This is a genomic window from Halomonas tibetensis, from assembly GCF_042643535.1.
In the GTDB taxonomy this organism is placed as follows: domain Bacteria; phylum Pseudomonadota; class Gammaproteobacteria; order Pseudomonadales; family Halomonadaceae; genus Halomonas; species Halomonas tibetensis.
Genome location: NZ_JBHRSQ010000011.1, coordinates 110759 through 164978 on the forward strand (window position 1 = coordinate 110759; position 54220 = coordinate 164978).

Genomic DNA, 54220 nt, shown 5'->3' on the forward strand with positions numbered 1-54220 from the left:
GATGAGCGATTTTATGCTGCCCGATATCGGTGAAGGTATCGTGGAGTGCGAGGTGGTGGAGTGGCACGTGGCCGAAGGCGACGTGATCGAGGAGGACCAGCCGATCGTCGAGGTGATGACCGACAAGGCGCTGGTGGAGATCACCGCCCCGGAGGCGGCTCGAGTCACGCGGCTCTACGTGAAGAAAGGCGAGATCGCCAAGGTGCACGCGCCGCTGTTTGGCTATGTCGCAGAGGGCGAGGCCGAGGGCGAGGCCGAGAGCGAGACGCCGGATGCGTCGGCCAAGACGCCTGACGAATCGATGCCGTCCGCCAACGCGGACGCAGGCGCGCCCCAGCCCTCCCAGAGCCAGGGCGCCGCCGATCGGGCCCCGGCTCGGGAACACCGGTCACCCGACGGCGATGCCGACGCGACAGACGCGCCGGGCCGGGGGCCCTACGGGCGCATTCCGGCAGCCCCCGCGGTGCGTCGCCTGCTGCGCGAGCACGATCTCGCCCTTGACGAGGTGCCGGGCTCGGGCCGCCAGGGGCGGGTGCTCAAGGAGGACGTGCTGGGCTATCTGGACGCTGGCGACGCCGCCCAGGAAAGCAACGACGATCGCCGGGCCATCGAGGCGCCCGCCGAACCCGCCAGCGGCGAGGTGCGCATCGAGCCCCTGCGCGGCGTGCGCGCCGTCATGGCCAAGCGCATGGTGGAGGCGGCCAGCACCATCCCGCACTTCCAGTACGGTGAGGAGATCGACGTCACCGCCCTGCTGGCGCTGCGCGAGCGGTTGAAGCCGCTGGCGGCGGCCGAGGAGACCCGGCTGACCCTGATGCCCTTCTTCATGAAGGCGGTGGCGCTCGCCGTGCGCGAGGCGCCGGTGGTCAACGCCCGGCTCAGCGATGACGCCAGCGAGATCCACTACCTGCCCTCGGTCAACGTGGGCATGGCGGTGGACAGCCGCGCCGGCCTGCTGGTGCCCAACGTCAAGGGGGTGGAGCGGCGCAGCCTGCTGTCGGTGGCCGCCGAGGTCCAGCGTCTCACCGAGGCGGCCCGAGCCGGCAGGGTGAGCCAGGAGGATCTCAAGGGCGGCACCCTCAGCATTTCCAATATCGGGGCGCTGGGCGGCACCTATGCCGCGCCGATCATCAACGCCCCGGAGGTGGCGATCGTGGCCATCGGCAAGACCCAGTGGCTGCCGCGCTTCGACGCCGAAGACCGCGTTGTGAAACGGGCGATCATGACCGTCACCTGGGCCGGCGATCATCGCATCATCGATGGCGGCACCATCGCCCGCTTCTGTAACGCCTGGAAGGGCTACCTCGAGGATCCCGAGACGATGCTGCTCCACCTGAGCTGATGCCGTGACCCAGACGCCCCTGCAGCAGTTCTATATCCCGGAAGAGCAGTCGATCTACCTGCTCAGCCACGACGACGCCCGCAAGCTCAAGGCGTGGGTGGCGCTGTGCCAGGCCCAGCTCGAGCAGCTGGGCTATCGAGAGATCGCGCTGATCGGCAAGGGGGCCTACGGCTTCGTGTTCGCCGGGTTAACCGCCCAGGGTGATCAGTACGTCTTCAAGTTCACCCGGATCAACCTGCCCCAGCACCTGCAGGACCGCCTGGAAGAGGAGGCCTTCATGCTGGAGCAGGTGGATCACCCGCGGGTGCCCGGGCTGATCGCCTACCAGCGGGTGCGCAACCAGTCGATCCTGGTCATGCAGCGCGCCCCCGGCCTCAACCTCGAGGAAGTGTCGCTGCGCGAAGGCCGGCTGTCGCCGCGTCTGGTCGTGCGTATCGCCGGCCAGCTGGCGGATATCCTGGGCGCCCTGCGAGAGGAGCGGGGGCCGGCGGGGCGCCCCATCGTCCACGGCGACATCAAGCCCTCCAACCTGGTGTTCGACGCGAAAACCGAGTCCGTCGCCCTGATCGACTGGGGCTCCTCGGTATTCGCCCAGCTCGATGCCAACCAGCAGTTCGTGGCGGCCAACGTCATGGAGCTGATGTCGGACAACCTGCAGCAGACCAACGCCCGTCTGGGCGACGTCTATTTTATCGGCGAGGAGCAGCTCAACGGTGCGCTCTCCTCGCCGCGCTTCGACGAGCAGGGTGCCGCCGGCACCCTCTACGCGCTGGCCTCGGCGCAGTCCTGCCGCTTTGGTCACCGCGCGATTCCCGCCACCTCCCTGGGCCTGCCGGTGGAGTTCGCGCGCATGCTCGACGGCATGCTCGACCCCGACCCGCGCCAGCGCATGAAGGCCGGCGACCACTTCCTGCGCGAGATGCCGCGCCTCGCCCGGCTGGTGATGATCGACCTGCCGGCCCCTTCGCCCCAGGCGCTGGTGCCGGTGTGGGTGCGCCCGGCCGAACGCGAGATCGACACCGTGGTCTACAGCTCGCGCAAGGCCTTCCTGCGCGAGGAGGGCGCCCCGGACACCCTGAACGACGTCAACGACGTCCAGCTCGACCGCTACTACAAGAATTTCATGCAGGGCATGGGCGAGACCGAAAAGGCCTTCCTGGCGGCGGTGAGCCGGCTGGGGCGCTATCCGGTGGTGGGCGGCCTGGCGGTGCGCTGGGAGGCCGACGGCGTCTACATCGACACCTCGTTGAACCTGCACGATGCCGAGCGGCGCCCGGCCTTTATTGCCGCGGTCAACAACATGGTGCATCTGGCCCGGGCCATCTATCGCCAGGGCATCTTCAAGAGCTGCCTGTTCAACGCCCGCGACACCCTGCATCTGGATCGCGAAGGGCCGGAGCACGCTTTTCGTATCGATCCCGATCTGCGCCTGGCCTACGAAGTCAGCGCCATGCCGGAGCGGGAGGACCGCTCCCGGCTGCACAGTTATTTCGAGGATGGCCCCGACCCGGAAGAGTTCCTGGTGCTGCCGGAGACGATCATCACCGCGCTTGAGGCGCTCAACGAGATCCACCACACCGGGATGATCATCTTCGAGGCGCTCCCCCAGCACCTCAAGATCCACAGCTACTACCGCCTGCTGGACCCCTCCCGGGAGGCAGACTTCCAGCGCCGGCTGGAGGAAATCCTCGGCGCCGTCGACCAGATCGAGGGGCTCGGCGTCTCCGGCTTCATGAAGATGCCCTACAAGGACACCCGCGTCTTCCCCCACGTGGAGCGCCAGCCGGAGCGCTTCTACCCCCGCAACCCGCGTGCCTTCCTGCATGCATCTGAGCGAGAGCCCGGGGGAGAGCCCGGCAGTGAACCCGAGAATGAGCCCGGGAGCGAGCCCGTGCGCGAATCGGCGCACGGGGCAGCCGGCAAATGACACCGGCGAGAAGGATCCTGTCTCAGCGGTTCATCGCCTCGGGCAGGTAGAGCGCGATCCCGGGGAACAGGTGCATCAGGGCGATGGCCAGCAGCATCAAAAGGAAGAACGGCAGGGTCGCCCGGGTGATGGTCAGGATGTCCTTTCCTGTCAGCCCCTGGATCACGAACAGGTTGAAGCCCACCGGCGGGGTGATCTGCGACATCTCCACCACGATCACCAGGTAGATGCCGAACCAGATCAGGTCGAAGCCGGCCGCGCTGATCACCGGCATGATGATCGCCGTGATCAGCAGGATCAGCGAGATACCGTCCAGGAAGCAACCCATCACCAGCAGCAGCAGGGTCAGCATCACCAGCAGCAGAGTGGGCGATAGCCCCATCTCGCCGATGGCCCGGGCGAGCTGCATGGGCACCTGGGTGAACCCCATGGCCGAGGTGAGAAACGAGGCGCCGGCGATGATGAAGGCGATCATGCAGGCGGTGCGGATGGCGGCGAACAGCGACTCCTGGAAGACGGCCATGCCGAAGTGCCCGTTCATGCGGGCGATCAGCATCGACAGCACCACCCCGACAGCCGCCGCTTCGGTGGGCGAGGCCAGCCCGCCGTAGATGGAGAAGATGATCCCGCCGATCAGCGCCAGGATGGGGATCAGCGCCCAGGTCTGGCGAAGCTTCTGGGCCAGCGGCATCGAGGATTCGTCCTGGCCGGTCAGACCCTGGCGGTTGCCCTTGAGCAGCGCCCAGACGATCAGGTAGGTCATGAAGAGCCCGAGGATCATCAGCCCCGGGCCGACGCCGGCCATGAACAGCCGCGTGATGGACTGCTCGGTGACCACTCCGTAGACGATCAGCACGATCGAGGGGGGGATCAGCAGCCCCAGGGTAGAGGCGCTGGCCAGGGTGCCGATGGCCATCTGCGGGTCGTAGCCGCGACGCTCCAGCTCAGGCAGCGTCATCTTGCCGACCGTGGCGCAGGTGGCTGCCGAGGAGCCGCAGACCGCGGCGAACATGCCGCTGCCGATGATGTTGGTGTGCAGCAGCCGGCCGGGCAGGCGGTTCAGCCAGGGCGACAGGCCCCGGAACATGTTGTCGGCCAGTCCCGAGCGAAAGAGGATCTCGCCCATCCAGATGAACATCGGCAGGGCCGTCAGATCCCAGCCGTAGCTGGCGCCCCAGAAGTCCGAGGCCAGGATGGGGCCCGGGGCGAAGGGGGTGAAGAATTCCAGGGCGACCCAGGCGGTACCGATCAGGGCAAAGGCGATCCAGACGCCGCTGCCGAGAAGAAGCGCCAGGGTCAGGATGCTGGCGAGGCTGAGGATCAGCACGTTGGTGTCTCCCGTTCGGCAGGGGTCCTGGGTTCAGCCAAGGTCATGGCAGGTCGCTGTCGTCGTTGGCGGTGAGCTCACGGAAGCTGTCCGGGTCCCTGGCGGCGATGCGCAGGGTCATGACCAGGGCCTCGGCCAGCGCCAGGCAGAGCAACCCGACGCCGGTCGCCAGCACGGTCTGGGGGATCCACAGCGGAATCGACAGGAAGCCCGAGGAGACGTCCTTGAAGTGCAGGCTCTCGCGTGCCAGCTCGATAAGGCCATGGGCCAGCAGCAGGCTCAGGGCGAGGGCCACGATCAGGCACGCCACCTCGAACCAGACGCGGATCCGGGAGGGGAGTCGGGAGATCAGCAGGGTGACGCGGATATGGGCGTGGTGCACGAAGGTGTAGGCCAGCCCGAGAAAGGTGGCGCCCACCAGCAGGTAGGAGGCGATCTCCGACACGCCGGTAATGCTCAGGCCGAGGCGCGGAATGCCGACCAGGGTCAACAGCGCGTCGACGACCCGAAAGGTGACCTGCAGGGCCACCAGGGCGCAGATTGTCACCATGCAGGACGCCGCTCCCCAGGCGCCCATGCGGTAGAGCAGAGCGAATTTGAAGACCATCACTCCTCGAGGCCGGCGCGGTAGGTCTCGAGCAGCTCAAGGGCCTCCTCGCTGGCACGGTCCTGCCAGTCGGCGAACAGCCGGTCACCCGCGGTCTGCAGGGCATCGGCGACCGCCTCGTTGGGCGCGACCACCGAGACGCCGTTCTCCTCGAGGGCCTGCAGGCTGGTCTCGTTATTGTCGCGGCTCATCTGCCAGCCTCGCGCCTCGGCCTGCGCGGCCGCCTCCATCAGGGCCTCCTGGGTGGCCTCATCGAGCCTGTCGAAGGCGCGCTGGTTGATGAACACCAGGTTCTTGGGCAGCCAGAGGTTGGCATCGGTGTACCAGGAGATGTAGTCCCAGGCGGTCATGGCATTGCCGGTGGCGCTGGAGGTGATCATGGCGTCCACCCGGCCGGTGCTGAAGGCGGTGGGAATGTCCGACTCCTCGGTCTCGGTGGGGTTGCCGCCCAGGTTCTGGACGAAGCGCTGGGTGTTGATGTTGGGCGCCCGCACGCGCAGGCCCTCGAACTGCTCGGGGTCGGTGATCTCCGTGCGGGTGTAGAGGCCCTGGGCCGGCCAGGCCACGGCGTAGAGGGGTATGAGGCCCTCCGCCGCGAAGAGCTCCGCGATCATCGGTTGGGTGGTCTCCCACAGCGTCATGGCCTCTTCATAGCTGCCGGCCACCCCGGGCAGGGTGTCGATCTCGAAGATCGGATCCTCGTTGGAGAGGATCGACAGGAAGACCTCCCCCACCTCGATGGTGCCGCGGCGCACCGACGACTTGATCTCGCCGTGGGCCACCAGCGAGCCCCCGCTGTGGACGTTGATACGCAGTTCGCCGTCGGTGGCCTCGGCCACGTCCTCGGCAAACTGCTTGATGTTCTGAGTGTGGAAGCTGGCGTCCCCGTAGGGCGTGGCCATGTTCCACTCGGCGGCCTGGGCCGTGCCGGCAATGGCCAGCACGGATAGTGGGATCAGCAGCGGCTTGAAGCGAAGTGGACTCATCACGCAGACCTCATGTGGGAAGCTTGTTGTGGAAAGCTTGTGGCAGTGGTCGGGACACATCGAAGCTTAGCAGCTGGCCGTCCGCTCGCACCGCGGGCGGTTTCTACAATGTCTAAACGGTAGCCGCCGGATGTCAGCGTGTGTGATACGTTTCTTCAATCATTTCGGCGGCAGGTGATCGACGTTTCCTGTCGGCAAGACCCGCCGTCACCGGGATTTCGCCAGGCGAGCAGGTGGCCGATGAACATCAAGACGTTGGAAACGTTTGTGTGGATTGCCCGGCTGGGCAGTTTCAGAGCCGCCGCCAAGCGGCTCTACGCCTCCCAGCCCACTATCTCCGCCAGGATTTCCAGCCTGGAGGATGAGCTGCGCATCGAGCTGTTCGATCGCACGGGCAGGAAGGCGGTCCTCACGGCAAAGGGGCGCCAGCTCCTGGCCTATGCGGAAAAGATCCTCCAGCTGCACGCCGAGCTTCTGGAAACGGTCGCGCGCCCCGATGCCATCCACGGGACCATCCGACTGGGCGTATCGGAGACCATCGCCTACACCTGGCTGCCCAGGCTGATCGAGAAGATCAGCGAGGCCTACCCGGCCATCAACCTCGAGCTGGACGTGGATATTTCCGTCAACCTGGCGGACAAGCTCATCAGCCGGGAGATCGATATCGCCTTCCTGATCGGCGATGTGACCCAGGCCGATTTCGTCAGCCGCCCCTTCTGCCGTTACTCCCTGGTCTGGGTGGCCAGTCCGGCGATCCCGCTTCCCGAGGAGCCGATCAGCCTGGCGGACCTGGCCAGGATCCCGATCATCACCTACCCGCGGCGCAGCGAGCCCTATGCCAATATCCGCTCGCTGGTCAACCCTACCAATCACCCCACCCAGATCCATTCGAGCTCGTCGCTCTCGACCATCATCAGGATGACCGTGGACGGCCTCGGCGTCAGTGCCCTGCCGCGCGAGATCCTCACCCGGGAGCTGGCCTCCGGAGTGCTTCGGGAGTTCCGGGTCGACGCCTCTCTCCCGGACCTGGTGTTCAGCACGGCTTTTAGCGCCTCACCCGGCGCCGGGGTCGTCCGCGCGGTGGCCGAACTGGCGCTCGCCACGGTGGCGGAAGGGGACGAGGCTCGGGTCCGGCAGTAACTGATCAGCTTTTCCGATCAAAAGTGATCTTGATTATCGATTTGATATGATCATTTGTTATGTCCTACCTTGTCAGGACCGCAAGGAGAGACATAACAATGACCCCAACACGACTCCTCCAGGGCGATGACGGCCCGCTCGCCGTGCGCCTCGCCGCCCGCCGGGGCACCCTCGTCGGGCCCACCGCCGGGCTGGCCAAGGGCTATGTTCAGGTGAACCTGGTGATCCTGCCCGAGCCCCAGGCCAACGGCTTTCTGCGCTTCTGCCAGTCCAACCCCAAGCCTTGCCCCCTGCTGGCCGTCAGCGAGCCCGGTGATCGCGGCTGCCAAGTGCTGGGGGAGGATCTGGATATCGCCCGGGACGTGCCCGCCTACCGCCTCTACCGCGACGGTCGCCTCGACGAAACGGTCCACGATGTCGCGGGCGTCTGGCGCGACGACCTGGTCACCTTCGCGCTGGGCTGTTCGTTTACCTTCGAGCATGCGCTGGCGCTGGATGGCCTGCCTGTCCGCCATGTCGACGAGGGGCGAAATGTCCCGATGTACAACACCTCCGTGGCGCTTACGTCGGCGGGAGGGTTCGGCGGGCGGCTGGTGGTCTCCATGCGACCCTACCGGGCGGCCGATGCCATCCGGGCCATCCAGATCACCACCCGCTACCCCCAGGCCCACGGGGCGCCGGTGCACTTCGGCGATCCCGCACGGATCGGTATCCAGGACATCCGCTCGCCCGACTACGGTGACGCGGTGACGATTGGCGAGGACGAGATTCCGGTGTTCTGGGCCTGCGGGGTGACGCCGCAGCAGGTGCTGATCGAATCCGGGATCGAGTTTGCCATTACCCACAGCCCGGGCCACATGCTGATCACGGATATTCCCGACAGCCGCCTGGCCCTGCTGTAATCCCCACCCTGCAAGACCAGCAAATCCAGCAACTCCAACAACTCCAACATGAGGTATGTCCCATGATGACAACCAAACGCCTTGCGTCTGCCGTGGCTGCCGGCATGCTGGTGGCCGCTTCCCAGGTCCCGGCACAGGAACTCGACGAGACCAGCATCGCCTACGTGGGCAGCTGGAGCAGCCTGTCGCTCTACCAGAACTTCGAGCGCCCCTTCTGGGAGCGTCACCTGCCGGAGGCCTCGGGGGGGCGGATCACGACCAGCGTCACCACCTTCGACCAGATGGGCCTGGGGGGCGGCGAGGTATACCGCCTGATGAGCCGCGACGTTATCGAGGTCACCTCCACGGTCGTCAACTATGCCGTGCAGGATGCGCCCGAACTGGAAGGCCTGGACATGCCGATGATCGCCCCGGACGTCGAGACGGCTCGCAAGGTGGCCGATGCCTACCGTCCGGTGCTGGCCGATGCCTTCACGGAGCGCTTTCGCAATGCGCATCTTCTCGCCGTGGTCCCCTATCCCTCGCAGATGGTCTTCTGCAACGTCGCCATCGACGGGCTCTCCGACCTGGCCGGCAAGAAGGTCAGGGCCAGCGGCAGGACCACCGCCGAGTTCCTGGAGGCCCTGGGTGCCGAGGGGATCACGCTGAACTTCAGCGAGGTGCCGGGCGCGCTTCAGCGGGGCGTCATCGACTGCGCCGTGACCGGCTCCCTGTCCGGCTACAGCTCAGGCTGGTATGAGGTATCCACCCACCTCTACCCGCTGCCCGTGGGCGGCTGGGATCATGTGGTGACCGCCATGAACGGCAACAAGTGGGCCTCGCTCTCCACCGAGACCCAGGCGTGGCTGACCGCCGAGATTCGCGATAACTACGAGAATCCCGTGTGGGAATCCGCCGTCGAGGAGACCCGAGAGGGGGTCGCCTGCCTGACCGGGGAGGGCGAGTGCACCCGTGGCGATCCGGGCAACATGGTGCTGGTCGAGGCCACTGATGAGGACTACACCGAGGCGACCCGTCATCTCGAGGAGACCCTGCTGCCGAACTGGGCCAACCGTGTCGACCAGGAGTGGGTGGATCGCTGGAACGAGACCATCGGCAGCGTGACCGGCCTGACCGCGTCCAAGTAAGTGCCCTCGGACACGCGCTGCAACAGCGCGTGTCCGATCCCTCATTGGCGACCGGGCCCATGGCGGCCCGGTCTCGCCCTGGAGAGTGACATGCTGCAAACGATCAATACCACTCTCGACCGGGTGCTCGGCGGGGTGCAGGTAGGGTCGCTATGGATGGCACGGGCAGGGGGCGTGTTGATCCTCATGACCGTGGTGCTGGTGACCATCGAGGTGTTCTCGCGCCAGCTGATGGGGCGTTCTGCCGTCCACGCCACCGAGCTGACCGGTTACGTCATGGCGATCAGCACCAGCTGGGCGTTCGCCTACACCCTGATGCGCAAGGCGCATATCCGTATCGATGCGCTCTATCTCACCTTCCCCATTCGCGTTCGCGGCGTGCTTGACCTGCTCGCCCTGCTGGCCATGGCCTGGTTCTGCATTCTCGTGGTCGGGGCCGCCTTCGAGGTCGCCAAGGACTCGTTCACCGGCGGCGCCAGAGCCAATACGCCGCTGGGAACGCCGGTGTGGATCCCGCAGTTCCTGTGGGTGATCGGGCTTGCCTGGTTCAGCCTGGCCGTTGGCCTGACGGCACTGCGCGTCCTGCTGGGCCTCCTGGCGGGTGACCTGGACGGCGTTCAGCGGATTGCCGGCAGCCCGACACTCGACGAACAGATCAGCGATGAAAACCACGAGGCTCGCTCATGATTCTTACCACTCTGCTGATCCTGCTTGTGCTGCTGGTCTTGAGCATCCCGGTGGCGGCCACGCTGATTGTGCTTGGCCTGTTTCTTGATGAATTCTTCTCCCCGTTTCCTCTTTCACGGGCCATGGGCGACGTCATCTGGTCGGCGTCGGACAGCTTCCTGTTGATCGCCATTCCCCTGTTCATCCTGCTGGGGGAAATCCTGGTGCGCACCGGCATCGCCAAGGGCACCTATCGGGCGCTGGAAAGCTGGCTCTCCTGGCTGCCGGGTGGCCTGCTGCATGCCAACATCGGCACGGCGACCCTGTTCTCGGCGACGTCCGGTTCCAGCGTTGCCACCGCGGCGACCATCGGCACCGTGGCGCTCCCCCAGGGCAAGGAGATGAACTACGATCCCAAGCTGTTTACCGGCTCGATCGCGGCCGGGGGCACCCTGGGCATCATGATTCCTCCCTCGATCAACCTGATCGTCTACGGCTTTCTGACCGAGACCTCGATTCCCAAGCTGTTCGCCGCCGGGCTGGTGCCGGGTCTGCTGCTGGCGCTGCTGTTCATGGCGGGTACCGCGCTGCTCTGCATGTGGCGCCCGAGCCTCGGGGGTCCCAGCAGTTCGCACACCTGGGCGGAGCGCATGTCGGGCCTCAGGCATCTCGTGCCGGTGCTGATCCTGTTCGGCGTGGTGGTGGGATCGATCTACGCCGGGTTGGCGACCCCGACAGAGGCGGCCTCCCTCGGGGTGATCGGGGCGCTGCTGATCGCCGCGTTCATGCGCAAGCTGTCGATCTCGATCATCGTCCAGGCGCTGGATGGCACCATGCGCACCACGGGCATGATCATGCTGATCATCATCGCCTCCTATTTCCTCAACTTCGTGCTCGCCTCCACCGGGGTGACCCGCGAGCTGACCGGGTTCCTGGAATCGGCAGGCCTGGGGCCCTATGCCACGCTGATGCTGGTGATCGCGCTGTATATCGTGCTTGGCTTCTTCATCGAGACGCTGTCGCTGATGGTCATCACGATTCCGATCGTGGCTCCCATCATCATCGGCATGGGGTTTGATCCGGTGTGGTTCGGCATCCTGCTGATTCTGCTGATCGAGATGGCGTTGATCACCCCGCCGGTGGGGCTCAACCTCTACGTGGTCCAGGGGGTGAGGCAGGGCGGTTCCTTCAACGATGTGATGCTCGGCGCCATGCCCTATGTCGGCTTCATGTTCGTGATGGCCATCCTGTTGATCCTCTTCCCGGCGCTGGCGATGTTCCTGCCGAACCTGCTGAGCTGAGCTCGACGCGATGCGCCGTTGCCTCTGATATATGCCTCTGACATATGCCTCTGACATACCGATAAAGATAAAGGAGCCACCCCATGAAAGGAGCCACCCCATGACGACATTTCACCTGGCGGATCGCGGCGAGACCCTCGAGGTCGAGACCCGAGAGCTGATCATCGCCGGCTGGGCCGGCCGCGAGCAGGCGGCCATCGACGAGCATATCGAAGAGCTCCGGGAGATCGGGGTCACCCCGCCCTCCAGCACGCCGCTGTTCTACCGCGTCTCCGCGGACCAGCTGACCACCGCCGACACCGTTCAGGTGCTCGGTGAGGCGAGCAGCGGTGAAGTGGAAGTGGTGCTGATCGGCTCACCCCGGGGCACCCTGGTGGGCATCGGCTCCGACCACACCGACCGGGAAGCGGAGGCCTGGTCGGTGGCGCATTCCAAGCAGGTCTGCGCCAAGCCGGTGGGTCGTCAGGTGTGGCCCCTCGAGGAGGTCATCGACCACTGGGATACGCTCACCATGACCGCCTGGGCCACCATCGATGGCAGCGAAGTGCTTTACCAGCAGGGCGGGGTGACCGGCCTTTTGCATCCCGCCGACCTGCTGCAGCGCTTTGGTCTGGAGGAGCCGTGCCTGGCACCCGGCCAGGTCATGCTGTGCGGCACTCTGCCGGTGATCGGCGGGGTGCGCGCCGCCAAGGCCTTCCGCATGCGGCTCGAGGACCCCGTTCTGGGCCGCACCCTGGCGCATGCTTACCGGGTGCAGACGCTGCCGGTGATCGCGTGACCCCCCGATGCTGATAGTCCTGCTGACCAAGCTGATCGCGACGGCCGTCGTGGTGATCGGGGTCTCCCTGGCGGTCGGCAGGCTGGGTCCGCGGCTGGGCGGCATCATTGCCGGTACCCCCATCATTCTGGGGCCCGGCTACTTCTTCATGCTTCAGGAGCATCCGCCGGCGTTCATCCAGACCGCGGCCCTCTCGACCCTGCACGCCCTGGTTGCCACTCTGCTGTTCAGCATCAGTTTCGTGGTGACGGCCGGGCGCCTGAGTGCCCTGCGCAGCCTGGGCATCGCCACGCTCTGCTGGGTACCCGCGGCGCTGCTGTTCTCGCGGGTGCCGGGGGGCGTCGGGGTCGCGGTGCTGATGTATCTGGCCATGCTGCTGGTGGCCGAGGGGGTCAGGCGGGTGCTGCGGCTGCGTCAGCCGGTCATCGTGGCCCGCTCCGGCTGGTTCGACCTGGTGCTGCGGGGACTGCTGGCCGGCGTGCTGGTGAGCGTGGCGACCACCCTGGCGGTCAAGTCGGGGCCGCTGCTTTCCGGCATGCTGGTGGGGTTCCCGGTGGGGCTCTTCACCATCGGCTGGACCCTGCACGAGCGCTACGGGCCCGACGTGGCCCGGGCCACGGTGAGCATGGCCCAGAAGGGCATGCTGAGCCTGGTCGCCTTCGGCGCGGCGACCGCCACCCTGGTCGGGCACCTGCCCCCCATGGCAGTCTTTCTGCTCTCGCTGCTGGCCTCCATGAGCGTCAGCGCGACCCTGTTCATGATCAGCCAGCGGCGATTCCGGCGCGCCTACGCCAGCCGGTACGGCGTCGTCGATCGCTGACACTGTAGACAGCAAGCTGACACAAGAACGCTGACACAATAACAAGGAGGCCATTCATGACACCTATTCTGCTCAACGCCGACATGGGCGAAAGCTTCGGACCCTGGGTGATGGGAATGGATCACGAGGTGATGCCCCACGTCCATCTCGCCAACGTCGCCTGCGGCTTTCACGCCTCGGACCCCGACGTCATCCGCATGACGGTGCGCCTGGCGCGCAAGCACGGGGTGCGGGTGGGCGCCCACCCCGCCTATCCGGACATGGTCGGCTTCGGGCGCCGCTCCCTGGCCTGCACCGCGGAGGAGATCGAGAACCTGGTGCTCTACCAGCTGGGCGCCCTGGCCGGCATCTGTCGGGCGGAGGGGGTCGAGGTCAGCTATGTGAAGCCCCATGGCGCGCTCTACAACGACATGGCCCGCGACCCGGAGATCATGATGGCGGTGATGCGGGCCATCCTGGCCTTTGACCCGTCGCTGCCGCTGATGACCATGGCCACCCGGGATACGGCGGCGGTGAGCCAGCTGGCCGCCGGACTGGGCGCGACCCTCTGGTTCGAGGCCTTCGCCGACCGCGCCTATGACGGCGAGGGTCGACTGGTCTCACGCCGCGAGGTGGGCGCCGTCCATCACGACCCGGAGGTGATCGTCGATCAGGCCACGCGCATCGCCCGGGGGCTTCCCCTGACCGCCAGCGACGGCAGCGAGCTCGTGCTGGCCGCCGACACCCTCTGTGTTCACGGCGACAACCCGGAGTCCATCGCTGCGGTGAGGGCGATTCGAGAGGCCCTGGACGCGCTCGAGGCGGCGACATGAGCGGGGAGGGCGCGCGCCTGCCAAGGCTCGAGTCGGCCGGGCTGGATGGTTGGATGGTGCGTCTGTTCGAGCGCATCGAGGAGACCAACCTGGCCTGGATCACCCCCCTGACCCGGCGCTGCGAGGCTACCTTCGGCGATGCCCTGGTGGACTTGGTGCCCTCCTATACCACCCTGCTGGTGGTCTTCGATCCGCTCAGGCTCTCGCCCGAGGAGGCCCGCCGTCGGTTGCTCATGCTGCTGGGCGATCTCACGCCCGATGCGCCCACCGAGGGCGGCGAGGTCCGCGAGCTGCCCACCTGGTACGACGAGAGCGTGGGGCCCGATCTGGCTCGGGTCGCCGAGCACACCGGCCTGTCGGTGGCGGCGGTGATCGACTGCCACGCGGGCACGCTTTATCGCGTCTTTGCGCTCGGCTTCGCCCCCGGGTTTGCCTTCATGGGGCTGCTGGATGAGCGCCTGGAGATGCCGCGGCTCACGACGCCGCGCCAGCGGGTGCCGGTGAACAGCGTGGCCATCGCCGGCCGCCAGACGTCGGCCTACCCGGCGGTTACCCCGGGCGGCTGGAACCTGCTGGGGCGCACCTCGGCGCGGCTGTTCGACCGCGACCGCGAAGGCTTCAGCCTGCTCGCGGTCGGCGATCAGGTGCGCTTCGTGCCGGTGGATCGGCAGGCCTTCGAGGCCCAGGGGGGCGATACCACGCCCATGGAGGCGAAGCGATGAAACGCGTGATGAACAGAGAGAAAAACAAGACACCCGATATCGGCTTTCGCGTCGAACGTGCCGGCCCCCTGGCGCAGCTGGAAGATGCAGGGCGTTTTGGCGTCAGGCGTCTGGGCGTGACCCAGGGCGGGCCGGCGGATCTTCACGGCTGGGCCTGGGCCAACCGTCTGGCGGGCAACCCCTGGGGAGCCGCCGCCCTGGAGATCACCTTCGGCGGGCTGACCCTGGTGGCCGAGCGGAACCTGACGCTGGCCGTGGCCGGTGCCGATCTGGGCGCCACCCTCGACGGTAAACCGCTGCCGCTGTGGGAACGCGTCTCGTGCCGCGAAGGGCAGCGCCTGATCTTCGCCGCGCCCGCCAACGGGCTGCGCGCCTATCTGGCGGTGGCCGGCGGCTTCGACGCCGAGCCGGTGCTGGGCAGCGTGGCCTGCGTGGTGCGTGAAGGGCTGGGGGGATTCGACGGGCGCGGCAGCAAGCTGGCCGAGGGGGACCGCCTGGCCGTGGGCAATCGATTGGCAGCGGAAAATCGATTGTCAGCGGAAAATCGATTGTCAGCGGGAGCGCCATCAAGCGCCGGCGCCTCGCTTACCGCGGCCCCCGACGAGGCGCGCATCGACTACCGCGCCACCGCCAGCCTGTCGCTGCTGCCCGGCGCCCAGGTCGCCGACTTCAGCGGGCAGAGCCTGTTTCAGGCCTTCAACGAGGCGTGGCACGTGGACGACCGCGCCGATCGCATGGGCGTTCGGCTGACCGGGCCGCGGCTGCAGTGTCGGATTGGCTCGATGGTGTCGGAAGGCATCGGTCTGGGCGCGGTGCAGGTACCGCCGGACGGCCAGCCCATCGCATTGCTCAACGACCGTCAGACGATCGGTGGCTATCCGCGCCTGGGAGCGCTGACGCCACTGGCCGCCTCGCGACTGGCCCAGTGTCTGCCCGGCCAGGAAGTGCGTCTGAAGGCCGTCTCCAGCGAGGGGGCGCTGCAGGCGTATCGCCGATTCTGCGCGACCTTCTTCACGGATTCAGGTCGTTAAAAAAGACGACTTAGCAAGCTATCGCTTGGATGCCTTTCTTCTCAATTACGGCCAAAAGCCTCAACGCTGGTCCTCCCGGACGCTTCACTCCACGTTCCCAATCAGAGACGAGATTTTTACTGACGTTGAGGTAGCGTGCGAACACTGGCTGGGAAAGGTGCTCGCGCTCGCGGAGCGCCCGGATGGCCTCGGGTGGTATCGACTCTAATGGGGTCAGGCAAGCTTCATTGAAGTCGTGCATTGTCTGCTTATCGACGGCACCGACCTCGTGCAGCGCCTCCATGGTTTCATGGATTGCGGCCATTGCATCACTACGATATTTCTTAGCCATCGTCATCCACCTCCGAAAACTGGCCCTTCCGTATCATCTCGTCCAAGTGTTCTTCTGACAGGTCGAGGATGTGCTGTGCGGCCTTCTTGAACGCGGCCTTCTCATCGCCGCTGATGTTGCGCCGCTGACTCTTGGCGAAGCCATAAATGAAAAAGGCGCGATGTGCCTGTTGGTAGAGGATGATCGTGCGGTAGCCACCCGACTTGCCTTGCCCAGAGCGAGCCACCCGCTGCTTAATGACTCCCTCACCCAGGTCGGCATCGATCAAGCCTTGTTCGGCCCGTGTAATGGCGTCACGGAGAGCGGCGTCCTCGAGTTTCTGCTTCCTGGCGAAGCGCTCGAACCAGGCGTTCTTGAAGATCCTCACCGGTCGCGTCCCTGTCATTCAAAGTATAATACTTAGTGTGACACTGTGCTAGCTGACGCTGCAATCCTAATCGTGGTGGTAGTACTGTTCGGTTTATCCCAGTATCGGCTGGTCAAGCGATAGGGTCAGGCGCCAAGAAGGTCGGGCGTCAGGCGCCCAGGCCGCTCTCGCGCAGGATCTGGTCGATGCTGCGCTCGGTGCGCGGGGCGGCGCCGCCATCGGGCAGCAGCTGGTGCTCGAGGGCTTGGATACCCCCTTCCACGCAGCGGGTGATCAGCTCGGTCTTGCCCAGGCCCGTGGCCTCGGCGATCACATCGAGTCGATCTTCCAGTTCGCGGGAAAATCTCAGCAGGTGGGGCATCTCGTCGTCTCCGGCGTGCCCATGCTCGGGCGGTGATGGTATGGCATCGGCTCACATCAGCTTAAAGCGGCAATATCAGCCTGTCACCCAAGGATGACGAGTGTATGACAGCAAAAGACGCCTGAAAGATCCGCCCGCGGATCGAAGACGGTCACGCCAGCCCTTGGCGCTGCATGGCCTCGGTGATGATCGGCACCGGCGTCATCAGGTGTTCGCGCATCATCTCGGCGGCGCGATCGGCGTTGCGGGCCAGGATCACCTCGACCAGGGCGGCGTGCTCCTCGCGCTTGCGCGCCAGGGCCTCCTCAGAGAACACGGTTTCCCGCAGCCACAGGTGGCGGTAGCGCTCCACCTGGTCGAACAGGCCCTCGCGTACCTGCAGCAGGTGGGGGGAGCGGCAGCCGCTGGCGATGGCGGTATGGAACGCCTTGTGACGCGCGTCCCAGACGTCGAGCAGCTCGTCGGGGGTGTTGACTCCCACGACCTTGGAGAGCGTGTGGGCCCGGGCCAGAATGCCGGCCTCCCAGGCGTCGTCGCCACGCTCGATGGCCAGCCGCAGCACTAGGCTCTCGAGCTGGGCGCGGGCGTCATAGAGGTCGGCCAGCTCGGCCAGGGACATGGGCGCGACGCGGTAGCCGCGCTGGCTGATCGCCACCACCAGGCGCTCGGCCACCAGCTGGGAGAGGGCCTCGCGCAGGGGGCCCACGCCCAGGTCGTAGCGCTCCTTGAGTCGGCTCATCAGGAGCTTCTCGCCGGGCTGAAAGGCCCCGCGGATGATGTCCTGCTTCAGCCAACGGTAGGCGCTGATGCCGAGGTTCTGCCTCGGAAGAGTCGTATCCATATCGCCTGTGATCCTCGTCATTTACCGATATCATAACGGAACATCGTCGATCAGAGTAATCGACGGCATCCTTCGGAAATGGCCCCCCATTAGCTCGTTTGTCGTCAGCCTTTTGTCATCGTCCGTCCGGGCTTGGCGTGTCCGGTATCAGCGCCTCTCGAGAATCCCCTCACTCCACTCGGCGACTTCCCGGGCCAGGGTATCAGCGGCTCTACCGAAGGCCTCCACCACCTGCTGCACGTCGGTGCCCGTGGTGGGTTCTCGCGCCTCGAAGCGCCGTTCGGCCAGCCGCTGGCGCTGGGTCTCATCCACCAGGGTGGCGTCCAGGCGAATTTCTACCACCGGCAAGCCCGGTTCCATTCCCGGTTCTATGCCCGGTTCTATTCCCGGTTCTATGCCCGGTTCTATTCCCGGTTCTATGCCCGGTTGATAGACGCTCTGAAAGGCGCGCAGATCGCTGACCAGCGCGACATCGGCCCCCAGCGGGCTGTTGTCGTCCTGGGCGCTCAGCCGCCCGCGGTCGCGCAGCCCCTCCACCAGGCGATCGCGCAGCAGCAGCGGGATGCGGTCGCTCCAGCGGGCGCCGGCATAGGCCTGCAGGCGGTTGGGCGCCGGCATCACCAGAATCCGTGCCCCGGAGAGCAGCGCCGACGCCTGGGGCGTGTCGACCCGCAGGCGCACCGCCAGCGGCGGCCCGTCGACGGGCGCAAGCGAAGTGGCCGGCAGCAGATAAAGGCGGTCGGGCTCGCGCTCCGGCAGCAGGGTGCAGGCGGAGAGCATTCCCGCCAGGGCCAGCAGGGCCAGGCGTTGAAGCATGGGGCGGCGGCGTCTCACGGTGAAAATTCCTCGATCGGTTCGCGGCCCAGCAGGAAATCGGCCGGGTTCTCTTCCAGTCGGCGGGTGATCCGCCCCAGATTGTCCAGGGTGTTGCGCAGCTCACGGAATATCGGGCCCAGGTCGCCCAGGCCCTGCATGCCCCGGCTCAGCGCCTCCTCGTTGTTGCCAAGCAGCGTATCCAGGCGGCGGGTCATGCCCTGCAGGCTGCCCATGGCCTGGCTTGCGCTCTCCAGGGCCTGGCGACCTTCCGCATCGACCAGGGTCTCGGCGCTCTGGCTCAGGCCGGCCAGCGCCCGAAGCAGCTCGCTGGCTTCTTCGCCCAGGCGGTCGGCGATGTCGACCACCGCCCCCAGTTCTCCGCTGCGCGCGGCCAGCTGCTCGCTGAGCTGTTCCAGGTTGACCAGTATCTGCTCGACCCGGTCGGTGTTGTCGGTGGACAGCAGGCGGTTGGCGTTGATCAGCAGCTGGTTGACGCCGCTGACCAGGGTCTCGCCATCGGCCAGCAGCGAGCTCAGCGGCGAGGGCTCGGCCTGGATCAGCGGGGGATGCTCATAGCTGCCCTGCAGGCGTGGCCGATCTGGGCCGCCACCCTGCAGCTGGATGTTCATGCTGCCGGTGATGTTGGCCAGCACCAGGCTGGCGCTGGTGTCCTCGCGGATGGGAATGTCGGCATCGATGCGGATCAGCGCGCGCACCAGGCGCGGATCGTCCGGGTCCAGGCGCAGGTCGGCGACATCGCCGACGCGGATGCCGCTGAACAGAACGGCGTTGCCGGTATCCAGGCCGCCCACCGGGCGGTCGAAGCGGACCTCGTAGTAGGTCATCTCGCGGTCCGTGGCGGCCTTGCCAAGCCACAGGGCGAAGCCCAGGGCGGCGACAACGGCAACGACGGTGAACAGGCCGATCACCAGGTGGTGGGCGCGGGTTTCCATCAGGTGTTCTCCCCGGGGGTTGTCGGCGTGTGAGACTCGGCTGCCTGGGCGGCCGCACGGCCACGCGGGCCATGGAAGTAGTCGCGAATCCAGGCGTCGTCGCTGGCCTCGACCACCGCCAGCCGGTCGGCCACCAGCACGCGACGCTGGGAGAGTACGGCGACGCGGTCGCAGGCGGTATACAGGGTGTCGAGGTCGTGGGTGACCAGGAAGACGCTGAGCCCCAGGGCGTCGCGCAGGGTCATGATCAGCTGGTCGAAGTCGGCCGCCCCGATGGGGTCCAGCCCGGCGGTGGGCTCATCCAGGAAGAGCACCTCCGGGTCCAGCGCCAGGGCCCGGGCCAGCGCCGCCCGCTTGATCATTCCCCCGGAGAGTTCCGAGGGCATCAGCAGCGCGGCGTTGGGCGGCAGCCCGGTCAGGGCCAGCTTCATGCGCGCCAGGTCCTCGGCGTCGCGGCGGCTCAGCCCGGCATGCTCCATCAGCGGCAGGGCGATGTTCTCCTGCAGGTCCAGCGACGAAAACAGCGCGCCGCGCTGGAACAGCACGCCGAAGCGGCGCTCCAACTCGGAGCGTCGCCGAGCCGGCAGGGCAGTGAGGTCCTCGCCGAACATCTCCACGCGGCCGGCATCGGGGCGCTTGAGCCCCACGATGCTTCGCAACAGCACCGACTTGCCGGTGCCGGAGCCCCCCACCACGCCGAGGATCTCGCCCCGGCGGATGTCCAGGTCCAGATCTTCGTGGACCACGTGGGTACCGAAGCGGTTGGAAAGCCCGCGCACGCGAATCACCGCCTCCGCCCCGGTTCCTGTTCCAGCGTCTGTCGTTTCAGCGTTTGCCGTCAGCCCCGAGTCGACCATCACCATCCCATCTCCATAAAGAACAGCGCGGCCACGGCGTCGAGCAGGATCACCATGAAGATCGACTGCACCACGCTTGACGTGGTGTGCTCGCCCACCGACTGGGCGCTGCCGGTGACCTTGAAGCCCTCCAGGCAGCCGATCACCGCGATCAGGAAGGCAAATATCGGCGCCTTGACCAGGCCCACCAGGAAGTGGTTCAGGGGGATGTCGCGCTGCAGGATGCTGAGAAACTGGGCGGTCGAAATATCCAGCATGAAGATGCACACCATGGCACCGCCCAGGATCCCGGACAGCATGCCGATAAAGGTCAGGATCGGCAGGGTGATCATCATCGCCAGCAGGCGCGGCAGCACCAGCAGCTCCATGGGGTCCAGGCCCAGGGCGCGGATGGCGTCGATCTCCTCGTTGGCCTGCATGGCGCCGATCTGGGCGGTGAAGGCGCTGGCGGTGCGGCCGGCCAGAAGAATGGCGGCCAGCAGCACCCCGAACTCGCGCAGAAACGCGAAGGCCACCAGATTGACGGTAAAGATCGTCGCGCCGAAGTCGCGCAGCACCGTCGCCCCCAGAAAGGCCACCACGGCGCCCACCAGGAAGGTGAGCAGGGCGACGATGGGCACGGCGTTCAGGCCGGTCTGGTGAACGTGGGAGACCAGCGCGGTCATCCGCCAGCGCCAGGGGCGCAGCAGGTTGGCGAAGAGGGTGGTGAGGGTCAGGCCGATAAACGCCAGCAGCAGGCGCTGCTGGTGCCACAGGGCGCCGACGCGCTCGCCCACGTCAACCAGCCAGTCGGTCAGCGGCGCCCGGGGCGGTGTCTCGGGCTCCAGCGGTTCGCGCAGCACCTGGGCAACGGTCTCCAGCAGCGCCAGGCGAGAGCGGGGCAGATCGGCGGCCCACTGGCCCACGTTCGCCATGCGCTCGGCGCCGACCAGCTCCACCAGCAGGCGGGCGCCGGCGGTGTCCAGACCGGCCAGGTCGCTGAGGTCTACCGCGTCGTCGGTGTCAACGCCGCCGGAACGGGCCCGCACCTGCTGTCTCAGCGCCCCGTGGTGCGCCAGGGTCCAGTCACCGCTGATCTGCAGTCGGCCGGCCGTTTCGTTGAGTCGGCCGGGCGAGGCGTCGTTCGAGGCGTCGTTCGAAACCATAGTGCAGCGACTCCTTCTCAGTCGATCGGCGTTCCCCGGGCGTAGCGCGCTGTCCCATCATAGCCTTTACCTACAGGCTTGTATGCCCGGGCGGCGAACGCCGAGGACTATTCGGGCGGGTTGCCCAGCGCCTGCCAGGCGGCGTAGGTGCTGAGGAAGACGCGCCCGGTCAGGTCATCGAGGAAGTCGCTGCGCTTGAGGCGGTCCATCACCGGGCCCTTGATCTCGGCCAGGTGCAGGGTGACGTCAGACTCCTTCAGGCGGGCATTGATGGCGTCCAGGCTCTCCAGGGCCGAAGCGTCGATCAGGTTCACCGCCGAGCAGATCAGCACCACGTGCTCCAGGCCGGGGCGGCGCACCACCATGGCGTGGACGGTATCCTCCAGGTAGCGGGCATTGGCGAAATAGAGGCTCTCGTCGATGCGCAGAAAGGCCACGTGGCTCAGGGTCTGTACCTCGTGGCGCGTCACGCTGCGAAAGTGCTCCGTGCCCGGAATGCGGCCCACGATGGCGCTATGGGGGCGGCTGGTGCGGTAGAGGAACAGCCCCATGGAGAGCAGCACCCCGCTGATGATGCCGGCCTCGACTCCCTCCACCAGGGTCAGCAGGATGGTCACCGCCATGGCCGAGAAATCGGCCCGGGAGTAGCGCCAGGTCTGGCGGATCATCGGGATGTCCACCAGGGTCAGCACCGCCACGGTGATGGTAGCGGCCAGGGTCGCGATGGGCAGGTGCTGCAGCAGCGGCGTAAAGGCGAGGGTCACCAGGCCGATGCCCAGCGCCGCAAACAGCCCCGCCATGGGGGTCTGGGCGCCGGCCTCGTCGTTGATCACGGTGCGCGACAGCCCCCCGGTGACCGGCATGCCCGCCGAGAAGGCCGCCGCCAGGTTGGCCCCGCCCAGGCCAATCAGCTCCTGGTTGGGCGAGATGCGCTGGCGCCGCCGGGCGGCCAGCATCTGGGCCATGGAGATCGACTCCACGAAGCCCACCACGCTGATCAACAGCGCCGGCACCAGCAGCGCGCGCCACAGCGAGATATCGACGCCGGGCAGGGTGAGAGGCGGCAGCCCGCCGGGAATGTCGCCGACCACCGCCACGCCAAGTTCGGCCAGGCCGAGCTGCCAGCTCAGCGCGGTGGTGGCCGCCACCGCCAGCACCGGGCCGGAGCGGGCCAGCAGGGCAGCGCCGGTCTCGGCCAGGCCCAGGTGGCGCAGCATCCCCTTGGCGTAGCGCCGGCACAGCAGCAGGAAGATCAGGGTGCCGGCGCCCAGCGCCAGCGTAGGCCAGTGAACGGCACCCAGGCGAGTCGCCAAGCTGCCCAGCAGGGCGATGGCGGTATAGCCGCTGGCCTCGACCCCCAGCAGGTGGGCGGCCTGGCTCACCGCGATCAGGATCCCCGAGGCGGAGAGAAAACCGGCGATCACCGGGTGGCTTAGAAAGTTGGTGAAAAAGCCCAGGCGCAGCAGGCCCATCACGGTCAGAATCAGCCCGGAGAGCAGCGACAGCACCAGCGCCGCCTGCAGATACTCCGGCGACCCCGGGCTTGCCACGCTGGACAGCGCCGCCCCGGTCATCAGCGCGATGATCGCCACCGGCCCCACCGCCAGGGTGCGGCTGGTGCCCAGCAGCGCATACAGCACCGCCGGCAGGATGCTGGCGTAGAGCCCCACCACGGCGGGCAGGCCAGCGAGCAGCGCATAGGCCAGGGACTGGGGAATCACCATCACGGTGACAATCAGCCCGGCCAGCAGGTCGGCGGCGCCCAGCCGTCGGTTGTAGTGGGGTAGCCAGGCGAGAATCGGCAGGTAGCGCTTGAACATCCGCATGTGCCTCCGTGGGGCCACCGTCAGGGCGTGGTCAGTCGTGAAGGGTTGTGGTCAAGTTATAGCGACAGAGACTAAACGATATTAGTGGCGCGAGTCAGAGTTGGTTAGCATTGGGTGACTTGTCACCCCTTCAATCCAAGGACACGTTATGCAACGCGACACCATCGCCCTGCACCATGGCTACACCCCCGACGATCAGCACTCGGTGGCGGTTCCCATCCACCAGACCACCTCGTTCTCCTTCGACAGCGCCCAGCATGCCGCGGATCTCTTCGACCTCAAGGTCGAGGGCAATATCTACTCGCGGATCATGAACCCCACCTGCGGCGTGCTGGAGCAGCGCGTCGCTGCCCTTGAAGGCGGCATCGCCGGCCTGGCGGTAGCCTCGGGCATGGCGGCCATCACCTACGCCATCCAGACTATTGCCGAGGCGGGCGACAACATCGTCTCCATCAGCGAGCTCTACGGCGGCACCTACAACCTCTTCGCCCACACCCTGCCGCGCCAGGGCATCGAAGTGCGCTTCGCCGACAAGGACGACATCGACGGCATCGAAGGGCTGATCGACGCGCGCACCAAGGCGGTCTTCTGCGAAACCGTGGGCAACCCCTCGGGCAGCGTGGTCGACCTGGCCCGCCTCGCCGAGGCGGCTCATCGCCACGGCGTGCCGGTGATCGTCGACAACACCGTGCCGACCCCCTTCCTGTGGCGGCCCATCGAACACGGCGCCGATATCGTCGTGCAGTCGGCCACCAAGTACATCGGCGGCCACGGCACCACCGTGGGCGGCGTGATCATCGACTCCGGCAAGTTCCCCTGGGCCGAAAACGCCCAGCGCTTCCCGCTGCTCAACGAGCCGGACGTCTCCTACCACGGGGTCTGCTACACGCGGGACCTCGGCGAAGCGGCCTTTATCGGTCGCGCCCGCGTAGTGCCGCTGCGCAACATGGGGGCGGCGCTCTCCGCCCAGGCGGCCTGGAACCTGCTGCAAGGCCTGGAGACGCTCTCGCTGCGCATGGAGCGGATCTGCGCCAACGCCCAGCGCGTGGCTGAATACCTCGAAGGACACGCCGCGGTCAGCTGGGTGAAATACGCCGGCCTGCCCAGCCACAAGGACCACGCCCTGGCGCAGAAATACATGAACGGACGCGCCTCCGGCATCCTCAGCTTCGGCATCCAGGGCGGCCGCGAAGCCGGTGAACGCTTCTACGACGCCCTCAACTTGATCCTGCGCCTGGTCAACATCGGCGACGCCAAGACCTGCTCCTCGATCCCGGCCTCCACCACCCACCGCCAGCTCAACGACGAAGAACTGGTCAAGGCCGGCGTCACCCCGGACATGGTGCGCCTCTCCATCGGCATCGAACACATCGACGATATCCTCGCCGATCTCGACCAAGCCCTCACCGCCAGCCAGCGCTAAACCGGGAAGGGCTGCCCTGAAGCGGGTGGGGGTGCACTGAACCTGGTGGAGGTGCACTGAACCTGTGGGAGTGAAGGGCCCTTTGTGGGAGCGCAGCTCCGCTGCGCGAAGGAAGACGCCACCGAGGCTTGCTGCTTAGGGTAAGGGTGAAAGGCCCTTTGTGGGAGCGCAGCTCCGCTGCGCGAAGGAGAGTGCCACCTAGGCTTGCTGTTTCCAGTGAGGGTGAAGGGTCCTTTGTGGGAGCGCAGCTCCGCTACGCGAAGAAAAACGCCACCGAGGCTTGCTGCTTCCAGTGAGGGTGAAAGGCCCTTTGTGGGAGCGCAGCTTTGCTGCGCGAAGGAAGAAGTCACCGAGGCTTGCTGCTTCCGGTGGGGGTGAAGGGCCCTTTGTGGGAGCGCAGCTCCGCTGCGCGAAAGAAGACGCCACCGAGGCTTGCTGCTTCCAGTGAGGGTGAAGGGCCCTTTGTGGGAGCGCAGCTTTGCTGCGCGAAAGAAGACGCCACCGAGGCTTGCTGCTTCCGGTGGGGGTGAAGGGCCCTTTGTGGGAGCGCAGCTCCGCTGCGCGAATGGAGCCCGCAGGGCTCTCGGGTAACACCGACCAAGACCGGCGACTACCGCCGGGTTTTGTTGGTGTTACCGCGGTGTCAGCAGTCCTATGCGCGTGAAGCTGAAAATCCGGCATCCATTCAGGAGCCGGCTTCTTTCTTGATGGCCAGGGACCGCCGGCACCGTTCCAGGCCATCTGCAGCGCCTTCGGTGATGATTACTCGTGGCACCCAGGTATGTCCTTTTCGTCATCGCTGCCCCAGGTGTTCAACCAGATGCGCACTTCCTCGCCGGTCAGGTGGCGACCGGTTTCCTTGTAGGCCTCCCAGGAGGCCAAGGCTTCTTGCTTGAAGTTCTCGCGGGCTTCCTCGCGTTCAACGTACTGCTGGATGGCTTCAAGCATGATCCAGTGTGGCGAGCGACGGCGCTGACTGGCAAGGTGTTGGACACGTCCCTTCAACGCATCGTCGATCCTGAGCGATGTTGCCATTGCGGTTTCCCTATCACTTGGTAATACCAAGTGATACTTTGGATCTTTTGATCTAGTTCGTCAAACGATCGTTAGACGCCCAACCTGGAAAAAGTCCGAGAACAGACCTGTATGATGGGGTTTCGGGTAATGCTGCGCGAAGAAAAACGCCACCGAGGCTTGCTGCCTCCGGTGGGGGTTGAGGCCCTTTGTGGGAGCGCAGCTCCGCTGCGCGAATGGAGCCCGAAGGGCTCCCGGGCTTGGGCAGCCAACCAGCTTCGCTTATGCAAAGCCCAGGAAGACGGCCAGCGCTCTGTTGACGGCCACTATGGCGCTGTCATCGAGGTGGCCGAAGGCCTCCCCAACTCTCTCTCGCCTCACCGTCATGGGCTTGTCCACCATGATCTGGGAGCTTCTCTGCAAGCCATTCTCGGGGTTGGGCTCAACATCGAGACGGATCAATGGCGCATCGACCAGGGTGCTGGATAGCAGCAGCACCGTCACGCTGCCGGTTCCGGCAAACTGATCCGACTGGACGATGAGGGCGGGACGCGGCTTCCCGAAGTCACCCGACAGGGCAATGGTCACCAGGTCACCACGCCTCATGCGTCAACCTCGTCATCGTCCAGGTCCAGTAGTGCTGCGTCCATGAAGTCCTGCAGGTCCTGATCCCCGGCGTCGGCAGCGGCTACGACAGCGCACTGGCGGCGGGCTTCTTCGGCGAAACCGGGTTGTCGGGTATCCGGTACCCAGATCTGGATCGGGCGCAGGCCGGCCGCACGCAAGGCTGCCCGGTGCTTCTTCACCCGATTGTTCACGTTGTCGGTTGTCACCATGGCGAATCCTCCGTTCGTTTCATGTAACAGGGTAGTGCGCTCCTCCGTTACATGCAACGGAAAGGGTGTCCAGAAAACGATCATCAGACGCTCAACCCGGAAAAAGTCCGAGAACAGACCTGTATGATGGGGTTTCGGGTAATGCTACGCGAAGAAAAACGCCACCGAAGCTTGCTGCCTTCGGTGGGAGTGAACGGCCCTTTGTGGGAGCGCAGCTCCGCTGCGCGAAGGAGAATGCCACCAAGGCTTGCTGCTTAGGGTAAGGGTGAAAGGCCCTTTGTGGGAGCGCAGCTTTGCTGCGCGAATGGAGCCCGAAGGGCTCCCGGGCTTGGGCAGCCAACCAGCTTCGCTCATGCAAAGCCCAGGAAGATGGCCAGCGCTCTGTTGACGGCCACCATGTCGCCGGTCTCGGCCAGCGAGTACTTGGAGGGGCGGTTTTCTGCAAAGAAGCCACGTAAACCTTGTCGTGCGCAGGAAACGGACCTTTCTTGCCCCGCAGTAAGCGTGATTGGTAGCGCCTCTGATGGTACGTCACACTGTCCAGCTTCTAGCTGGAAGTCGGACAGTTCCTAGAGACGCGCCGGGCAGCCGATTGCGCTGTGCGTAGCGATGAGTTATATTTTTATATAACTAAATAGCGCGACCCGCTCAGGAGGTCAACATGAGCACCACCAATCTTCGCCGCGTCGGCGGCTCCGTCATGATGGCGGTGCCGCGGGCACTGCTCGATCAGCTGCATCTGCACGCCGGCTCTCAGGTCGAGATCGAGATCGAACACGGACGCCTGGTCGTGGAGCCGGCGAAACCCCGTTACTCCCTCGAGGAGCTGCTGGCCCAGTGCGACACCACGGCGGACATGTCTGCCGACGAGCGTGAGTGGCTGGATGCCGAGCCCGTCGGCCGTGAGCTGCTGTAATGCGGCGCGGTGACATCTATTTCGTCTCGCTCAACCCCACTCGGGGCCATGAACAGCAAGGCATGCGCCCGGTGTTGATCGTGTCACCTGACGCGTTCAACCTCGCCACAGGCACGCCCCTGGTCACGCCGATCACCAACGGTGGCGGTTTCGCTCGCTCCCGGGGCTTCACGGTGTCGCTGGCCGATGCGGGTACGACCACCACCGGCGTCGTGTTGTGCAGCCAGGTGCGCACCTTGGATATCGAAGCCCGTCAGGGGCGATGGGTGGAGAGCGTTCCGCCAGAGGTCATGGATGACGTACTGGCCAAGCTGGCGACCCTGGTGAGCTGAAACCATCATTAGACGGCCAACCCGGACATTGTCCGAAAATAGGCTTGTTTGATGGGTTTTCGGACAATAAGGTAGGCGGACGGATTAATGGACAAAAGGGCGGTCACTGGCGCTGATCGGCTATGCGCGGGTCTCGACGGCGGAGCAGGACACTGCCTTGCAGACCGATGCGCTCCGCAAGGCGGGGTGCGAGCGAATCTTCGATGACACCGTCTCCGGGGCCACGGCGGAACGACCCGGCCTGACGGTCGCTGACCGAAGCCGTCGATACCACCACGCCGGGTGGGCGGCTGATCTTCCACGTGTTCGGCGCCCTGGGGCAGTTCGAGCGCGACCTGATCCGGGATCGCACAAAGGCGGGGCTAGCCGCTGCCGCCGCCCGTGGGCGCAAAGGGGGACGCAAGCCCGTCGTCACCGACGAGAAGCTGAGGCGAGCAAGGGAGCACCTGGCCAATGGGCTGAACGTTCGCGAGGCCGCAGCACGGATCCGGGTCAGCAAGACGGCGCTTTACGCCGCCCTGAAGGCCAGCCAGCCCGACACTCCGGCTGAACGTGCCGCGCGTATCCCCCTTCTGGGCAGCCCGGCGCTACTGGTTTGGGCGCGATATGCTATACTTGTATATCAAATTGCCTATTGGAGGGCTCGAGCATGTTGGCGTTACGCCTACCTAGCGAAATTGAGGAGCGTCTTGAGGCCCTGGCCAAGGCCACCGGCCGTACCAAGAGCTTCTATGCCCGCGAGGCTATCCTGGAGCACCTGGATGACCTCGAGGACATCTACCTGGCCGAGAAGACCTTGGAGCAGGTCCGTCGCGGTGAGATGACGACCCACAGCCTGGACGATGTGGAGCGTGACCTTGGCCTGGCGGATTGAACTCACCGATGACGCGGTCAAGCAGCTCAAGAAGATCGGCCATGCGGACGCCAAGCGCATCCGAGACTACCTGCGTGGACGCATCCAACCACTGGAGGATCCCCGTCAGCTCGGCAAACCACTGGTAGGACAGCTGGGAGAGCTGTGGCGGTACCGCGTGGGCAGCTATCGGATCATCGCTAACATTGAGGACGATGAAATTCGCATCCTGGTCGTGCGCATCGCTCACCGGAGCGAGGTGTACCGGTAGCACCGAGGAAGGGGGCCCGCATTACTGCTGGGTCAGGCTTGCTCGGCCTCCACTGCCTGATCACGCTTCTTCTGGAGAAGACGTAGAGCCGCATCCTCATAGCTCTCACCGGGGCGCGCCTCCTGCTCGATGAACTGGCGGGGGATACCGAACAGTACGTCTTGGCTGCCCTGGTCTGCGGACGTTGCACGTTTACTTACGTTGCTTTAGGTTTTCTTACGCGGCGTCGAGTACGCGCATTTCGATATGCAGCCCCGCTGCTACCACCATGTTCACCAGCGTATCGAGACCAAACAGGTGGATTTTTCCACGCATCAGGTCGGACACCCTGGGTTGAGTAACGCCCAGCCGCTTCGCGGCTTCGCCCTGGGTCCAGCCCTGCCGGGTAATGTGCTGCTCAAGGGCCATCATCAGACCGGAGCGAAGCTTCATGTTTTCCGCTTCGGCGGCAGTGTCCTCGATGGCGTCCCACACGCTGTCGAATGTCTCATTGCTCATTGTTTCACCTCGTTCAGCAAGGCGCGGTATCTGGCTTCGGCCAGCTCGAGATCCGCCTTACTCGTCTTCTGGATTTTCTTCTGGAAGGCCAGCGTGTGGATAAGGCGGGAGGCCTTCCGGCGGGCACACTCAGTGCCTGGGAGGACTACCAGGCTACCGGCGACCGCTGACGAAGTGGAAGAGTGGCTGGCTAATTGGAGAACGGATTACGAGGTGAAGGCCTCCTACATGTCATAGTCAAGGTTCATCTTCCTCCTCTGCTCCCAGAAGCGTTTTGATGCGTTCGCCATCACTGATGGCCGCTCTCCGTAAGTCATCCCAGCTATCCGGTGGGTTACCGTTCCTGAGCATCTTGCGGAAGACAGCATAAGCATCGTGTTTGCTTTCATAGGCGCGCTTGGTAGATTCGTCGTTGACCCAAGCGTAAATCAGGATCTTGTTAGCAAAGTCGTAGCGAAAGAACAACCGGTACTGCTGGTAGAACTTTGCCCGGTGCCAATGGGTATGCTCTGTTCCGAGCGTGTTCTCTTGACGATACTGAGGGCCTGAGGGGTCCTGTGGTATGTCGTTTAGGGCCAGCTTCACAATCGCTGCCAGGCGCTTGGTGGCTGGCTTGCTGCGATATCCGTCCGGATCTTTTGCTTGCAGTCGCTTCACCTTGCCGGTGAGCGCATCGACCTGCTCTAGGAACAGCGGATGTGCGTAAATCGTCCATCCGTTTATCTCTAGAGGGCTCATTCGTCGTCATCGTCCTCTGGCAGCGCCTCATCGAGGTCTACCTCGACGCCTGCAGTCAGGCGTTCAGCCTCGGCAAAGGTGCTGGCAGTGACAGAACGAATGTTTTCCGGGTGCTCCTGTAGATCGCTCTCCAGGAAGGCCAGGAAGCTGGCAATTACGGGGTCTTGACTGGACTCATCGCGGGCTCGAGTGAGCACTACTTCCCCATTGGGGCGAATCACATAGTGAATCCGATCGCGGCGCTTCAGCTTCAGCGCACGGCGAACCGATGCCGGAACAGTCGTCTGGTAACGATTCGTCAGGGTGGAGTCATCCTCAATAGCTGTGTTCACGATTGGCCTCCGCTCAATGGTAATGCAAAAGTAATGCATTAAAGGTAATGCAACTGCATTGCCTCGTCAATGGCAGGGAAAGCAATCAATAGGTCTCTAGTGTGACACCCTATTCTTGCGTATTCCGGCGAACGTGACCGGTCATTCCGGCGATCGTGACCGATTTGCTCACCGGTCTCTCGCTGGCTCTGGTTTTGTAAGCTGACCGGTCACGATGGGTCAACTGTTGCCGCCGGCGCTGCGGCGCGGTCATCTTCTGCATGCCGTATAGGTTATCGCGCCCAGTGAAGGCTCCTACCGCTCCTTACCTTGGCGGAACTGCTCCGGCACCAGGTAGCGCGTACTGCGGCCCCCTCCAGGCAGTTTTATCAAGCAGCCCTGCTCGACCATGTCAGCAAGGTGGCGGGTTGCGGTTGCCTTACTGACCTTGGCGACTTTCTGGTACTGCGACGCACTGATGCCGTGCTCAAAGCCTCTCTCACCGCCATCCAGCAAACGGTTCAGCACCTTCACCTGCTCGGGCAGCAGACGTGCCTCCCGGGAGTGCTGCCAGAAGCGGGCTTTGGCCAGCGTCCGCTCTACCTGGTTCAGAACGTCCAGCAAGGTGGCATTCAGAACCTCCAGGAACCAGACAAGCCAGGCGGTCAGGTCGGGCGTGCCCCGCTGGCTCGCCTCTAGGCAACGATAGTAGTCGTCGCGACGCTCCAGGATGGCCGCCGACATGGCATACAGGCGGATACTCTGCTGATCCGCCTGCGCCAGGGCTCGGTCGGCGATGGCTCGGGCAATCCGGCCGTTACCATCTTCAAACGGATGCAGCGTCACAAACCAGACGTGTGCCAAGCCCGCCCGAACCAGGGGATCCAGCGTCGGATCATGCCGGCTGGACTCGAACCATGCGAGGAACTGGTCAACCTCGTGTTCCAACCCCTCTCGCGGTGGTGCCTCGAAATGCACCTTGGGACGATCGAGGCGGCCCGAGACCACCTGCATGGGCTCTACCCCGCGCCACTGCCCGGGTCTCAGCGTCGTCAGGCCGACGTCAGCATCAGGGAGCAACCATCGATGCCACTGAAACAGCCTCTCGGCGTCCAACGGCGTCTCAGGCTTGAGGGTGGCATCCAGCATCAACTCCGCAAGGCCTTCGGAACGTGGTGAGGTCGTTCCCTCCGCTTCTTCTATGCCAAGGCGCCGGGCCAAGGACGAGCGGACTGAGGCGACATTGAGCCGCTCCCCTTCGATGGCCGAAGACGTGACGATGCTCTGCAACAGCGTGTCCAGGGCGGCTCTCGCTTCGGCGTCCTGATCGTCCGTGGGCGTCAGGGCCCCAGTCCGGCCGACAAGGATACCGAGATCCCGCCAGCACGCCTGCACTCGAGGCTGGATCTCAGCGGCTCGCCATATGAAGCATGGCCAGTCCGGGTGCTGCCAGATCCACGTCGTGGTGTGATCGGTCATCCCAGATCTCCAGAGGGGCGGTAGAGCCGGCTTGCATCTTTACGACTCACTTTATGAGCCGAATAATGATTGTTTTCGACTCACCGGGCAAGTCTCTTGAGCTTTCAAAGAAAACGAGGGACTCATGATCATGCTGCCGTCAGCGCAGCGGTCATGCGGACGATGCCGAGATGGCTGCCCGCCAGCGGCGGCAAGCGTTACGCCGCGTTTCCCTAGGCCTGGGCGCGCAGCCGTCTTCTGACAAGACATCCGTGCTCTGGTCAGTAGTGCGCCGCCAGGAGAGAGCCATCTCATGCCTCGGCATAGCCCTCCAACGCAAACGGATTCAGAAACTGTCTGCCCCAAAGGAAGTTGCGGTCGACCGGGCTCAGGTCGGCCTCGTCGCACATGGCACCCCAGCTATCATGGATTGTCGCGATTTGGTGATTGATGATTTCACGGGCCTGGGCATGGCTCAGTCCGAGCCGCTCCGCGGCTGCCAGGCAATGGACGAGCTGACTGCGGCGTTCCTGGCCATGCAGCAGCATGGCCTGGGTGGCTTCGCCACCGGTTCGCGACTGAGGACAGATGTCATAGGCCGGCGTCAGTCGATAGCTTGCGCCATCCCAGAAGGCAGCATGGTTACGTGCATGGTCGTCGGTATTGCCGCAGAGCACGTTGAAGACGATGCGACCGAACAGCTCGCGCAGCGTTTGCCTTGGCTGGTCGAACTCGCCTCGGATCCGATGGGCGAGATCCTCATAGCTGGCATAGCGGGCCATCATCTCGTCCAGACCGAGTAGCGTGAGGGCCGACAGCACAATGCGCCGACTCCAGCCGTCTTTGGCCTTCACTCTGTCGAAGCGTTCCACCAGCAGGACATCCTTGCCCAGTGAGCGAGCCATCTCGACGGGAGCGACATAGAGCCCCACCTGCCTGGCGAGCCGCATGGCGACGAACTCGGCCTTCACCACGCTGTAGAGGTCGGTGCTGGAAGAAAATTTTGCCACCAGCTTGCGATCCCGATCGTCCAGCAGGGCCTTGGGGCGGGCACCGCCGATACTGCTGCCGTGCTGCATGGCCTGGTCAAGCGCCGGAGGCAGCGGTTCTCCTGCCTCCACATACGCTGAGGCTTCCTGCAGTTCATCCAGGGTGGCGGTTTGGCTCTCTCGCGGCCGATAGTCGGTGGCAGACTCCTGGAAATCCAACGCACCGATCCTGTCCGAGCCGGACTCCAGCAGGTAGACCAGCTCGTTGAAGTCGACACCATCAGCCGCATCGCCTTTCTGCCCGGTCAGGCGGTTGATGATGACGCGACGCCCCCATGCATCGGGGGAGGCGTCACGCAGGCAGGAGGGCAGTGCACCGTCGGCCTGAGTCTGGTTCCCGGGCTGAAGGGGAAGCTCGTCTGGGAAGAGCCCGATCGCATCATCGCGCGCGAGGTAGCGACGACCATAGGTAAAGCGATAGCGGTCCTGATCATCGCGCTCGACAAGACCGGCGACCACGGGAGATGTCTGCCCGGGAAGCCAGATCCAGACATAGGCGCGTCGGCTAGAAGTCATCATCGAGGGACTCCTGGGTCTGGCGGCGAACGCGCTTGGGGAGCAATGTCAGCCGTTCCCTCTGGGTCGCCTGTTCTTGCTTCAATGTGTCCAGGTCATCGGTAAACAGCGACACGCCAACCAGCGCCGCCGCTTCAAGGTATGTGCCGATGGCCACCCGGGGGGAGCCCTTGGCGACCTGACGGATGGTGACCACGCCGACACCCACCCGCTCGGCGAGCTCGTCTCGGGTCCATCCCTTGCGAAGCCTTCCCTCTTCGATCAGCTCGGCAAGCAGGCGCAGCGAAAGGGACGCTTTAGGGCTTAGGGTAACGTGTCTCGTTTTCATGGCGACATTATAGTATCGGTATGGCCTTTTATCGATACTATAATGTCGGTTTCGTGAATATCGGTTTCGTGCCAAAGCTGCCCGCCAGCTACGGCAAGCGTTACGCCGCGTTTCCCTAGGCCTGAGCGCGCGTCCGGCTCTGCCAGGCCGACCAGGTGTAGAGCGCAAGCCCGGTCCAGATTAGCAGAAAGGTAATCAGCTGTGCCGCGGTAAGGGGCTCGCCGAACACCAGCAGGGCGATGCCGAACTGGATGGTGGGGTTGATGTACATCAGAAAGCCCAGGGTGGCCAGGCGCAGCCGCCGCGCCGCGCCGGCAAAGGCCAGCAGGGGCAGGGCGGTGATCACCCCGCTGGCCACCAGCAGCAGAGTCGTGCGGGTTTCGCCCAGGAAGTGGGAGAGATCGACCTGCACCAGCCAGCCCAGCGTCAGCAGCGCCACGGGCAGCAGCAGCAGGGTCTCCACGAACAGCCCGGAGAGGCCATCCAGCGGCACCTGCTTGCGCATGAGCCCATAGGTGCCGAAGGAGAACGCCAGCACCAGGCTGATCCACGGCAGCTCGCCGAGCATCAGCAGCTGGATCAGGATCGCCAGCGCGGCCAGCCCCACCGCGATGGCCTGCAGCCGGTGCATGGTCTCGCGCAGCACCAGCATGCCCAGCGCCACGTTGACCAGCGGCGTCATGAAGTAGCCCAGGCTCGCCTGCAGCACCTGGCGGGTCTCCACCGCATAGATATAAATCCCCCAGTTGATCGCGATCAGCACGGCACAGCCCAGCACCGTGCCCAGCCGGCGCGGCTCGCTCAGGGCCTGGCGGATCGGTGCCCAGCGCCGCAGCAGGGTGACCAGCCCCACCAGGAACAGACAGGACCACAGGATCCGGTGGATCAGGATCTCGTAGGCCGGCACCCCCTGGAACAGAGCGAAGAACAGCGGAAAACAGCCCCACATGATGTAGGCGGAGAGGCCGAAGGCGACCCCCTTGGCGGGCTCCCGATCGGGGGCGGTAGTGGGCGATGGGCGCATGGAGCCTCTGAAGGGCGGGGAATCGAAGTGAGTACGTTAGCAGGCTATTGGGCACGCCGCCACGGGAGCGGCTGACGTGGCGCCGGCCCTGGGGTACGCTAACGCCCTGACACCTACCTGAGCGGGAGCACCCCATGAGCGAACTGAGAGCGACCCTGGTGCAGTGCGACCTGCGCTGGGAAGACCCCGACGCCAACTGTCGGATGCTGGAGGAGACCCTGGGCGATCTCGGCCAGGCCGACACCGACCTGATCGTGCTGCCCGAGATGTTCGCCACCGGCTTCACCATGAACTCCCGGGAAATGGCCGAACCCATGGCCGAGAGCCAGACCATCGCCTGGCTGCGGGAGCAGGCCTGGCAGCGCCGCTGCGTGGTCACCGGCAGCGTGGCAGTGGTCGAAAACGGCAATTACTTCAACCGCCTGGCCTGGGCGCGCCCCGACGGCTCAATGGCCACCTACGACAAGCGTCATCTCTTCCGCATGGCCGGCGAGCACGAGCGCTACGCCATGGGCCATGAGCGGGTGATCGTCGAGCTCAAGGGCTTTCGCCTGCTGCTCAGCGTCTGCTATGACCTGCGCTTCCCGGTCTGGCTGCGTCAGCAGCCGGCGCCGGACGAGCACTTCGAATACGATGCCCTGCTCTGCGTGGCCAACTGGCCGGCGCCGCGGCGCCACCCCTGGCGCACCCTGCTGCAGGCCCGCGCCATCGAGAACCTCTGCCCGGTGATCGGCGTCAACCGCGTCGGCGAAGACGCCAACGGGCTGCCCTATGCCGGCGATTCCATGCTGATCGACGCCAAGGGCGAAGCGCTGATCGACGAGCCCGAGGGCAAGGCCTTTATCAAGACCGGGACCCTGTCGCTGGAGGAGCTTCGCGCCTTCCGCGAGAAATTTCCCGCCTGGCGCGATGCCGATCATTTCACCCTATCCGATGGAGTCGGCTACTGATGCGTCTGGACCGTTTTCTCGCCGAGACCACCGAACTGACCCGTAGCCTGGCCAAGAAGGCCCTGCACCGCGAAGAAGTCAGCGTCGACGGCGAGATCGTCAAGAACCCCGCCATGCAGATCGGCGATGACAACCGCGTGACCTGGAACGACCAGCCGCTGGCGCTGGTGGGGCTGCGCTATCTCATGCTGCACAAGCCCGCCGGGGTGGAGTGCACCGCCCGGCGCACCCTCTACCCGCGGGCCATCGACCTGGTGGCGCTGCCCAAGGCGGAACGCCTGCAGACGGTGGGCCGCCTGGACGTGGACACCACCGGCCTGGTGCTGCTCACCGACGACGGCCAGTGGTCCCACCGGGTGACCTCCCCGAAGCATCGCTGGGGCAAGGTCTACCGGGTGACCCTGGACGAGCCGCTGGAAGGGGAAGCGCTGGCACGCGCCGTGGCCGCCTTCGCCGAAGGCGTCACGCTGGACGGCGAAGACAAACCCACCCGCCCGGCGGAACTGGCCATGCGTGAGCCCAGCGTGGCCGAACTTACCCTCTTTGAAGGCAAGTACCACCAGGTAAAGCGCATGTTCGCCGCCATCGGCTGCCACGTCGCCGCCCTGCACCGCGAATCCATCGGCCCGCTGGCGCTGGGCGGCCTGCCCCCCGGCGAATGGCGCGAACTCACCGCCGACGAAGTCGCCGCGTTCTAACCCCCACCTTAACTCCCCCTCGGGGTCAGACCCTTAAGTGAATTTAGGGGTCTGACCCCGATTGACCAACCCCGATTTACCAGGCGGTGGCGTGTTCGTCCCAGTAGCCGTCCAGGTCGCGTTCTTCGGTAACGTCATACAGGTTGTAGCGACGTTCCAGGGTGGCGCCGCCGTCTCGGGTCAGCGGTTGCCAGGCCACGTCGGCGCGGTCGCGGCTGGAGCGGGTAAACAGCGCGTTGAAGGGCACCGAGAGGTAGAGGCCCTTGTCGAAGCCGCCTTCGCCGAAAGCGTCGCCGGCGTCGGTCCAGGTGCCCCAGGCGCCGACCCGCACGCCCGACGCGAACTCCCGAGAGAGATCCAGCGTTGTGCCGACGTCCCCGGCCAGGTAGCGGCCTACGCTCACCTGGGCCAGCACGTCCTCGATGCCCGTCTCGAGGTAGGCGGTGAGATGCCCGGTCCAGGCGTCGTAGTCGCGCAGGCCGAAGCCCTGGTCGAATTCGCGCTGGCGCACCCAGTTCATGTCCACGCCCAGCGCCAGGGGGCTGTTGAAGGGACGATACATCAGCTCGCCGCCGACACCGGCGTACATCATCTCAAGCAGGCCGCCATACCCCATGGCGTACCAGTTATCGCCCAGCTTTGCGGTGCGGGTGTACTGCAGCGATTCGATCCCGAAGGTCGATTCGGACAGATAGTCACCGATAAAGGTGCGCACCCGCGGGAGATCGGAATCGGCGATGTACTCGTAGTCGTCGAGGTTTTCCAGGGCGGTCCATGCCAGCTGCCCGGAGAACCAGCCGTTGCGGTCGGTGCGATACTCCGCCTCGAGCACCGCCAGCAGCCGGTAGAGGTAGCCGTCCGGGCCGCCGAAGTTCTGGTCCAGCCGCGGCCCCAGGCTCCACTGGAAGCGCTGCGGCGGATTCGCGTGCAGCACCTCGGCGCCGGGGTTGTCGCGCAGTTCGGCATGGGCATAGACCCCGTAGAGGTGGTCCTCTTCGCGATCCTCGGCGCCTGCCGCTGCGACCAGCGCCTGGCGGTCGTGCACACCCTCGCGCAGGGGCATGCCGCGATTTTCCCAGCGGAAGCGGAAACGCTCCACCTGGTCGTCGGCCTGGGCGTTGAGGATGCGTCCGGCGCGCACCTCGCTGTGCATCAGCGAGGGGTAGGTGGTCGGCTCGCCGGTCACGGTGATGTCGCCCCCCTGGCGGGTGATTCGCGACACCAGGATGCCGGCGTCGTCCTCGAGCTCCTGGCTCACCGCCGACCAGCTTTCCCGCGGCGGGGCGGCCGGGTCGGCCAGCGCCGGGTCGCCCTTGACCTGGCTAAGCCCCGCCAGGTCAATGTTATAGCTCAGCCCGGCCATGGCGGTGTTGCCGCGCTGCCAGCCGGCCTTTAGCTCCAGGTTGTCGGAAAGCGCCAGGCGCGCCCCCAGGTTCATTCGGCTGTCCTGTTCCTGATCGTTGTTCTGCGGCTCGTTGGCGTAGTCGTTGCCTTCCACTTCAAGCTGCAGCACCAGCGGCTGCCAGGGGGTCTGCCACTCCACGCCGCCAAACAGCGCCATGGGGCCCCGGAACAGCGCATCCACGGCGAACTCGCCGCCCTGGTCGCCGCCGGCCCGGCCCGGTCGCTCATCGAAACTCTCCGCCACCCAGCCGAAGGGGGAATCCACGTCGGACTGGTTGCCCAGATAGCCCCAGCCCAGCCCCAGGGTAAGGTCGAAATCGTACCAGCGCTTGCTGGCCACCAGGTACTCGGCGCCGAACAGCGTGGTGCCGCCCACGTCGCGCAGGCCCAGCGCTACCTGCGGCCAATAGCGGGTCTCCTCGAGCAGGCGCAGCTTCATATCAAAGCCCTTGTCGAGATTGGCGCGCCCGTCGCCGGCGGCTACGAACTCGCGGTTCTCCACCTCGACATAGCGAAACCCGCCCTCGAACCACTCGGTGGGCTGGAAGAACACGTTGTAGCGACGATAGGGCTGCGTTCGGCTCCAGGTCACGCTCATGGCGCCCAACGGCGCCATTCGAGCGGTAGGCGTCTGCATCAGCCCCACGCCCCCGAAATCGCTCTGGCCAGCGCCCAGTTCCCCCGCCAAGCCCTCAGCCAGAACCGGCCCGGCCACCCCGGCCAGCAGCACCGCCACCGGGGTCAGACCCTTAAGCGGATTTTGGGGTCTGACCCCAACGGTGAGCTTGTTCCTCATGGTTCGTTCCTCTGTTCGTCCTTGATGCCTTGCAGGCGGCATGAGTCGCCCGGGAGCCGGGTGGCGAGGTAGGCGGGCAGGCGGGCGTTGATCAGGTCGCTTTCCACCGTGGTGCCGGGGAAGGGCAGGGCGCTGCGAAGGCCCTGCCGGCTGGGCAGCTGCACCATCAGGCGGCTGCCGGGGGCCAGCGGGGTGTTGTCGCGATTCCAGGCAGCGATGCCGAGACGGCGTATCTGCCCGAGGGGGTCGATCACCGCGACCGTATCGGCGTTCTGAATGGCCGCCGCGGGCAAGGCATTGACCAGCTGCGTCAGGTCCAGCCCGCCTCGCCAAGGCCGGCGCTCGACGCCGTCCAGCCCCCACACTTCCACCCAGCCCGGCACCTGGCAGTGGCCCCAGTGCGTCAAGCTGGCCAGGGGAGGGTTGCTGCGCAGATTGGCGCCTAGCCAGGCCAGGTCAACGCGGCCCGGGGTGCGTCCGGTCAGCGGCGCGTCATCCGCCAGTGCCTGGCGCCAACTCACCAGGCCAGCGGCAAGCGCCACATTGCCGGCGATGGTTGCGCTGGCCATCAAGGTATCGAGCTCCGCCAACAGGCGGCCCTGGCGCGCCGGCAGCGTTGCGGCGGTATCCTGGCGGAGCGCCACGCTGTAGCTCCAGGTGAGCGGCGAATTGTCGGTCTCAAGCTGGGCGAGCCACGCCTCGGCCAGGGTGCTTGGCGCCGCTGGCGTCTGGGCCAGGGCCGGGGTAGCGGCCATGGCCAGCCCCGCCAAGGCCAACGACAGGCGGCGCCTGAGCGGCGTTTGCCTTACCACCATGGTCTCGCGACCTCCCATTCGATTCGTGGTCCATCGGGCCAGGGAGTCTCGGCCACCGCCCACAGCCTAAGCGTCTCGGCATCCCGCCACAGGGTGGCGCTCGTTACCCGGCCATCCTCCCAGGTCAGCTGCTGCTCGCAGCGCTGAAGCGCCAAACGAGTCAGCGGCATCTCGCGCAGCTCAGGCACACCGCACGACAGCTGACCCCTCGCGCGCTGGCGGGCCACGCCGCCGTTGGGCGTCTGCCAGCTGCGCGAGAGCTGGAAGGCGCCAGGTTCGGCCTCCTGCCAAGGCACATAGCCGGCCGGTGCCGGGTCGCCAGTGGCCGGGTGGTAGCCGGTGTCCAACAGATCCTGGGCCAGCCCGGCGGTGGCCTGCAGGCCGTCGCGATACAAGGCGACCAGCCCCTGGTTGCCAGTGGGCCACAGCGTCGTGTCGCCGGCCTGGGCGCCCATGACCACCAGGCCCCGGCGGTCGCCGGCGTCCAGCTGCAGGCTGGCAAACGAAATCGATTCCGCCCGGGCCGCAATGGCGTCGCTGGACATCCGCCCGTCCTGAATGGCACCGATCACGGGAGAGGTCCCGGCACTGGTGCAGCCCGTGAGCAACAAGACGCCAGCGACAAGGGATAACCGCCAACGTAAAAGAGCCGCCCCAGGGCGGCTCTCGATCGTAGCGGAATGCGTGACATCAGATGGCATGCGCAGACCCGATCAGTTGGTTCCGGAAGAAGACGAGGAACTGGTTGCCGCTGCGGCGACACCTGCCGCGACAACAACACCACCCACGACCAGGGCAGTTGTGGAAAGGCCAGTGGCCGCCGCGAGCCCGGTGAGACCGCCGGTAGCTGCAGCGCCCCCAGCAGTCGCGGTGCCGGCGCCTGTCGCAGTACCGGCGCCAGTAGCGGTGCCTGTAGCGGTACCGGTACCAGTCGCGGCGCCAGTGGTTTCTTGCTGAGCAATGGCCAGGGGCGAGGCCAGCAGGCTGGCGATGGCGGCAATTGCGAAGGTTTTCTTGATCATCGGGTGACTCCGTGTCGATGAGTGACTCAGCACCCAGTGGTGCAGTCAGTAAAGAATAATGCTCAGAGTGAAGGGTAATGCTTGAGTGACGACAATGGTAGTGCGAGCCACGGCTGTTCGCCAATATTTACGCATGCTTGTAAGAGATTGCCGACAATTGATGCCAGTCAATGCTTCCGCATGGGCTCCCGGGGGTGGGCGTGCTAGAATACGCCCCCTATATGGGCAGGATATCATCCTCGATGTAATCGTTATGTCACTGTTACGTTAGAGCTTTTTAATTTGCTGCTTGAATCATCAACTTGAATGATCAAATAGTCACGCCTGTCACTGCGGTGGTGGGCATCATGCCGGCCTCGGGGATGCGCCTTGTCACCTCGGGGCGGTAGCGTGTCCGGACGAACCCTATTTCGAGAGGCCCCACCATCATGCGCCACGTCATCATGCGCCAAGTCATCACGCGCCAAGTCATCATGCGCCACTCCCGACGGTTGATCGCAACGCTCAGCCTCGCCTCCCTGGGCCTGCTGGCCGGCTGTGCCTTCGCCCCCGGCAGCCATATGGATTACCGCTCCGAAACCGCGCCCATCGATGAGCTGGTGAACGTCGAGCCTATTACCCCGGGGCTTCTCGCCAGCTGGCATGCCGAAAAGGTTGACCCATCCGCCAGCAATCCGGCGCTGCAGGAAGCGCTAGCCGACTACGAGTATCGCATTGGCTCGGGGGATGTCCTCAGCATCATCGTCTACGACCACCCCGAACTCACCAACCCCGGCGGCACCGAGCGCAGCGCCGCCGAGGTGGGCAACCGCGTGCAGGCCGACGGTACCTTCTTCTATCCCTATATCGGCCGGGTGACGGCCGAGGGCAAGACCATCGACGAGATCCGTCAGGAGCTGACCCGGCGCCTGGCAAGCTTTATCACCGAGCCCCAGATCGAAGTCAGCGTGGCGGCCTTTAACGCCAAGAAGGTCTACCTCAGCGGCGAGGTCAGCGAGCCCAAGAGCCTGCCCATTACCAGCGTACCCCTGACCCTGGTAGACGCCATCAGCCAGGTAGGCAGCGCCAACCCCGGGGCCGATTGGCATGCCGTCTACCTCAACCGCAATGGCCAGCAGGAACAGATCTCGCTGTATGCACTGATGCGCAACGGCGACATGACCCAGAACCGCCTGCTGCAGCCGGGCGATATCCTGCACGTGCCCAGCGCCGAGAATCAGGCCGTGGCGGTGATGGGGCAGGTCCGCCTTCCGGGCAACATCTCGCTGGGCAATGAGCGCATGAGCCTGACCGACGCCCTGGCCCGCAGCGGCGGCATCAACGAAACCAGCGCCAGCGCCTCCGGCATCTTCGTGATTCGCAGCAATGACCCCGGCAGCGCCAAGCTCGCCACCGTCTACCAGCTGGACGTGCGCAACGCCGCCGCGTTTACGCTGGGTAGCCGTTTCGCGCTGGAGCCCCAGGACGTGGTCTACGTGACCACCGCCCCGGTCGCCCGCTGGAACCGCGTGATCAGCCTGCTGCTGCCGTCGATTCGCCTGCCCGGCGCCACGGCGGAAAGCCTGACCGACGCCCGCGACCTCTAACCTCCCTGACGTCCCTATCCGCCATGTTTCAGCGACTTCTTGTTGTTTGCACCGGTAATATCTGCCGCAGCCCGGTGGCCCAGGCCATGCTGACCCGCGCCCTGCCTGGGCGCGATATCGGCTCTGCCGGGCTGGGGGCGCTGGTAGGGCACGGCGTGGAACCCACTGCCCGGGCCCTCGCCGAGGCCGACGGCCTGGACGTTGCCGACCACGCCGCCCGCCAGCTCACCCGCGAGATGCTCACCGCCGCCGATCTGATCCTGGTAATGAGCAGCGGCCAGCGCCGCGCCGTGGGAGAGCTCGCCCCCGAGGCCCTGGGCAAGACCATGATGCTGGGCCAGTGGCTGCCCGGCAGCTCGGACATCCCGGATCCCTATCGCAAGAGCCGAGAAGCCTTCGAGCATGTGCACGGGTTGCTGCGCAACGCCACTGACGCCTGGGCAACGCGGCTCTAGCACGCCCCCTTTCTTGACTTCTTAGCTACGGAACGCGCACCGTCAATGACTGACCCCACCCAGACTCCTTCCCGGGCCGCCGCCGCTGCGCCGGCGGATGATGAAATCGACCTCGGTCGGCTCTTCGGCCTGCTCCTCGACCACAAATGGCTGATCATCCTGGTCACGGCGCTGTTTGCCGTGGTCGGTGCCGCCTATGCCATCCTCGCCGCGCCGGTCTATCAGGGCGATGCGCTGGTGCAGGTCGAGCAGCGGTCTTCCCTCAGCCCGCTGGGCGACCTGGGCGATGTGTTCGGCCAGGAAACCGAATCGTCCACCTCGGCCGAGGTGCAGATCCTGCAATCGCGCATGGTACTGGGCCAGGTGGTCGATCGGGTCGAACTCGATACCGTGGTGCGGCCCCGTGCCCTGCCGATCATCGGCGACTTCGTGCTTCGCCGACAGATACCGCGGCCCGATGTCATGGCCGGCAAGCCCTATATCTGGGGAGGCGAGCGCATCGAGGTGGGCCGGTTTGGCGTCAGCGACGCCCTGCGCGACACACCGATCTTCCTGACATCCACAGGCGACGGCGGCTACCGGCTGCGCATCGAGGATCGCCAGCTGGGCACCGGTGAGGTCGGGCAGCTGACCCGCGCCGACAACGGCGCCATTACCCTGCGCGTGGCCGAACTCACCGCGCCGGAGGGTGCCGAATTCATCCTGACCAAGCGCACCCGCTCCACCGCCATCCGCGCCCTCAGCAATCGCCTCAGCGTCAACGAGGTGGGGGGAGGTCGCAGTGCCAGCACCGGCATGCTGCGCCTGACCCTGACCGGCACAGATCGCGACGAGATCCGCGCATCACTGGACGCCGTCACCGAAACCTTCCTGACCCAGAACGTCGAGCGTCAGTCCGCCGAAGCCGAGCAGAGCCTGGATTTCCTGGAAGAGCAGGCCCCCGAGCTGCGCGCCCAGCTCTCCGTGGCGGAGGACTCCCTCAACGACTATCGGGTTCAGCAGGATAGCGTCGATCTCTCCAGTGAAGCTCAGGCGGTGATCCAGCAGTTCATCGAGGTCGAGCGCCAGCTCAACGAACTGGAGTTCCAGGAGGCCGAGCTGGCCCAGCGCTTTACGCCCAACCACCCCAGCTATCAGTCGCTGCTGCGCCAGAAGCGCCAGCTGCAGACGCAGCGCGCTGAGCTCAACGAGCGGGTCAGTCAGCTGCCCGCCGCCCAGCAGGAGATCGTCAGCCGCACCCGCGACGTGGAAGTGACCCAGGCCATCTACGTCAACGTGCTCAACAAGATGCAGGAGCTGCAGGTCGCCCGCGCCGGCACCGTAGGCAACGTGCGCATCATCGACGAGGCGCTGGTGGGCAGCGAGCCCATCGAGCCCAAGAAACCGCTGATCGTGGTGCTGGCCACCCTGCTGGGCGGCATGCTGGCCGTGGGGATCGTGCTGGTGCGTGGCCTGCTCAACCGCGGTGTAGAATCGCCGGAGCAGATCGAAGACGCCGGCATGCCCGTCTATGCCACCGTGCCGCTCTCCGACGACCAGAACAAGCTGACTCGCCGGGTCAAACACAAGCGTGACAGACACGCCAGCCAGGTCGCGACGGCGGTGCTGGCCGAGCGTGCCCCGGCGGATAATTCCATCGAGGCGCTGCGCGGCCTGCGCACCAGCCTGCACTTCGCCATGCTGGAAGCCACCGACAACCGCCTGGTGATCACCGGCCCCAGCCCCTCGGTGGGCAAGAGTTTTGTTTCCATCAACCTGGGGGCCGTGTGTGCCCAGGCCGGCCAGCGGGTGCTGGTGGTGGATGCCGATATGCGCAAGGGGCATATTCACAACGCCTTCGGCGGTCGCAGCAAGGAAGGGCTTTCCGAACTGCTAACCGGCAAGCTCGGGCTCAACGACGTCATCCGCAGCAGCAACATGGAAGGGTTTCACTATATCGCGCGTGGCGAATCGCCGCCCAACCCTTCGGAGCTGCTGATGAACGCCCGCTTCAGCGAGTTCATGGAAGCGGTCAGCCAGCAGTATGACCTGATCATCATCGACACCCCGCCGATCCTGGCGGTGACCGACGCCGCCATCATCGGGCACCAGTGTGGCACCACCCTGATGGTTGCCCGCTTCCAGCAGAACCCGGTGCGTGAACTGCAGATCGCCACCCGCCGGCTGGAAAACGCCGGCGTGACCGTCAAGGGCGTCATCCTCAACGCCATGGAGCGCAAAGCCGCCACCTATTACGGCTACGGCTACTACAACTATTCGTATAAGTGAGGAGCGAGGGGCGAGGGGCGAGGGGCGAGGGGCGAGGGGCGAGGGGCGAGGGGCGGGGCATCCCTGTGGGAGCGCAATTTATTGCGCGAAAGCGGTGCCACGTGTCTTTGTGGGAGCGCACGCCTCGACTTGCCAGGGGTCTCACCCAAGTGAGCCACAAGCAGCCATGCGACTGAATCAACACGACATCGATGTCATCAAGGCGGCCACTGCCGATATCTTCGGCAAGGAGGCCGAGGTCCGGCTCTTTGGCTCGCGCGTTGATGACGCTGCCAGGGGCGGCGACATCGACCTGATGGTCACGGTCACCCAGCCCCTCGATAACCCGGCCTGGGACTGTGCACGCCTCGAAGGGTCTATCATCATGAAACTCGGGGAGCAGAAGATCGATGTTCTGCTGGAGGCTCCCGGGTTAAAGCGTTTTCCGATCCACGAGATCGCCCGGGAGCAGGGCATCCGGCTGTGAGGAGCAAGCAATGACGCTATCGCCGGAAACTGCCGAAAGACTGTCCTTCCTTGTGAGGGTCGCCGGTAAGGAAATTACCCACCTCGAGTATGCCGATGAGCAGGCTTTCAGCCCGCCTCTGACGCGTGAATCAGTCGAAGGCCTGGATAACAATCCCGCACTGGCCTTGACAATCGAAGCCTTCACTAGTCGTTTCTGTCGTCTACAGGATACGGTCGGCGACAAGCTGCTCCCGGCCCTTCTCAAGGCATTGGGAGAGCCAGCAAGTGCTCTGTTGATCAACCTCAACAAGGCGGAAAAGTACGGATGGCTTGACTCAGCTGATCAATGGGTAAATTTGCGTCAGCTGCGTAATAAGATGATTCACGAATATATCGAGGATTCTGACGTACTATATGTGTCACTGATGACGGCACATGACAACCTCTCGGTCCTGAAACGGTTTGCCAGAAGTCTTATTTCGCAAGTTGAACAGCTACAAACGCTGTGACGCCTTAGCCTCACCGCCAATACACCCAGGGCAGCGCCTCCTCCACGCCGCCGTAAAAATCCCCGGCATGGTCCTCAAACGCATCGCTACGCCGGATATAGCGCTCGAAGGTACTCTGGGAACGGTGACCGCTGACGCGCTTGATATCCACTGCCTCCTTGCCGCGACGATGTGCCTCGGTGATAAAGCCGGCCCGAAAACTATGCGGAGAGAAGCCACGATCGGCCATGCCGGCCGCCACCAGGTGATGCGCCAGACGCTGGGCCACCACGCCGCCGGTCAGCCGACCGGCACCCAGCTTCCCGCTCAGGCTGATGCTGCGAAACACCGCACCTCGCCAGATACCCGAGGCCGCAAGCCAGGCCTCCAGCATCCGAACGGGGCAGTAGGGGAAACCGTCAGGCGCGCGGAGGATGGCCTTGGTCTCTTCGGCCCCCTCCTGATTGGTCTTGCTGCGCCGCAGGCCCACCAGAATACCGCGGGCCTCCCACTGGATATCCTCCAGGTAGAGCGCCACCACCTCGCTACGCCGAAAGGCGCCGTGGAAGGAGAGAGCAAAGAGGGCGCTATCGCGCTTGCCGCGCAGGTCAGTGCGATCGATATGATCCAGCAGGTAGTGCAGGTCCTCAAGCAGCAGCGGCGGCGCCTCCTTCTGGCGGGTACCGGCGGAGCGGCGAATGCCGCGCATCACCGCGCGCACCGGCATGCTCTTCACCGGCGAGGGCAGATTCATATAGCGGTGCCACATGTGCAGGGAACAGAAGGAGCGCAAGCGCCATGGCACGTCCTATCAACCACGACCAGAACTTCAAGAACCTGATTCTCGACTATCCGCGTGAGGCGCTGGCCTTCTTCGCCGCTAACGAGGCGCAGGATATCGATGCCAGCGTGACCATCACCCCGCTGCGCCAGGAGCAACTCAAGGAGCGGCTAGGCGAGCGCTTTCGCGAGTTGGATGTACCAACGCTGGAACCCGATATCGAGAAGCGGATCAAATACTTGGATTTTGTCGATATTTACACGGGATTGAGTGATGCCGAGTGGCAACTCTACGAATCCCGCTATCCGCAGGAGAGCACCGCCATGACTGGATTGGTTGAGCGTTTGCAAACAGAAAGCATGCAGCAGGGCATGCAGAAGGGCATGCAGCAGGGCCGCCACGAAGGAGTCGAAGGCACCCTACGCAAACAGATCGAGATGAAATTCGGTGATCTTCCTGCCTGGGCCGATGAGCGACTGGCACAGGCCAGCGACGAACAGCTAGACGCCTGGGTGGCCAGAATCCTCACCGCCGACACCCTCGACGCCCTGTTCACCGAGCAGTAAGCAGGACTCTTGTAGCAGCGCACGGTTCGACGCCTCGACTTGCTGCGCGAAAGCGGTGTCACCAACCCCAGCCCTCGCCGGGTCAGACTCCCGGCGGTGGGCACAGCGCCGGCACGCAGCACAACATAGGCACCCCGACTTGTCAGGGGTCTGACCCAAGAGGCCACGAGGCCACCAACCCCAGCCCTCGCCGGGTCAGACTCCCTGGCGGCGACTCCCGCCGCGCGGTACCTTGATAGCGACAATCTTGTAGCCCGCCTTAACCTGCCTAACATGCAGTGGACCCCGGAACAGTAGGTCGACATCTATGCCAAGGCGATCGAGGGCCTGCTAACGCTGGAACCCGACATCGAGAAGCGGATCAAATACTTGGATTTTGTCGATATTTACACGGGATTGAGTGATGCCGAGTGGCAACTCTACGAATCCCGCTATCCGCAGGAGAGCACCGCCATGACCGGACTGGTAGAGCGTTTGCAAACAGAAAGCATGCAGAAAGGCCGGCACGAAGGGGTGGAAGGCACGCTACGCAAACAGATCGAGCTGAAGTTCAGCGAGCTTCCCGCCTGGGTCGATGAGCGCCTGAAGCAAGCCAGTGACGAACAGCTGGATACCTGGGTAGCCAGGATCCTCACCGCCAACACACTCGATGAGGTCTTCAACCGCTGAGCTATGCGTCTGAATCAGCACGACATCGATGTCATCAAGGCGGCCGCTGCCGATATCTTCGGCAAGGAGGCCGTTGTCCGGCTCTTCGGCTCCCGCGTTGATGACGCCGCCAACGCCGCCAACGCCGGCAACCTGATCCCCGCTGCCGACGTCGAGGCCAAGTTCGCTGCCAAGCGTTTAGCAACGCGTCGGCGGCTTGAAAACAAAAAAGAAAAGGCCAGTTCTCGTTGATAAGGGTGACCCATGAATAACCACCACAGTCAACACCAATCATCGGCATCAGAGCTGCGAATCGAAGGGCTGCGTGGTGTGGGTCACGTCGAACTTCAGTTAGACCAAAGTCAGCGGGTCACGACTCTTATTGGTGCTAACGGCATCGGCAAGACCAAGGCCCTCGAAGCGCTTTTCCAATACCATTTCTTGAGCAATCGCCTGGTAGGCAAGGTGTTAGAAAGGCAGGTGATACTCCAACCTGACACGTTGGTTTTCGATCGGCTTGATGACCAAGAAAATAAGTTGGTTCGTGCTAAAAGTGCGACGCAGGTCTCGCGCTGGCAAGCAGAGAACCAGCTCGCCATGCATGAGCAGCCGGTGATATTCCTGGGCTCCCAGAACCGCGGTTTCATCCAGCATGAAAGCCACCAGCCGCCGGCGATTCGCACCCTGCAGCAGCGCCGCGAGGGGTACCTCAAGCAGGTCTTCCAGGGCATGGCCAGCCAGTTCACCAGCCTCAACATGCAGGTGGGCATAGAGCAGTGGTTTATTAGCCTGGCCCAGTCGGCCAACCCCTATCAGAAGAAGGAAGACAACCGCGAAGTCGAGATTCATACACTGCTCAGGCTGCTGAACCAGATCGATGATCGAATAGATCCCGAGTTTCTGGAAATCAGCGGCGACAGCCGGGTCAGCCTGAAGGTGGAGGGCCAGAAGCGTGAACTTTCGCATCTCAGCTCTGGCTTCGCTTCGCTCCTTAAGCTGCTGCAGGCCATTGTTTCCGGTTACGGGTACTTCACCAACGAAACGCGGCTGCAGCATGTCAAGGGCATCGTGTTGATCGACGAGATCGAAAGCCACCTGCACTTGGCCTGGCAAGTGCGCATCATCCCGTTGCTGAAGGCGCTGTTTCCCCATACCCGTTTCATCGTCTCGACCCATTCTTCGCTGGTGATCTCGCAGCTGCATGAAGGCGAAGCCTACCGCCTGCAGCGCGATGAGTGTGGCGTGGTGCGGGCCGGTCGTATCGCCGCACCGGACAAGGCCGCCATGATCGACGTGCTCAAGGATGCCTTCGGCATCGACCTCAATCGCATGAAGCGCGAGCGGATGTCAGCTGAGGAGCAGAAGCAGGCCTAGCAGCGTCTGCTGTCGCTGATCCAACAGCAGGGAACGGTACCGCCTTGACAAGTTCCATGCTGAAGATAGCCGCGAAAAGCGCAATCTGGAAAAGCACAAGTTCGATGTCTTCCACCTGGCCAGTGCCAAATGTAACGACCTCGAGCTGGCCTCCCAGGACACCGACATCGCCAAGCTCGAAAAGCTTCACCGAACGTATCGCCTACTCAATCCATGAAAGCCAACAAGTCGTTGCTCATCATCAGTTTCCAGCTAAATCAGAAAATTAAACGCATAGCGGAGGCCAAGGAGCCTCACCGCGCCGCGCCGATCTGGCAAGCGGATAACCCCGCAGAGTCAAGTTTCTCCCTTGTGGGAGCGCAATTTATTGCGCGAAAGCGGTGCCACTAACACCAGCCCTCGCCGGGTCAGACTCCCGGCGGCGAGCACAGCCCCGGCATGCTGCGCAACACAGGCACCCCGACTTGCCAGGGGTCTGACCCAAGAGGCCTCGAGGCCACCAACACCAGCCCTCGCCGGGTCAGACTCCCAGCGGCGATTTGCCAGGGGTCTGACCCAAGAGCCCACGAGGCCACCAACACCAGCCCTCGCCGGGTCAGACTCCCGGCGGAGACCACAGCCCCGGCACACTGCACCAACACAGGCACCCCGACTTGCCAGGGGTCTGACCCAAGAGGCCTCGAGGCCACCAACACTAGGCCCTCGCCGGGTCAGACTCCCGGCGGCAAACACAGCCCCGGCAGTATGCACAACACAAGCACCCCGTTTTGCCAGGGGTCTGACCCAAGAGCCCACGAGGCCACCAACACCAGCCCTCGCCGGGTCAGACTCCCGGCGGCGAGCACAGCTCCGGCACACTGCACAACACAAGCACCCCGATTTGCCAGGGGTCTGACCCAAGAGCCCACGAGGCCACCAACCCCAGCCCTCGCCGGGTCAGACTCCCGGCGGCGAACACAGCCCCGGCAATCTGCACAACACAAGCACCCCGATTTGCCAGGGGTCTGACCCAAGAGGCCACGAGGCCACCAACACCAGCCCTCGCCGGGTCAGACTCCCGGCGGCGAGCACAGCGTCAGCACACTGCACAACACAGGCACCCCGACTAGCCAGGGGTCTGACCAAAGAGGCCATGAGGCCACCAACACCAGCCCTCGCCGGGTCAGACTCCCGGCGGCGAGCACAGCGCAATCACTCAGCGCAACACAGGCACCCCGACTCGTCAGGGGTCTGACCCAAGAGCCCACGAAAGTTTGAAAGCCTCTCTATGTTCACAAGCCTGAAAGAACTCTACTCCCTGCTCACCACCGAGCAGCGCAAGAAACTTCTGCGCCTGCAAATCCTAGTGATGCTGATGTCCTTCGCCGAGATCGCCGGCGTCATCTCCATTGGGCCATTTATGGCGCTGGTGGGTGACATGAGCCAGCTGCAGGGCGAAGGGATGATGGCCGAGCTTTACCGGGCCAGCGGCTTCGAGGAGCCCCGTACTTTCCTCTTCTGGCTAGGCATTGGCGTGCTGGTAATACTGACTGGTGCGGCGCTGACCTCCATGTACACCATCTGGCGGCTCTCCATGTATGGTGCACGGGTGGGGGCAGAGCTCAGCAGTCGGCTCTACCGGCACTATATGCATCAGCCCTGGCTATTTCACGCTAGTGGCAGCAGCAGCCAGCTCACAAACCAGATCGCCCAAGAATGCCAGCGCATCACAAACAACATCATTAACCCGCTGATGCAGATGAACGCTAAGCTGGTGATGGCGCTGTTCATGACGGTGGCAATCTTTCTCTACAACCCGGTGGTGGCGCTGGCGGGGCTGGCAATCTTCTCCCTGGCCTATGTGTTGCTCTTTCGCACCGTACGCCGGCGCCTGATCCGTAACGGCAAAAGTATTTCAGAGGCCCAGCAGCTTCGTTTCAAGCTTATGGGGGAAGGTTTTGGCGGCATCAAGGATGCGCTGCTGCTGGGCCGTCAGCAGGTCTTCACCGACCGTTTTGATGGCGCTAGCGAACGCTTCGCCGAAGCCCAGGGCACCACCCAGGCTATGGGCCAAGTACCGCGGTATGCCATGGAACTGGTCGCCTTCGGCAGTGTGATCTTCCTGATCCTCTATCTGCTGGCCTCGCATGAAGGCAATCTGGGTTCAATTCTTCCAGTGCTATCTGTTTATGCCCTGGCCGGTTTCAAACTGCTGCCCGCCTTCCAGCAGGTCTATACCAGCCTATCGCAGATCCGCGGTAACTTGGCGGCCTTCGATGCCCTGCGAGATGACCTCTATGCCAGTAGCCGGGAGAGCATCCGGAAACCGCTTACCGAGCAGGAACGCACAGAGCAGCGCCTGGCGCCCAAGCAGACTATCCAGCTGACCAACGTCACCTTTACCTACCCTGGTAAACAAGAGCCGGCGCTGAAAGGGCTGAATCTGGAAATCCCTACCAATAAGGTGATCGGCCTGGTGGGGGCTTCCGGCTCGGGTAAGTCCACCGCCATCGACCTGCTGCTGGGCCTGATTGAGCCCCAGCAGGGTCAGATTCTGATCGACGGCCAGCCGCTCACCGACGCGAACCGCCGCGCCTGGCAGAATAGTTTGGGCTTCGTGCCCCAAGCGATTTTCCTCGCTGATAGCTCTATCAGGGAAAATATCGCTTTCGGCCTCCCGCCGGAGTCTATCGACGAGGGTAAAGTGCGCCAGGCGGCCAGCATGGCGCATCTCGATGAACTTCTGGCTGAACTACCCGACGGCCTGGAAACTCGCGTGGGTGAGCGCGGGGTGCAGCTCTCCGGCGGCCAGCGCCAGCGTATCGGCATTGCCCGAGCGCTTTATCACGATGCCGATGTGCTGGTGCTGGATGAGGCCACCAGCGCTCTGGATGGCATCACCGAAAAGCTGATCATGGATGCCATCCATGATTTCTCCGGCAAAAAAACCATCATCATGATCGCCCACCGCCTGGCCACGGTTAAGCAGTGCGACTCGATCTATCTGCTGGCCGAGGGCCGAGTAGTTGATCAGGGCACCTATGGCGAACTGGCCGAGCGTAACACCATCTTCCAGCGCATGGCCGAGCATGCGTAACATGTTATCGAGACGGAATTTTTCGTAATGAAGCAAACTGTGTTGATTACTGGCGCTGACGGTTTCATCGGCTCCCACCTGACCGAGCTTCTCGTCCGTCAAGGCTATAAGGTCAAGGCGCTTTCCCAGTACAATTCTTTCAACAACTGGGGTTGGCTGGAAGATGTTGACTGTCTCAACGAGATCGAGGTACTCAACGGAGATGTACGTGACCCGCACTACTGCAAGCACATCACCAAAGACATCGATGTTATTTATCACCTGGCGGCGCTGATTGCGATTCCCTACTCCTACGTAGCACCGGATAGCTACGTGGATACCAATATCAAGGGCACGTTGAATATCTGCCAGGCGGCGCTCGAAAATGGCGTTAAGCGGGTGATTCACACTTCGACCAGCGAGGTATACGGGACGGCTCAGTACGTCCCAATCGACGAGGACCATCCGCTGCAGCCGCAGTCGCCTTACAGCGCCTCGAAGATCGCCGCAGACGCCATGGCGATGAGCTTCTACAATGCTTTCGATCTGCCGGTGACCGTGGCGAGGCCCTTCAATACCTATGGGCCGCGCCAGTCGGCGCGGGCGGTGATTCCGACCATCATCAGCCAGATCGCCAACGGCATGAAACAGATCAAGCTTGGCGATGTCTCGCCGACCCGCGACTTCAACTATGTCGAAGATACCTGCCAAGGGTTCCTGGCGCTGGCCAACTGCGAAGCCGCCGTGGGCCAGACGGTTAATATCGCCTCGAACTACGAGATCTCGGTGGGCGATACGCTCAACGTCATTCGTGAACTGATGGGCAGCGATGTCGAGTTCATCACCGATGAGCAGCGCCTGCGGCCGGGCAAGTCCGAGGTCTTCCGACTGTGGGGGGACAATACCCGGATTCGCGAACTGACCGGTTTTTCTCCGCAGCACGATATCCGTGCCGGACTGCAGAAGACCATTGACTGGTTCACCCAGCCGCACCATCTGGCCAAGTACAAGGCCGATCTCTACAACGTTTGAGTGCTGCAATGCTGCAACCATTGATCGACTTCGTGCGCGACCACTATCGCACCAACGCCTTCATCCCGCTGCATGCCCCGGTATTCAGCGGTAATGAAAAGGCCTACGTGGGCGAGACCATCGATTCCACCTTCGTCTCCAGCGTTGGTGCCTTCGTGGACCGCTTCGAGCAAGATATGGCGGCCTACACCGGCAGCCCGCGGGCGGTGGCCACGGTCAACGGGACGGCGGCGCTGCACGTGGCACTGCGCCTGGTAGGCGTGGGGCCGGGCGACTATGTGATCACCCAGCCGCTGACCTTCGTGGCGACCTGCAATGCCATTGCCTACTGCGGCGCGATGCCGATCTTCGTCGATGTGGACCGACACACCCTGGGGCTATCGCCTACCGCGCTGGCAACGTGGCTCGAGGCCCACGCCTACCGTGACGACAATGGCGACTGCCGCAGGCGAGAGGATGATGGCGCTATCCGCGCCTGTCTGCCGATGCACACCTTTGGCCATCCGGCAGACCTAGACGGCCTGATGCGTGTGTGCCGCGACTGGGGCTTGCCGCTGGTGGAAGACGCCGCCGAGTCGCTGGGCAGCACCTATTATGGGCGGCATACCGGCACCATCGGTGATCTGGGCACGCTGAGCTTCAACGGCAACAAGGTGATCACCACCGGCGGTGGCGGGATGCTGCTGGCCGACCAGGCGCTGGGCGAGCGGGCCAAGCACCTCACCACCACCGCCAAGCAGCCGCATACCTACGAATACGTGCATGACGAGCTGGGCTACAACTATCGGCTGCCCAATCTCAATGCGGCGCTGGGCTGTGCCCAGCTGGAGCAACTCGATGCCTTTATCATCGAGAAACGCCAGCTGGCGGCGGACTACGCGGCATGCCTGGCCGGCAGCGAGTTGGCCTTTGTCACCGAGCCGGAAGGCTGTCGCAGCAACTACTGGCTGAATGCCGTCATTTGTCCGGATCGTAGCCAGCGCGACCAGCTGCTGAAGACCACCAACGAACAGGGGATCATGACCCGCCCGATCTGGCAGTTGATGAACCGCTTGACCATGTATTTCAATGCCCCCGCGGGCGAACTGCCCAATGCCCTGTGGCTGGAAGCGCGGGTGGTCAATTTGCCCAGCGGTATCCGCGCAGCTCAGGGAGCCGTTGATGCGTAAGATTGCGATCTTCACGGGCACACGGGCGGAGTATGGCCTGCTGTACTGGCTGATGAAGGAAATTGAACAAGATGAGTCATTGGAACTTCAGCTTATTGTAAGCGGTATGCATCT

At 64.5% G+C, this 54220-nt stretch carries 59 protein-coding genes and 1 pseudogene (1 of these 60 only partly in view); 33 read left to right on the forward strand and 27 right to left on the reverse strand.

The window, feature by feature from the left end; all coding sequences use genetic code 11:
• The first annotated feature begins 1 nt into the window (after window position 1).
• Window positions 2–1342, forward strand: coding sequence for a 2-oxo acid dehydrogenase subunit E2 (locus ACFODV_RS08775; protein ID WP_379757756.1), 1341 nt, complete (start codon window positions 2–4; stop codon window positions 1340–1342).
• A 4-nt stretch (window positions 1343–1346) separates the two neighbouring features.
• Window positions 1347–3269, forward strand: a complete 1923-nt coding sequence (locus ACFODV_RS08780) for a protein kinase domain-containing protein (protein WP_379757759.1) — start codon at window positions 1347–1349, stop codon at window positions 3267–3269.
• A 22-nt stretch (window positions 3270–3291) separates the two neighbouring features.
• Here the strand turns inward: ACFODV_RS08780 and ACFODV_RS08785 are convergent, their stop codons facing one another.
• Genes ACFODV_RS08785 through ACFODV_RS08795 form a run of 3 tightly spaced genes read right to left on the reverse strand, consistent with a single transcriptional unit; the run spans window position 3292 to window position 6189 of the window.
• Window positions 3292–4596: a TRAP transporter large permease gene (locus ACFODV_RS08785; RefSeq protein ID WP_379757762.1), complete on the reverse strand. Its 1305-nt coding sequence runs from the start codon at window positions 4594–4596 to the stop codon at window positions 3292–3294.
• 43 nt (window positions 4597–4639) lie between these two features.
• The gene (locus tag ACFODV_RS08790; RefSeq protein ID WP_379757765.1) at window positions 4640–5203 is read right to left on the reverse strand and encodes a TRAP transporter small permease; all 564 of its coding nucleotides are present in this window, start codon (window positions 5201–5203) and stop codon (window positions 4640–4642) included.
• Complete coding sequence (locus ACFODV_RS08795; protein ID WP_379757768.1) at window positions 5203–6189, reverse strand: TRAP transporter substrate-binding protein; 987 nt, start codon at window positions 6187–6189, stop codon at window positions 5203–5205. The genes ACFODV_RS08790 and ACFODV_RS08795 overlap by 1 nt, the downstream gene beginning before the upstream one ends.
• Window positions 6190–6429: 240 nt before the next feature.
• On the opposite strand from ACFODV_RS08795, the gene ACFODV_RS08800 reads away from it, so the two are divergent.
• From ACFODV_RS08800 to ACFODV_RS08845, 10 genes are all read left to right on the forward strand, one after another.
• Window positions 6430–7329, forward strand: a complete 900-nt coding sequence (locus tag ACFODV_RS08800; RefSeq protein ID WP_379757771.1) for a LysR family transcriptional regulator — start codon at window positions 6430–6432, stop codon at window positions 7327–7329.
• Window positions 7330–7427: 98 nt separating this feature from the next.
• Window positions 7428–8231, forward strand: coding sequence for a putative hydro-lyase (locus tag ACFODV_RS08805; RefSeq protein ID WP_379757774.1), 804 nt, complete (start codon window positions 7428–7430; stop codon window positions 8229–8231).
• 62 nt (window positions 8232–8293) lie between these two features.
• Window positions 8294–9358, forward strand: a complete 1065-nt coding sequence (locus ACFODV_RS08810) for a TRAP transporter substrate-binding protein (RefSeq protein WP_379757777.1) — start codon at window positions 8294–8296, stop codon at window positions 9356–9358.
• 90 nt (window positions 9359–9448) lie between these two features.
• The gene (locus ACFODV_RS08815) at window positions 9449–10045 is read left to right on the forward strand and encodes a TRAP transporter small permease subunit (protein WP_379757780.1); all 597 of its coding nucleotides are present in this window, start codon (window positions 9449–9451) and stop codon (window positions 10043–10045) included.
• Window positions 10042–11325, forward strand: coding sequence for a TRAP transporter large permease (locus ACFODV_RS08820; RefSeq protein WP_379757782.1), 1284 nt, complete (start codon window positions 10042–10044; stop codon window positions 11323–11325). The genes ACFODV_RS08815 and ACFODV_RS08820 overlap by 4 nt, the downstream gene beginning before the upstream one ends.
• Before the next feature lie 100 nt (window positions 11326–11425).
• The gene (locus ACFODV_RS08825) at window positions 11426–12103 is read left to right on the forward strand and encodes a DUF2848 domain-containing protein (RefSeq protein ID WP_379757785.1); all 678 of its coding nucleotides are present in this window, start codon (window positions 11426–11428) and stop codon (window positions 12101–12103) included.
• Window positions 12104–12110: 7 nt separating this feature from the next.
• A complete protein-coding gene (locus ACFODV_RS08830) occupies window positions 12111–12923 on the forward strand; it encodes a hypothetical protein (RefSeq protein ID WP_379757788.1) in 813 nt (270 codons plus the stop codon).
• A gap of 56 nt (window positions 12924–12979) precedes the next feature.
• Window positions 12980–13735 carry a 5-oxoprolinase subunit PxpA gene (locus ACFODV_RS08835; RefSeq protein ID WP_379757791.1) on the forward strand — a complete coding sequence of 252 codons (756 nt, stop codon included), beginning with the start codon at window positions 12980–12982 and terminating at the stop codon, window positions 13733–13735.
• Window positions 13732–14457 (forward strand): 5-oxoprolinase subunit B family protein, encoded by a 726-nt coding sequence (locus ACFODV_RS08840; RefSeq protein WP_379757794.1) that lies wholly within the window; start codon window positions 13732–13734, stop codon window positions 14455–14457. Before ACFODV_RS08835 ends, ACFODV_RS08840 begins: the two co-directional genes overlap by 4 nt.
• A complete protein-coding gene (locus ACFODV_RS08845) occupies window positions 14454–15488 on the forward strand; it encodes a 5-oxoprolinase subunit C family protein (RefSeq protein ID WP_379757797.1) in 1035 nt (344 codons plus the stop codon). Before ACFODV_RS08840 ends, ACFODV_RS08845 begins: the two co-directional genes overlap by 4 nt.
• A 10-nt stretch (window positions 15489–15498) precedes the next feature.
• On the opposite strand, the gene ACFODV_RS08850 is transcribed toward ACFODV_RS08845, so the two are convergent.
• The 9 genes from ACFODV_RS08850 to ACFODV_RS08890 all read right to left on the reverse strand — a co-directional run bounded on the left by ACFODV_RS08850 (window position 15499) and on the right by ACFODV_RS08890 (window position 22979).
• On the reverse strand, window positions 15499–15819 hold the full coding sequence (locus ACFODV_RS08850; RefSeq protein WP_379757800.1) for a helix-turn-helix domain-containing protein: 321 nt from the start codon (window positions 15817–15819) through the stop codon (window positions 15499–15501).
• On the reverse strand, window positions 15812–16186 hold the full coding sequence (locus ACFODV_RS08855; protein ID WP_379757802.1) for a type II toxin-antitoxin system RelE/ParE family toxin: 375 nt from the start codon (window positions 16184–16186) through the stop codon (window positions 15812–15814). Before ACFODV_RS08855 ends, ACFODV_RS08850 begins: the two co-directional genes overlap by 8 nt.
• 148 nt (window positions 16187–16334) lie before the next feature.
• A complete protein-coding gene (locus ACFODV_RS08860; RefSeq protein WP_379757805.1) occupies window positions 16335–16547 on the reverse strand; it encodes a hypothetical protein in 213 nt (70 codons plus the stop codon).
• Between the two features lie 151 nt (window positions 16548–16698).
• Window positions 16699–17388 carry a DNA-binding transcriptional regulator CsiR gene (gene csiR / locus ACFODV_RS08865; RefSeq protein WP_379757808.1) on the reverse strand — a complete coding sequence of 230 codons (690 nt, stop codon included), beginning with the start codon at window positions 17386–17388 and terminating at the stop codon, window positions 16699–16701.
• 147 nt (window positions 17389–17535) lie between these two features.
• Window positions 17536–18222 (reverse strand): ABC-type transport auxiliary lipoprotein family protein, encoded by a 687-nt coding sequence (locus ACFODV_RS08870; protein ID WP_379757811.1) that lies wholly within the window; start codon window positions 18220–18222, stop codon window positions 17536–17538.
• Window positions 18219–19157, reverse strand: coding sequence for an MlaD family protein (locus tag ACFODV_RS08875; protein ID WP_379757814.1), 939 nt, complete (start codon window positions 19155–19157; stop codon window positions 18219–18221). The genes ACFODV_RS08870 and ACFODV_RS08875 overlap by 4 nt, the downstream gene beginning before the upstream one ends.
• Entirely contained in the window at window positions 19157–20014 is an 858-nt protein-coding gene (locus tag ACFODV_RS08880; protein ID WP_379757968.1) for an ABC transporter ATP-binding protein, read from the reverse strand. Before ACFODV_RS08880 ends, ACFODV_RS08875 begins: the two co-directional genes overlap by 1 nt.
• Window positions 20014–21159, reverse strand: a complete 1146-nt coding sequence (locus ACFODV_RS08885; RefSeq protein WP_379757817.1) for an ABC transporter permease — start codon at window positions 21157–21159, stop codon at window positions 20014–20016. The genes ACFODV_RS08880 and ACFODV_RS08885 overlap by 1 nt, the downstream gene beginning before the upstream one ends.
• 107 nt (window positions 21160–21266) lie before the next feature.
• Entirely contained in the window at window positions 21267–22979 is a 1713-nt protein-coding gene (locus ACFODV_RS08890; RefSeq protein ID WP_379757821.1) for a SulP family inorganic anion transporter, read from the reverse strand.
• 154 nt (window positions 22980–23133) lie between these two features.
• Between ACFODV_RS08890 and ACFODV_RS08895 the strand changes: the two genes are divergently transcribed.
• A complete protein-coding gene (locus ACFODV_RS08895; protein ID WP_379757824.1) occupies window positions 23134–24408 on the forward strand; it encodes an O-acetylhomoserine aminocarboxypropyltransferase/cysteine synthase family protein in 1275 nt (424 codons plus the stop codon).
• A gap of 762 nt (window positions 24409–25170) precedes the next feature.
• On the opposite strand, the gene ACFODV_RS08900 is transcribed toward ACFODV_RS08895, so the two are convergent.
• The 3 genes from ACFODV_RS08900 to ACFODV_RS08910 form a co-directional block, all read right to left on the reverse strand.
• A complete protein-coding gene (locus tag ACFODV_RS08900; RefSeq protein WP_379757827.1) occupies window positions 25171–25443 on the reverse strand; it encodes a CopG family ribbon-helix-helix protein in 273 nt (90 codons plus the stop codon).
• Window positions 25444–25704: 261 nt separating this feature from the next.
• Complete coding sequence (locus tag ACFODV_RS08905) at window positions 25705–26028, reverse strand: type II toxin-antitoxin system PemK/MazF family toxin (RefSeq protein ID WP_379757830.1); 324 nt, start codon at window positions 26026–26028, stop codon at window positions 25705–25707.
• Window positions 26025–26258, reverse strand: a complete 234-nt coding sequence (locus ACFODV_RS08910; protein WP_379757833.1) for an antitoxin MazE family protein — start codon at window positions 26256–26258, stop codon at window positions 26025–26027. The genes ACFODV_RS08905 and ACFODV_RS08910 overlap by 4 nt, the downstream gene beginning before the upstream one ends.
• 661 nt (window positions 26259–26919) lie before the next feature.
• Between ACFODV_RS08910 and ACFODV_RS08915 the strand changes: the two genes are divergently transcribed.
• From ACFODV_RS08915 to ACFODV_RS08935, 5 genes and pseudogenes are all read left to right on the forward strand, one after another.
• The gene (locus tag ACFODV_RS08915; protein ID WP_379757836.1) at window positions 26920–27174 is read left to right on the forward strand and encodes an AbrB/MazE/SpoVT family DNA-binding domain-containing protein; all 255 of its coding nucleotides are present in this window, start codon (window positions 26920–26922) and stop codon (window positions 27172–27174) included.
• Complete coding sequence (locus tag ACFODV_RS08920) at window positions 27174–27506, forward strand: type II toxin-antitoxin system PemK/MazF family toxin (RefSeq protein WP_379757839.1); 333 nt, start codon at window positions 27174–27176, stop codon at window positions 27504–27506. Before ACFODV_RS08915 ends, ACFODV_RS08920 begins: the two co-directional genes overlap by 1 nt.
• Window positions 27507–27621: 115 nt before the next feature.
• A pseudogene (locus tag ACFODV_RS16795) lies at window positions 27622–27883 on the forward strand (recombinase family protein); the annotation flags it as partial.
• 272 nt (window positions 27884–28155) lie between these two features.
• A complete protein-coding gene (relB, locus tag ACFODV_RS08930; protein WP_150094867.1) occupies window positions 28156–28380 on the forward strand; it encodes a type II toxin-antitoxin system RelB family antitoxin in 225 nt (74 codons plus the stop codon).
• Window positions 28364–28630 carry a type II toxin-antitoxin system RelE family toxin gene (locus ACFODV_RS08935; protein WP_379757842.1) on the forward strand — a complete coding sequence of 89 codons (267 nt, stop codon included), beginning with the start codon at window positions 28364–28366 and terminating at the stop codon, window positions 28628–28630. Before relB ends, ACFODV_RS08935 begins: the two co-directional genes overlap by 17 nt.
• 216 nt (window positions 28631–28846) lie before the next feature.
• Here ACFODV_RS08935 and ACFODV_RS08940 read toward each other — a convergent pair whose 3' ends face one another.
• The 7 genes from ACFODV_RS08940 to rarD form a co-directional block, all read right to left on the reverse strand.
• Complete coding sequence (locus ACFODV_RS08940; RefSeq protein WP_379757845.1) at window positions 28847–29128, reverse strand: helix-turn-helix domain-containing protein; 282 nt, start codon at window positions 29126–29128, stop codon at window positions 28847–28849.
• Window positions 29129–29365: 237 nt separating this feature from the next.
• On the reverse strand, window positions 29366–29866 hold the full coding sequence (locus tag ACFODV_RS08945) for a type II toxin-antitoxin system YhaV family toxin (protein WP_379757847.1): 501 nt from the start codon (window positions 29864–29866) through the stop codon (window positions 29366–29368).
• On the reverse strand, window positions 29863–30198 hold the full coding sequence (locus ACFODV_RS08950) for a type II toxin-antitoxin system PrlF family antitoxin (RefSeq protein ID WP_379757850.1): 336 nt from the start codon (window positions 30196–30198) through the stop codon (window positions 29863–29865). Before ACFODV_RS08950 ends, ACFODV_RS08945 begins: the two co-directional genes overlap by 4 nt.
• Window positions 30199–30492: 294 nt before the next feature.
• Window positions 30493–31656: a Fic family protein gene (locus ACFODV_RS08955; RefSeq protein ID WP_379757853.1), complete on the reverse strand. Its 1164-nt coding sequence runs from the start codon at window positions 31654–31656 to the stop codon at window positions 30493–30495.
• 290 nt (window positions 31657–31946) lie between these two features.
• Complete coding sequence (locus ACFODV_RS08960) at window positions 31947–33203, reverse strand: type II toxin-antitoxin system HipA family toxin (RefSeq protein WP_379757856.1); 1257 nt, start codon at window positions 33201–33203, stop codon at window positions 31947–31949.
• Complete coding sequence (locus ACFODV_RS08965) at window positions 33190–33528, reverse strand: helix-turn-helix domain-containing protein (protein ID WP_379757859.1); 339 nt, start codon at window positions 33526–33528, stop codon at window positions 33190–33192. Before ACFODV_RS08965 ends, ACFODV_RS08960 begins: the two co-directional genes overlap by 14 nt.
• Before the next feature lie 115 nt (window positions 33529–33643).
• Window positions 33644–34552 (reverse strand): EamA family transporter RarD, encoded by a 909-nt coding sequence (gene rarD / locus ACFODV_RS08970; protein WP_379757862.1) that lies wholly within the window; start codon window positions 34550–34552, stop codon window positions 33644–33646.
• Window positions 34553–34686: 134 nt separating this feature from the next.
• Here rarD and ACFODV_RS08975 point away from each other — a divergent pair, with 134 nt between their 5' ends.
• Window positions 34687–35502: an amidohydrolase gene (locus tag ACFODV_RS08975; RefSeq protein ID WP_379757865.1), complete on the forward strand. Its 816-nt coding sequence runs from the start codon at window positions 34687–34689 to the stop codon at window positions 35500–35502.
• The gene (locus ACFODV_RS08980; protein WP_379757868.1) at window positions 35502–36200 is read left to right on the forward strand and encodes a pseudouridine synthase; all 699 of its coding nucleotides are present in this window, start codon (window positions 35502–35504) and stop codon (window positions 36198–36200) included. The genes ACFODV_RS08975 and ACFODV_RS08980 overlap by 1 nt, the downstream gene beginning before the upstream one ends.
• A gap of 76 nt (window positions 36201–36276) precedes the next feature.
• Here ACFODV_RS08980 and ACFODV_RS08985 read toward each other — a convergent pair whose 3' ends face one another.
• The 4 genes from ACFODV_RS08985 to ACFODV_RS09000 form a co-directional block, all read right to left on the reverse strand.
• Window positions 36277–38400, reverse strand: coding sequence for a YjbH domain-containing protein (locus tag ACFODV_RS08985; protein ID WP_379757871.1), 2124 nt, complete (start codon window positions 38398–38400; stop codon window positions 36277–36279).
• On the reverse strand, window positions 38397–39215 hold the full coding sequence (locus ACFODV_RS08990) for a capsule biosynthesis GfcC family protein (protein ID WP_379757874.1): 819 nt from the start codon (window positions 39213–39215) through the stop codon (window positions 38397–38399). The genes ACFODV_RS08985 and ACFODV_RS08990 overlap by 4 nt, the downstream gene beginning before the upstream one ends.
• Window positions 39206–39787 (reverse strand): hypothetical protein, encoded by a 582-nt coding sequence (locus ACFODV_RS08995; RefSeq protein WP_379757877.1) that lies wholly within the window; start codon window positions 39785–39787, stop codon window positions 39206–39208. Before ACFODV_RS08995 ends, ACFODV_RS08990 begins: the two co-directional genes overlap by 10 nt.
• 141 nt (window positions 39788–39928) lie before the next feature.
• Entirely contained in the window at window positions 39929–40237 is a 309-nt protein-coding gene (locus tag ACFODV_RS09000) for a hypothetical protein (RefSeq protein ID WP_379757880.1), read from the reverse strand.
• 428 nt (window positions 40238–40665) lie between these two features.
• On the opposite strand from ACFODV_RS09000, the gene ACFODV_RS09005 reads away from it, so the two are divergent.
• The 5 genes from ACFODV_RS09005 to ACFODV_RS09025 all read left to right on the forward strand — a co-directional run bounded on the left by ACFODV_RS09005 (window position 40666) and on the right by ACFODV_RS09025 (window position 45502).
• Window positions 40666–41823 (forward strand): polysaccharide export protein, encoded by a 1158-nt coding sequence (locus tag ACFODV_RS09005; RefSeq protein WP_379757883.1) that lies wholly within the window; start codon window positions 40666–40668, stop codon window positions 41821–41823.
• 23 nt (window positions 41824–41846) lie between these two features.
• Window positions 41847–42278, forward strand: a complete 432-nt coding sequence (locus ACFODV_RS09010) for a low molecular weight protein-tyrosine-phosphatase (protein WP_379757885.1) — start codon at window positions 41847–41849, stop codon at window positions 42276–42278.
• A gap of 45 nt (window positions 42279–42323) precedes the next feature.
• Window positions 42324–44546 carry a polysaccharide biosynthesis tyrosine autokinase gene (locus ACFODV_RS09015; RefSeq protein WP_379757888.1) on the forward strand — a complete coding sequence of 741 codons (2223 nt, stop codon included), beginning with the start codon at window positions 42324–42326 and terminating at the stop codon, window positions 44544–44546.
• A 166-nt stretch (window positions 44547–44712) separates the two neighbouring features.
• On the forward strand, window positions 44713–45012 hold the full coding sequence (locus ACFODV_RS09020) for a nucleotidyltransferase domain-containing protein (RefSeq protein WP_379757891.1): 300 nt from the start codon (window positions 44713–44715) through the stop codon (window positions 45010–45012).
• 10 nt (window positions 45013–45022) lie between these two features.
• Window positions 45023–45502: a hypothetical protein gene (locus tag ACFODV_RS09025; protein WP_379757894.1), complete on the forward strand. Its 480-nt coding sequence runs from the start codon at window positions 45023–45025 to the stop codon at window positions 45500–45502.
• Window positions 45503–45512: 10 nt separating this feature from the next.
• On the opposite strand, the gene ACFODV_RS09030 is transcribed toward ACFODV_RS09025, so the two are convergent.
• On the reverse strand, window positions 45513–46286 hold the full coding sequence (locus tag ACFODV_RS09030) for a site-specific integrase (RefSeq protein ID WP_379757897.1): 774 nt from the start codon (window positions 46284–46286) through the stop codon (window positions 45513–45515).
• Here ACFODV_RS09030 and ACFODV_RS09035 point away from each other — a divergent pair.
• The 8 genes from ACFODV_RS09035 to neuC all read left to right on the forward strand — a co-directional run.
• Window positions 46280–46828: a hypothetical protein gene (locus ACFODV_RS09035; RefSeq protein WP_379757901.1), complete on the forward strand. Its 549-nt coding sequence runs from the start codon at window positions 46280–46282 to the stop codon at window positions 46826–46828. The genes ACFODV_RS09030 and ACFODV_RS09035 overlap by 7 nt on opposite strands.
• A gap of 369 nt (window positions 46829–47197) precedes the next feature.
• Complete coding sequence (locus ACFODV_RS09040) at window positions 47198–47497, forward strand: hypothetical protein (RefSeq protein WP_379757905.1); 300 nt, start codon at window positions 47198–47200, stop codon at window positions 47495–47497.
• A gap of 3 nt (window positions 47498–47500) precedes the next feature.
• Entirely contained in the window at window positions 47501–47728 is a 228-nt protein-coding gene (locus ACFODV_RS09045) for a hypothetical protein (RefSeq protein WP_379757908.1), read from the forward strand.
• Window positions 47729–48013: 285 nt separating this feature from the next.
• On the forward strand, window positions 48014–48850 hold the full coding sequence (locus ACFODV_RS09050; RefSeq protein ID WP_379757911.1) for an AAA family ATPase: 837 nt from the start codon (window positions 48014–48016) through the stop codon (window positions 48848–48850).
• A gap of 1267 nt (window positions 48851–50117) precedes the next feature.
• Complete coding sequence (locus ACFODV_RS09055; protein WP_379757914.1) at window positions 50118–51926, forward strand: ABC transporter ATP-binding protein; 1809 nt, start codon at window positions 50118–50120, stop codon at window positions 51924–51926.
• A 27-nt stretch (window positions 51927–51953) separates the two neighbouring features.
• Window positions 51954–52937, forward strand: a complete 984-nt coding sequence (locus ACFODV_RS09060) for an NAD-dependent 4,6-dehydratase LegB (RefSeq protein WP_379757917.1) — start codon at window positions 51954–51956, stop codon at window positions 52935–52937.
• A gap of 8 nt (window positions 52938–52945) precedes the next feature.
• Window positions 52946–54106 carry a LegC family aminotransferase gene (locus tag ACFODV_RS09065; protein WP_379757920.1) on the forward strand — a complete coding sequence of 387 codons (1161 nt, stop codon included), beginning with the start codon at window positions 52946–52948 and terminating at the stop codon, window positions 54104–54106.
• Window positions 54099–54220, forward strand: partial view of a UDP-N-acetylglucosamine 2-epimerase gene (neuC, locus tag ACFODV_RS09070; protein WP_379757923.1) — the 5' end (the start) only. It continues 1045 nt past the right edge of the window; the window shows 122 of its 1167 coding nt (coding positions 1–122); it begins with the start codon at window positions 54099–54101; its stop codon lies off the right edge, out of view. Before ACFODV_RS09065 ends, neuC begins: the two co-directional genes overlap by 8 nt.

What these genes read in the sequence shown, in the direction of transcription:
- ACFODV_RS08775 (WP_379757756.1), top strand. Translation starts at nt 2, where the DNA reads ATGAGCGATTTTATGCTGCCCGATATCGGTGAAGGTATCGTGGAGTGC.
- ACFODV_RS08790 (WP_379757765.1), bottom strand. Translation starts at nt 5,203, where the DNA reads ATGGTCTTCAAATTCGCTCTGCTCTACCGCATGGGCGCCTGGGGAGCG.
- ACFODV_RS08795 (WP_379757768.1), bottom strand. Translation starts at nt 6,189, where the DNA reads ATGAGTCCACTTCGCTTCAAGCCGCTGCTGATCCCACTATCCGTGCTG.
- ACFODV_RS08800 (WP_379757771.1), top strand. Translation starts at nt 6,430, where the DNA reads ATGAACATCAAGACGTTGGAAACGTTTGTGTGGATTGCCCGGCTGGGC.
- ACFODV_RS08805 (WP_379757774.1), top strand. Translation starts at nt 7,428, where the DNA reads ATGACCCCAACACGACTCCTCCAGGGCGATGACGGCCCGCTCGCCGTG.
- ACFODV_RS08810 (WP_379757777.1), top strand. Translation starts at nt 8,294, where the DNA reads ATGATGACAACCAAACGCCTTGCGTCTGCCGTGGCTGCCGGCATGCTG.
- ACFODV_RS08815 (WP_379757780.1), top strand. Translation starts at nt 9,449, where the DNA reads ATGCTGCAAACGATCAATACCACTCTCGACCGGGTGCTCGGCGGGGTG.
- ACFODV_RS08820 (WP_379757782.1), top strand. Translation starts at nt 10,042, where the DNA reads ATGATTCTTACCACTCTGCTGATCCTGCTTGTGCTGCTGGTCTTGAGC.
- ACFODV_RS08825 (WP_379757785.1), top strand. Translation starts at nt 11,426, where the DNA reads ATGACGACATTTCACCTGGCGGATCGCGGCGAGACCCTCGAGGTCGAG.
- ACFODV_RS08830 (WP_379757788.1), top strand. Translation starts at nt 12,111, where the DNA reads ATGCTGATAGTCCTGCTGACCAAGCTGATCGCGACGGCCGTCGTGGTG.
- ACFODV_RS08835 (WP_379757791.1), top strand. Translation starts at nt 12,980, where the DNA reads ATGACACCTATTCTGCTCAACGCCGACATGGGCGAAAGCTTCGGACCC.
- ACFODV_RS08840 (WP_379757794.1), top strand. Translation starts at nt 13,732, where the DNA reads ATGAGCGGGGAGGGCGCGCGCCTGCCAAGGCTCGAGTCGGCCGGGCTG.
- ACFODV_RS08845 (WP_379757797.1), top strand. Translation starts at nt 14,454, where the DNA reads ATGAAACGCGTGATGAACAGAGAGAAAAACAAGACACCCGATATCGGC.
- ACFODV_RS08850 (WP_379757800.1), bottom strand. Translation starts at nt 15,819, where the DNA reads ATGGCTAAGAAATATCGTAGTGATGCAATGGCCGCAATCCATGAAACC.
- ACFODV_RS08860 (WP_379757805.1), bottom strand. Translation starts at nt 16,547, where the DNA reads ATGCCCCACCTGCTGAGATTTTCCCGCGAACTGGAAGATCGACTCGAT.
- csiR (WP_379757808.1), bottom strand. Translation starts at nt 17,388, where the DNA reads ATGGATACGACTCTTCCGAGGCAGAACCTCGGCATCAGCGCCTACCGT.
- ACFODV_RS08875 (WP_379757814.1), bottom strand. Translation starts at nt 19,157, where the DNA reads ATGGAAACCCGCGCCCACCACCTGGTGATCGGCCTGTTCACCGTCGTT.
- ACFODV_RS08880 (WP_379757968.1), bottom strand. Translation starts at nt 20,014, where the DNA reads ATGGTCGACTCGGGGCTGACGGCAAACGCTGAAACGACAGACGCTGGA.
- ACFODV_RS08885 (WP_379757817.1), bottom strand. Translation starts at nt 21,159, where the DNA reads ATGGTTTCGAACGACGCCTCGAACGACGCCTCGCCCGGCCGACTCAAC.
- ACFODV_RS08890 (WP_379757821.1), bottom strand. Translation starts at nt 22,979, where the DNA reads ATGTTCAAGCGCTACCTGCCGATTCTCGCCTGGCTACCCCACTACAAC.
- ACFODV_RS08895 (WP_379757824.1), top strand. Translation starts at nt 23,134, where the DNA reads ATGCAACGCGACACCATCGCCCTGCACCATGGCTACACCCCCGACGAT.
- ACFODV_RS08900 (WP_379757827.1), bottom strand. Translation starts at nt 25,443, where the DNA reads ATGGCAACATCGCTCAGGATCGACGATGCGTTGAAGGGACGTGTCCAA.
- ACFODV_RS08905 (WP_379757830.1), bottom strand. Translation starts at nt 26,028, where the DNA reads ATGAGGCGTGGTGACCTGGTGACCATTGCCCTGTCGGGTGACTTCGGG.
- ACFODV_RS08910 (WP_379757833.1), bottom strand. Translation starts at nt 26,258, where the DNA reads ATGGTGACAACCGACAACGTGAACAATCGGGTGAAGAAGCACCGGGCA.
- ACFODV_RS08915 (WP_379757836.1), top strand. Translation starts at nt 26,920, where the DNA reads ATGAGCACCACCAATCTTCGCCGCGTCGGCGGCTCCGTCATGATGGCG.
- ACFODV_RS08920 (WP_379757839.1), top strand. Translation starts at nt 27,174, where the DNA reads ATGCGGCGCGGTGACATCTATTTCGTCTCGCTCAACCCCACTCGGGGC.
- relB (WP_150094867.1), top strand. Translation starts at nt 28,156, where the DNA reads ATGTTGGCGTTACGCCTACCTAGCGAAATTGAGGAGCGTCTTGAGGCC.
- ACFODV_RS08940 (WP_379757845.1), bottom strand. Translation starts at nt 29,128, where the DNA reads ATGAGCAATGAGACATTCGACAGCGTGTGGGACGCCATCGAGGACACT.
- ACFODV_RS08945 (WP_379757847.1), bottom strand. Translation starts at nt 29,866, where the DNA reads ATGAGCCCTCTAGAGATAAACGGATGGACGATTTACGCACATCCGCTG.
- ACFODV_RS08955 (WP_379757853.1), bottom strand. Translation starts at nt 31,656, where the DNA reads ATGACCGATCACACCACGACGTGGATCTGGCAGCACCCGGACTGGCCA.
- ACFODV_RS08960 (WP_379757856.1), bottom strand. Translation starts at nt 33,203, where the DNA reads ATGATGACTTCTAGCCGACGCGCCTATGTCTGGATCTGGCTTCCCGGG.
- ACFODV_RS08965 (WP_379757859.1), bottom strand. Translation starts at nt 33,528, where the DNA reads ATGAAAACGAGACACGTTACCCTAAGCCCTAAAGCGTCCCTTTCGCTG.
- rarD (WP_379757862.1), bottom strand. Translation starts at nt 34,552, where the DNA reads ATGCGCCCATCGCCCACTACCGCCCCCGATCGGGAGCCCGCCAAGGGG.
- ACFODV_RS08975 (WP_379757865.1), top strand. Translation starts at nt 34,687, where the DNA reads ATGAGCGAACTGAGAGCGACCCTGGTGCAGTGCGACCTGCGCTGGGAA.
- ACFODV_RS08980 (WP_379757868.1), top strand. Translation starts at nt 35,502, where the DNA reads ATGCGTCTGGACCGTTTTCTCGCCGAGACCACCGAACTGACCCGTAGC.
- ACFODV_RS08985 (WP_379757871.1), bottom strand. Translation starts at nt 38,400, where the DNA reads ATGAGGAACAAGCTCACCGTTGGGGTCAGACCCCAAAATCCGCTTAAG.
- ACFODV_RS08990 (WP_379757874.1), bottom strand. Translation starts at nt 39,215, where the DNA reads ATGGTGGTAAGGCAAACGCCGCTCAGGCGCCGCCTGTCGTTGGCCTTG.
- ACFODV_RS09000 (WP_379757880.1), bottom strand. Translation starts at nt 40,237, where the DNA reads ATGATCAAGAAAACCTTCGCAATTGCCGCCATCGCCAGCCTGCTGGCC.
- ACFODV_RS09005 (WP_379757883.1), top strand. Translation starts at nt 40,666, where the DNA reads ATGCGCCACGTCATCATGCGCCAAGTCATCACGCGCCAAGTCATCATG.
- ACFODV_RS09010 (WP_379757885.1), top strand. Translation starts at nt 41,847, where the DNA reads ATGTTTCAGCGACTTCTTGTTGTTTGCACCGGTAATATCTGCCGCAGC.
- ACFODV_RS09015 (WP_379757888.1), top strand. Translation starts at nt 42,324, where the DNA reads ATGACTGACCCCACCCAGACTCCTTCCCGGGCCGCCGCCGCTGCGCCG.
- ACFODV_RS09020 (WP_379757891.1), top strand. Translation starts at nt 44,713, where the DNA reads ATGCGACTGAATCAACACGACATCGATGTCATCAAGGCGGCCACTGCC.
- ACFODV_RS09025 (WP_379757894.1), top strand. Translation starts at nt 45,023, where the DNA reads ATGACGCTATCGCCGGAAACTGCCGAAAGACTGTCCTTCCTTGTGAGG.
- ACFODV_RS09035 (WP_379757901.1), top strand. Translation starts at nt 46,280, where the DNA reads ATGGCACGTCCTATCAACCACGACCAGAACTTCAAGAACCTGATTCTC.
- ACFODV_RS09045 (WP_379757908.1), top strand. Translation starts at nt 47,501, where the DNA reads ATGCGTCTGAATCAGCACGACATCGATGTCATCAAGGCGGCCGCTGCC.
- ACFODV_RS09055 (WP_379757914.1), top strand. Translation starts at nt 50,118, where the DNA reads ATGTTCACAAGCCTGAAAGAACTCTACTCCCTGCTCACCACCGAGCAG.
- ACFODV_RS09060 (WP_379757917.1), top strand. Translation starts at nt 51,954, where the DNA reads ATGAAGCAAACTGTGTTGATTACTGGCGCTGACGGTTTCATCGGCTCC.
- ACFODV_RS09065 (WP_379757920.1), top strand. Translation starts at nt 52,946, where the DNA reads ATGCTGCAACCATTGATCGACTTCGTGCGCGACCACTATCGCACCAAC.